The sequence below is a fragment of the Bradyrhizobium sp. CCBAU 11386 genome (genome assembly GCF_028128955.1).
Classification (GTDB): domain Bacteria; phylum Pseudomonadota; class Alphaproteobacteria; order Rhizobiales; family Xanthobacteraceae; genus Bradyrhizobium.
Map to the genome: position 1 here is coordinate 55,775 of NZ_LBKA01000259.1, position 56,465 is coordinate 112,239.

Genomic DNA, 56,465 nt, shown 5'->3' on the forward strand with positions numbered 1-56,465 from the left:
CAGCCGCGATCCGACCGACCTCGTCGAACAGACCATCGGCAAGGTCCATCAATATCCCGACGGCTTCGTGCTGTTCCTCGGCACCATGTTTGCGCCGGTCAAGGATCGCGATGCGCCGGGGCAGGGGTTCACCCACAAGCGCGACGACATCGTCACGATCGCCGCGCCCCAGCTCGGCAAGCTCGTCAACCGCATGCGCACCAGCGACGAGTGCGAGCCCTGGACCTTCGGCTTCAGTGCGCTGATGAAGAACCTCGCGCAGCGGAAGCTGATCTAGCGCTGGTCCGACCTCAGCTCGCGCCCGCGAATTTGTAGCAGGTCGTCATGCCCGGGCTTGTCCCGGGCATCCACGTTCCTGGTCCCGCGGGTGAGGCGTGGATGGCCGGGACAGGCCCGGCCATGACGGTGCGGCTGCAGCCGACCCCGCATCATTTCCTTCATCTCCTCGTTGCATCGCTGGAACAAAATCGCGCTGGGCGTGTCATAGAGCCACCCATCCCGCCAACGTGTGGCTTCCTCCAAATAGTCAAATAATATGACTAGTCGGAACCCATCTTCTGTGAAATAGTGCCTTCCGCCGCCCGCAAAGGGCGGTCTGTGGGTGCCATGCTACCAATCGGCGCCCGAGATAAACACAAGATCACTCTTGGGAGACACGCCTGATGACCCCTAAAGCCCTCTTTGCGGCCACCGCCACGGCCGCGTTGTTGTTCGCGCTGCCGGCGAGTGCCGCCGAGCTCACCATCGGCTTCTCGCAGATCGGATCGGAATCCGGCTGGCGCGCGGCCGAGACCTCGGTCTCCAAGCAGGAGGCCACCAAGCGCAAGGTCAATCTCAAGATCGCCGACGCGCAGCAGAAGCAGGAGAACCAGATCAAGGCGATCCGCTCCTTCATCGCGCAGAACGTCGATGCGATCTTCCTCGCGCCCGTCGTCTCGACCGGCTGGGACTCGGTGCTGAAGGAAGCCAAGGAGGCCAAGATCCCGGTCGTGCTGCTCGACCGCGACATCGATCCCTCCGGCAAGGAGCTCTATCTCACCGCCGTCACGTCGGACAGTGTGCACGAAGGCGAGGTCGCCGGCGACTGGCTGGCCAAGACCGTCGGCAACAAGGCCTGCAGCATCGTGGAATTGCAGGGCACGGTCGGCGCGAGCGTCGCCGCCAATCGCAAGAAGGGCTTTGACACCGCCATCGCCAAGCATGCGAACCTGAAGGTGGTGCGCAGCCAGACCGGCGACTTCACCCGCGCCAAGGGCAAGGAGGTGATGGAGAGCTTCATCAAGGCTGAAGGCGGCGGCAAGTCGATCTGCGCGGTCTACGCGCATAACGACGACATGATGGTCGGTGCGATCCAGGCGATGAAGGAAGCCGGCCTCAAGCCCGGCAAGGAGATCCTCACCGTCTCGATCGACGCGGTCCCCGATATCTTCAAGGCCATGGCCGCCGGCGAAGCCAATGCCACGGTCGAGCTGACGCCGAACATGGCGGGCCCCGCACTCGATGCCATCGCGGCCTTCAAGGACAACGGCACCGTTCCGCCGAAGTGGATCCAGACCGAGTCCAAGCTCTATACCGCAGCCGACGATCCGCAGAAGATCTACGACAGCAAGAAGGGCCTCGGTTATTGAGGCGGGTGCCGCGCCGGGCCGCTCCCCGTGGTCCGGCGCCCCCCTTCGAAACCGCTGCGCGAACGAATAGGCTGGGTGTCCGCGTCATCAGCGGGCACCGGTGGGAGTGACGTTGCTATGGAGAACAGCCCCGATCCTGCTTCGCCCCTTCTGGAGGTGCGCGGGATCAGCAAGAGCTTCGGTGCTGTGCGCGCGTTGCAGGAGGTCGACTTCACGCTTCGCGCCGGCGAGATCCATGCGCTGCTCGGGGAGAACGGCGCCGGCAAGTCCACGCTGATCAAGGTCGTCACCGGCGTATTCCCGCGCGATGCCGGCATCGTCCGGCTCGGCGGCGAGGAGGTCGCGCCGCGCTCGGCCAAGGCCGCGCTTCAGGCCGGCATCGCCACCGTCTACCAGGAGGTCAATCTGCTGCCGAACCTCTCGGTGGCGCAGAACCTGTTTCTCGACCGCCAGCCGATGCGCTTCGGCATCGTGCGCGACGGCGAGATGCGCCGCCGCGCCAAGACGCTGCTCGCCGACTTCGGTCTCGACATCGACGTATCAGCGCCGCTCGGCAACTATTCCGTCGCCGTGCAGCACGTCACCGCGATTGCGCGCGCCGTCGATCTGTCCGCGCGCGTGCTGATCCTGGACGAGCCGACCGCGAGCCTCGACCATCACGAGGTCGAGATCCTCTTCGGCATCATGCGCCAGCTCGCGGGGCGCGGCATCGGTATCGTCTTCGTCAGCCACTTCCTCGACCAGGTCTACGAGATCTCCGACCGTATCACCGTGCTGCGCAACGGCCGTCTGGTCGGTGAGCGCGAGACTGCGTCGCTGCCGCGGATCGAATTGATCCGCATGATGCTCGGCCGCGAGCTTGCGGAGACCACCAGCGCGCGGGCGGCGACGCGCGAGCATCAGGCGCGTGAGATCTGCGCGAGCTTCGAGAATTACGGCAAATCCGGCTATGTCGCGCCGTTCAATCTCGAGCTGCGTCATGGCGAGGTCGTCGGCCTCGCCGGCCTGCTCGGCTCGGGCCGCACCGAGACGGCGCGGCTGGTGTTTGGCGCCGAGCGCGCCGATCGCGGGCAGGCGAAGGTGGAAGGCGAGTCCGTGCGGCTGCACTCGCCGCGCGACGGCGTGCGCCACGGCTTTGGCTATTGCCCGGAGGAACGCAAGACCGACGGCATCGTCGCCGAGCTCAGCGTGCGCGAGAACATCGTGCTGGCGCTCCAGGCCAAGCGTGGGCTGCATCGCCCGCTGTCGCGCCGCGAGCAGGACGAGATCGCGCGCCGCTACGTCAAGATGCTGGACCTCCGTCCGCCCGATCCGGAACGCCCCGTGGGCCTGCTCTCCGGCGGCAATCAGCAAAAGGTCCTGCTGGCGCGCTGGCTCGCGACCTCGCCGCGGCTGCTGGTGCTGGACGAGCCGACCCGCGGCATCGACGTCGGCGCGCATGCTGAGATCATCCGCCTGATCCGCGAGCTCTGTGACGATGGGCTCTCGCTGCTCGTGATCTCCTCCGAGCTGGACGAGATCGTGACCTATTCGGATCGTGTCGTGGTGCTGCGCGACCGCGCCCATATCGAGGAGCTCGCGGGCGAGGCGATTGATGTCGGCAACATTCTCGCGGCCATCGCGGCCGACGGCGCCGCCATCGCGCATGAGGGGCGGGCATGACAGCGCTGTTGCCGCGCCGCGGCCTTGCCCAGATCCTTGCATTGATCGTCATCCTCGCGGTCGACCGCGTGGTGTCGCCGCAATTCTTCGACCTGCGCCTCCAGGACGGCCGTCTCTTCGGCAGCCTGATCGACGTGCTCAACCGCGGCACGCCGGTGGCGCTGCTCTCGCTCGGCATGGTGCTGGTGATCGCGACGCGCGGCATCGACCTCTCGGTCGGCGCAATCATGGCGATCTCGGGCGCAATTGCGGCCAGCCTCGCTGACAGCCACGGGCTTCCGGTCGTGCTGGCGGCCGCGCTCGGCGCCGGCCTCGTCTGCGGCTTGTGGAACGGATTTCTCGTCGCCGTGCTCGGCATGCAGCCGATCGTGGCGACGTTGATCCTGATGGTGGCGGGGCGGGGCATCGCCCAGCTCATCACCGAAGGGCGTATCGTGACGTTTTCCTCGCCCGACCTGGTCTGGCTCAGCAACGGCGCCATCCTCGGCCTGCCGGTGCCGGTCGCGATCGCCTTGGGCATGTTGATTCTCACCGGCGCGGTGGTGCGCGGCTCCGCCCTCGGGCTCCTGATCGAGGCGACCGGCGGCAATGCGCGGGCGAGCGAGCTTGCCGGCGTCGGCACGCGCGCGATGATCCTGTCGGTCTATGTCTGGTGCGGCGTCTGCGCCGCGCTGGCCGGCGTGATCGCCGCGGCCGACATCATGGGCGCGGATGCCAACAATGCCGGCCTCTGGCTCGAGCTCGACGCCATCCTGGCCGTGGTGATCGGCGGCACGTCACTGTTCGGCGGCCGCTTCAGTCTTGTGCTCGCGGTGCTGGGGGCGCTGATCATCCAGACCATGAACACCGGAATCCTGCTGTCAGGCTATCCGCCGGAATTCAACCTGCTGGTCAAGGCGGTGGTTGTGCTCGCTGTTCTGCTGCTGCAATCTCCGAAATTCTCGGGGCTTGCCGGTATCGCCGCGCGGCTGCGGAGGACGAAAGCATGAAAGGCCTGCCGCCCGTCCTTATCACGGCCATCGTGCTTGTCGCGGGCTTCGCGCTCTGCGCCATGCAATTCCCCAACATCGCCTCCACCCGCGTGGTCGGCAATCTCCTCACCGACAACGCCTTCCTCGGCATCGTCGCGACCGGGATGACCTTCGTCATCATCTCCGGCGGCATCGACCTGTCGGTCGGCTCGGTGATCGGCTTCACCACCGTCTTCGTCGCGCTGGCGATCGAGCGCTGGGGCGTGCCGCCGCTGGTCGCCTTCGTCGCCATCCTCGCGCTCTCGGCGGCGTTCGGCGCGGCGATGGGCGCGGTCATCCATGTCTTCGACCTGCCGCCGTTCATCGTGACGCTGGCGGGGATGTTCCTGGCCCGCGGCGCGAGCTTCCTGCTCTCCACGGAATCGGTGCCGATCACCGCGCCGGTCTATTCCACCGTGTCGGACTTCGCGCTGCGCATGCCCGGCGGCGGGCGGCTGACGGCGATCGCGATCATCATGCTCGTGATCGTGATAGGCGGCGCTTTGCTGCTGCATCTCACCCGGTTTGGCGCCAACGTCTATGCGCTCGGCGGCAGCCGGACGACCGCGAGCCTGATGGGCGTTGCCGTGGGCAAGATGACGGTGAAGATCTACATGCTGTCGAGCCTGCTCGCAGGAATCGCCGGGATCGTGTTCTCGTTCTACACCAGCGCCGGCTATTCGCTCTCCGCCGTCGGCGTCGAGCTCGACACCATCGCCGCCGTCGTCATCGGCGGCACGCTGCTCACGGGCGGGCAGGGCTCGGTGATCGGCACCTTCCTCGGCGTGCTGATCCAGGGCCTGATCCAGACCTACATCAATTTCGACGGGACGCTGTCGAGCTGGTGGACCAAGATTGCGACCGGCGTATTGCTGTTCGCTTTCATTGCCTTGCAGCAGGGGCTGGTCGCGCTCGCGCGCCGGCCCGTGGCCAAGAGCGCGGGAGCTGCCACATGACCTCGCGCATCGTCGTCATCCCGACGCGCCGGGCCCACTCCAACCACGCGGAAGTGGCCCGCTCGATCGGCGTCGACATCATCGCCGGCCGTTACGCGGAGGGGACACGCCTGCCGGGTGATGCCGAGATGATCGCGATGTTCGGCGTGTCGCGGCCGGTGCTGCGGGAGAGCGTGAAGACGCTGGTGGCCAAGGGCCTGCTCACCACCAAGGCGCGGGTCGGCACCGTCGTGCGCGAGCGCGCGGCCTGGAACATGTTCGACGCCGACGTGCTGGCCTGGCATCTCGACGCCGGCATCGACAAGCGTTTCCTCAACGACCTCGCCGAGATCCGTCTGGCGGTCGAGCCGCGCGCGGCCGAGCTCGCAGCGAAGCAGCGGTCCGAGGAGGACGTCGCCGAGCTCCGGCGCAGCATGGAGCGCATGCGCCGTGAAGCCTCCGACTCGGTGGGCTTTGCCGATGCCGACCTCGCGCTCCACGTTGCCGTGGCGCGGGCCTCCGGCAATCTGTTCATGCGCTCGATCGGGCACGTCATCGAGGCCGCTCTTCGCGCCTCCTTTCTGCTCAGCGCGCCGGTCGAGCCAGAGGACCGCGACACCGTGCTGCTCTGGCATCAGAAGATCGTCGACGCGATCGAGGCCGGCGATGCCGAGGCGGCATCGGAGGCCATGGTCTATGTCATTCACAACGGCATGCACCGCCACGAGGGTACGGTGATCGAGACCGGCCCGGCCGAGGCGCTGCCGTCAGAGGATACTGGAGAATGAGCGTGACCGACCTTCGCATCGCCATCGTCGGCTTCGGCAAGATCGCGCGCGACCAGCATGTCGGCGCGATCGCAGCGGTACCGGGCGCGACGCTCGCGGCCGTTGCCAGCCGCAATGCCTCGCTGCCGGAGCTGCCGCATTTTGCGACCATCGAGGAGCTGCTGGAGAAGGGCCCGGCGATCGACGCGGTCTCGCTCTGCACGCCGCCGCAGGTGCGGCGCGCCCAGGCCGCCACAGCGCTCGCCGCCGGCAAGCACGTCATGCTGGAGAAGCCGCCGGGCACCGGCGTTGCCGAGCTGGACCCGCTGATTGCCATGGCGGCCGATGCCAAGTGCACGCTGTTTGCGACCTGGCATTCGCGCCATGCGCCGGCGGTCGAGCCGGCCCGCGAATGGCTGGCGACACGCCGGATCAAGTCCGTGCACATCAACTGGAAGGAAGACGTCCGCGTCTGGCATCCCGGCCAGGCCTGGATCTGGGAGCCGGGCGGGCTCGGCGTGTTCGATCCCGGCATCAATGCGCTGTCGATCCTGACCCGCATCCTGCCGAAGCCGGTGTTCATCACCGCGGCGGACCTTGCCTTTCCCGCCAACTGCCAGGCGCCGATTGCCGCGAACCTGAACCTGACTGACATCAACGGCCTGCCCATCACCGCCGAATTCGATTTCCGCCAGACCGGGCCGCAGAGCTGGGATATCGTCGTGGAAACCGACCAGGGCCGGATGACCTTGTCCGGCGGCGGGCGTCGGATGGCTGTCGACGGCAAGGCCATTGCCGAGGCGCCCGATCAGGAATATTGCGAGCTGTACCGGCGCTTTGTCGCGCTTGCGGCGACCGGCGCAAGCGATGTCGATCTGGCGCCGCTGCGTCTCGTCGCCGACGCCTTTCTGCTCGGCAGGCGCACGATCGTCGAACCTTTTGTGGACTGAACATGGCTGGCTCGAAAATAACAAAAGACGTTTTCGGAAAGCTGCCGGACGGCCGCAATGTCGAGCGCATCGTGCTGCGCGGGGAGGGCGGCTTTGAGGCCCGCATCATCACCCATGGCGCGGTGATCCAGGCGCTGATCGCGCCGGACGCCAAAGGCGGCTACGACGATGTCGTGCTCGGCCATGACGCCTTGGCCGGCTATCTCGCCGAACGAAAATTCCTGGGCGCCACCGTCGGCCGCTATGCCAACCGTATCGCCAAGGGACAGTTCTCGCTCGATGGCGAGACGGTGCAGCTCCCCGTCAACAACGGTCCGAATGCGCTGCATGGCGGCCTCGACGGCTTCGACCGCAAGCTCTGGGAGATCGCCGGGATCGACGAGGGCGCCGAGCCCGCGGTGACGCTCACCTATACGAGCCCCCACGGCGAGGAGAATTATCCGGGCCGGCTCGATGTGCGCCTGACCTATCGCGTCACCGGCCCGGCCGAGCTGTCGCTGATGATGGAGGCGCGGACGGACCGGCCGACCATCGTCAATTTGACCAACCACAGCTTCTTCAATCTGGAAGGCGCGACATCAGGCACGCCCATCCTCGACCACAGGCTGACGGTCGCTGCCGAGCATTTCCTCGCGATCGATCCAACCGCAATTCCGTTGCCGGAGCCGCCGCGCGCGGTGGCCGGCACGCCGTTCGACTTCCGCAACCCGCATACCGTGGGCGAGCGCATCCGCGAAAATGATCAGCAATTGCAGAGCGGCAGGGGCTACGACCACACCTACTGCCTCGGCCGCGACGGCAAGCTCGCGCTCGCGGCACGGCTGGAAGCCCCGCGTTCGGGACGCATCATGGAGCTGCTCACCAATCAGCCCGGCATCCAGGTCTATTCCGGCAACTATCTCGACGGCACGATCTCGGGCAAGGGCGGCAAGCTGATCCGGCAATCGGACGCCATGTGCCTGGAGCCGCATATCTGGCCTGATGCGCCGAACCGGCCGGATTTTCCGAGCCCGCGTCTCGATCCCGGCGGAATCTACCGGCATCACACCGTCTATCGCTTTGCAGCGAGGGCGTCATGATGGAAGAAGTGCCGACCTCCGTTCTCTCCGCCGAGCAATGTCATCTCGGCGAAGGGCCGACCTATGATCTGATCACCGATACCGCCTGGTGGTTCGACATCCGCGAAGGACGCCTGTTCGAGGCGCATCTCGGCAGTGGCGCGATCCGCGTCCACGCGCTCGGCCGGATGGCGAGCGCGCTCGGACGCATCGATGCCGAGCGGCAGTTGATCGTCGCGGAGGATGGCCTCTACATCCGCAGTCTCGCCGACGGCGCGATGACGCTGTTCTGCCCGCTCGAAGCCGATAATCCCACGACGCGCTCCAATGATTGCCGCGTGCACCAGTCCGGCACGTTCTGGATCGGCACCATGGGGCGCAAGGCCGAGCCGAAGGCAGGGGCGATCTACGCACTCCATCGCGGCAAGATATCGACGCTGTTTCCCGGCATCAGCATTCCCAACTCGATCTGCTTCTCACCGGATGGCGCGACCGGCTACTTCACCGACACCCCGCGCGCCGTGCTCTATGCCGTCCCGCTCGATCCCGCGACCGGCCTGCCGCGCGGCGAGCCGGAGGTGCTGCTCCGCCACACCGGCATCGGCGGCCTCGACGGCTCGGTGTGCGACGCCGACGGACAGATCTGGAATGCGTGTTGGGGCGCAAGCCGCATCGACGTCTACAGCCCGCAGGGCGAGCGGCTGCGCTCACTGAGCGTGCCGGTCAAGCAGGCGAGTTGCCCGGCCTTCGTCGGCCCCGATCTGTCGCGCCTCCTCGTCACCTCGGCCTGGCAGGATATGGATGCGGCGGCGCGCGCCGCCGATCCGCAAGCCGGCTGCACCTTTCTGTTGGAGGCCTCCGCGCGTGGTCGTGCGGAGCCCGACGTCAAGCTCGCATAGGAGGACCCCCACGCATTCGACCGACGTTCGCGACGACCGAAGAAAACAGTCTGACACATAAGGGAGTGAAGCATGCTGAAACTGAAGACGACGTTCCTCGCGCTGGCGCTGGCCGGTGCTGCGACGATGGCCGCAGGCGTTCCCGCCTCCGCGCAGGACAAGGCGACCGTCGGCATCGCCATGCCGACCAAATCGTCGGCGCGCTGGATCGACGACGGCAACAACATGGTCAAGGTGCTGAAGGAGCGTGGCTACAACACCGACCTGCAATACGCCGAGGACGACATCCCGAACCAGCTCTCGCAGGTCGAGAACATGGTGACCAAGGGTGCGAAGGCGCTGGTGATCGCCGCGATCGACGGCACCACGCTGTCCGACGTGCTCAAGCAGGCCAAGGCCAAGGGCATCACGGTGATTGCCTATGACCGCCTGATCCGCGGCACGCCGAACGTCGATTATTATGCGACCTTCGACAATTTCCAGGTCGGCGTGCTCCAGGCGGAGTCGCTCGTGCAGGGCCTCGGCCTCAAGGACGGCAAGGGCCCCTTCAACATCGAGCTGTTCGGCGGCTCGCCGGACGACAACAACGCCTACTTCTTCTACAACGGCGCGATGAGCGTGCTGAAGCCGTATATCGACAGCGGCAAGCTCGTCGTCGTGTCCGGCCAGATGGGGATGGACAAGGTCGCGACCTTGCGCTGGGACGGCGCCACCGCGCAGGCCCGCATGGACAACCTGCTCAGCGCCTACTACGGCAACAAGAAGGTCAACGCCGTGCTGTCGCCCTATGACGGCCTGTCGATCGGCATCATCTCCTCGCTGAAGGGCGTGGGCTATGGCAGTGCCGACCAGAAGATGCCGATCATCAGCGGCCAGGACGCCGAGGTGCCCTCGATCAAGGCGATGCTGCGCGGCGATCAGTATTCGACCATCTTCAAGGACACCCGCGACCTCGCCAAGGTGACCGCCGACATGGTCGACGCCGCACTCGCCGGCAAGCAGGTCACGGTCAACGACACCAAGACCTACGAGAACGGCGCCAAGACCGTGCCGTCCTATCTGCTCAAGCCGGTCGTGGTCTACAAGGACAATTGGGAGAAGGTCCTGGTGGACAGCGGTTACTACAAGAAGGCGCAGTTCCAGTAAGACTCCGTCTTCTCTCTCTCCCCGCTTGCGGGGAGAGGGAGCTCTCTATGGGGGATGAAACGTATGTCCACGTACTCGTCATGCCCGGGCTTGTCCCGGGCATCCACGTCCTTCCTCGCAAGCGGTGGCACGTGGATGGCCGGGACAAGCCCGGCCATGACGACGTGGAAAAGTCCGGGAGAATGATCCGATGACCGCCATGCTGGAGATGCGCAACGTCAGCAAGAGCTTTGCCGGCGTTCAGGCGCTGCGCGACGTCAACTTCTCGGTTCACGCCGGGCAGATCCACGCGCTCGTCGGCGAGAACGGCGCCGGCAAGTCCACGCTGATGAAAGTGCTGAGCGGCGTCTATCCGCACGGCAGCTACGAGGGCACCATCATCTTCGAGGGTGAGGAACGCCGCTTCCGCGACATCAACGATTCCGAGGCGCTCGGCATCATCATCATTCATCAGGAACTCGCGCTGATCCCGCTGATGTCGATCGCGGAAAACATCTTCCTGTCGCATCCGCCCTCAAAGTTGGGGGTGATCGATCGCGACGAGGTGTACCGGCGCACCCGCGAGCTGCTGGCGCAGGTCGGCTTGAGGGAATCGCCGGATACGCTGATCACCGATCTCGGCGTCGGCAAGCAGCAACTGGTCGAGATCGCGAAGGCGCTGTCCAAGCGGGTGCGGATGCTGATCCTGGACGAGCCGACCGCGAGCCTGAACGAAGCCGACAGCGCCGCGCTGCTCGAACGCCTGATAATGTTCCGCGAGCAGGGCATCGGCTCGATCCTGATCTCGCACAAGCTCAACGAGGTCGCCAAGGTCGCCGACCACATCACCGTGCTGCGCGACGGCCGCACCGTCGACAGCATCGACTGCCGTGCCGAGCCGATCCAGGAAGACCGCATCATCCGCAGCATGGTCAACCGCGACCTCGCCCATCGTTTCCCTGAGCGCAGCGCGAAGATCGGCGAGCCTGTCCTCGCCGTCGAGAACTGGTCGGTCTATCACCCCATCCATCCCGAGCGGCAGGTGATCAAGAACGTCGATTTCGGCGTGAAGCGCGGCGAGGTCGTCGGCATCGCCGGGCTGATGGGCGCCGGCCGCACCGAGTTCGCCATGAGCCTGTTCGGCCGTTCCTGGGGCACCAATATCAGCGGCCGCATCCAGCTCGAAGGCCATGAGATCGCGCTGCCGAACGTCGCGGCCGCGATCGACGCCGGCCTTGCCTATGTCACCGAGGACCGCAAGCAGCTCGGGCTGATCCTGGCCGACGACGTCCGCAAGAACATCACGCTCGCCAGCCTCGATCAGGTCGCGCCGGGGCGGGTGATCGACGATATCGCCGAGCTGAAGGTCGCCAGCGACTATCGGAACCGGATGCGCATCCGCTGCTCCGACGTCTACCAGGAGACCGGCCAGCTCTCCGGCGGCAACCAGCAGAAGGTGGTGCTGTCGAAATGGCTGATGACCGATCCCAAGGTCTTGATCCTGGACGAGCCGACGCGGGGCATCGATGTCGGTGCCAAATACGAGATTTACTGTATCATCAACGAGCTTGCGGAAGCCGGCCGCGGCGTCGTGGTGATCTCCTCGGAGATGCCCGAGCTGCTCGGCATCTGCGACCGCATCTGCGTCATGAACGACGGCGCCTTCGTCGGGGAGTTCCCGGGCGCCGAGGCGACACAGGAAAAAATCATGCGCGCCATCATGCGCAACGAACGAAGCAATGGAAACGGCGTGCCTGAGGCCGCGGAGATGGGAGGATCGCAGCCATGACCGACAAGACGGTTTCGCTGCCCGAGGAGCGCCGGCACGGCAGCTTCATCAAGAACAATTTGCGCAATTACGGCATGCTGATGTCGCTGATCGCGATCATGCTGTTCTTCCAGGTCATGACCGGCGGCACGCTGCTCCAGCCGCTCAACCTCACCAATCTGGTGCTCCAGAACAGCTACATCGTCATCATGGCGCTCGGCATGCTGCTCGTCATCGTCACCGGCCATATCGACCTCTCGGTCGGCTCGGTCGCGGGCTTCGTCGGCGCGGTCGCCGCTTTGCTGATGGTGACATACAAGGTCGACTACACGCTCGCCTTCATCGCCTGCCTCGTGGTCGGGGCGGCCATCGGCGCGGCGCAGGGCTATTGGGTCGCCTATTTCAAGATCCCGTCCTTCATCGTCACGCTGGCCGGCATGCTCGTGTTCAAGGGGCTTGCGCTCGCGGTGTTGCAGGGCCAGTCGCTCGGTCCGTTCCCGCCGACCTTCCAGAAATTGTCGTCGGGCTTCATCCCCGAACTGCTGCCCGAAGCCGGCACGCTGCATCCGACCTCGATGCTGATCGGCGCCGTGCTGGCGCTGGGGCTGGTCTATGCCAGCGCCAAGAGCCGCGCGCGCGAACAGTCGCATGGAATCGAGCTCGAGCCTTACGCGTTCTTTCTGGGCAAGAGCATCGTGCTGGCCTGTGCGGTGCTCTACTTCACCTATCTGATCGCAATCTATCGGGGCCTGCCCAACGTGCTGGTGATCATGAGCGTACTGATCGCGCTTTATGGCTTCGTCACCCGTCGCACCGTGATCGGGCGTCATATCTACGCGGTCGGCGGCAACGCCAAGGCTGCAGGCCTGTCGGGCATCAAGACCGAGCGATTGACCTTCTTCACCTTCGTCAACATGGGCGTGCTCGCAGCCCTTGCCGGCCTCGTCTTCGCCGCGCGTCTCAACACCGCGACGCCGAAGGCAGGTCTGGGCTTCGAACTCGACGTCATCGCCGCATGCTTCATCGGCGGCGCCTCGGCCTATGGCGGAGTGGGGCGCGTCGGCGGTGCCGTGGTCGGCGCCATGATCATGGGCGTGATGAACAACGGCATGTCCATCCTCGGCATCGGCATCGACTATCAGCAGGTCATCAAGGGCCTGGTGCTGCTGGGGGCCGTGTGCATCGACGTGTATAATCAGCGGCGGTAGCAGCTTCTCGTGTCCTGGACGCATCGCGGCATATCATGCCGCGATGCCGAGCCGGGACCCAGCTTGCAGTCATGGGCCCCGGCTCTGCAACGCACCACGCCGCAAGGGCGGCGCGCTGCATTGCGTCCGGGGCACGAGACGTCATCCCCGACGGATTACTGCGTCGTGAACAGCACCGTCGCGATCGCGACGGAGAGGCTCACCGCCGAGACGGTCGCCACCGTCGACAGCACGCCCATGCGCCTGAGCGCGATGGCAAACGCGATGATGATGGGGGTCGCGGTCATCAGCCCGATTTGTGCATCGCTCATATCGTTGCTCGCCGCTCCCTGACATCCTGAGGCGGTTCCTACCGCGATCCGGGCGAGCGGACGTTGCGTCGGCGCAAACAAGCCCGCGCAATCCATCAGTTTGTCTGGCGACAAACTCGGCTCGGGGCAGGCGGGCTAAGTCTGTCCGGTGTCCTGATCCGGAAAGCAGATGTCGGCGACCGATTGCGAACAACAGGGAACCGGCTGGGGCATCCTCGAGGATCTCCCCGGCGATCCCATGATCTGGGTGCTGATCTTCAGCGAGCTTGCCGCGTTCGGCCTGTTCCTCGGCGCCTTCATCGTCGCCCGCGCCATTCATCCCGCCATGTTCGCGGCCGGACAGGCCACGCTCGATGCGCATCTCGCCGGGCTCAACACGATTGTCCTGGTGACCAGCGGCTGGGCCGCAGCCCGCGGGACCGCTGCCGCACGGGCACGACGCAAGCGGGCGGCGCGCGGCTGGCTGTTCGGTGCCATGACCCTTGGCGGCGCCTTCATCGCGATCAAGCTGTTCGAATATGCCGGCGAGATCGCCCAGGGAAACGGTCTGGAGACCAGCCCGTTCTTCACGCTGTACTTCCTTCTCACCGGCTTTCATCTCCTGCATGTCGGCCTCGGCATCGTGATCCTGGCCGTAGTTTCCCGGAGGGCGGAGGTGATCGGCGTCGAGACGGGAGCCGCCTTCTGGCACATGGTCGACCTGCTGTGGATCGTCATGTTTCCGATTCTGTATCTGGTGCGCTGATGCTTCCAGGCCGTCTCGACCTCACATGGATCGTGCTGATCGGCCTCGCGCTCGCGACCGTTCTGGTTCCATCCCTTGTGATGCGTCCGCTGCTCGGCAACGCCCTGCTGCTGACCTTCGCCGCGCTCAAGGGGCGCCGGATCGTGCTCGATTTCCTCGATCTTCGCGCTGCGCCGGCGCTCTGGCGCGGCCTCGTGAGCGCCTGGGTCGTCATCGTCCTGGTGTTTGCCTGGTCCGTGTCGGCCATCGTCGCCCTGATCTGACGCGCTCATTGCGCCCTGACAAAGAACCGGCCGCTCGAAGCGGCAATAAATCGCAGCATCGCACCTCGACAGGAATCAACCGGAAAGGATTGGCAATGGCTGAACGCCTGACCAAGTCGGCCGCTCGAAACGTCTTCTACGGCGGCTCGGCTTTTTTCTTCGCCATCTTCATAGGGCTGACGGCGCACAGCCACTACTACATGGCCACGACCTCGACCGACGCGACGACGCTGACCTCGTCGGTCGCCCGCGGCAAGCATGTTTGGGAGAAGAACTCCTGCATCAACTGCCACACGCTGCTGGGCGAGGGCGCCTATTTCGCCCCTGAGGTCGGCAATATCTGGGATCGCTGGGGCGGCAACGAGGATCCCGCCGCCGCGCGCGAGACGCTGAAGGCCTGGATGCAGTCGCAGCCCTCGGGCGCGCCCGGCCGGCGGCAGATGCCGCAGTTCAACCTGACCGACCAGGAGCTCAACGATCTCGCCGACTTCCTGCAATGGACCAGCACGATCAAGCGCCAGGAGTGGCCGCCGAACAAAGCCGGCTAAAGCGCCTGCCTCTTTCAAGTCCTTGCCTCTTTCAAGACAGAGAGAACCCGAGATGAAATATCAGACCCAGAAAGTCGCGATGCTGTATTTCTACGGCGCGCTGACGTTGTTCCTGGCCCAGGTCTTGTTCGGCCTGCTCGCCGGAACCATCTACGTCCTGCCCAACACCCTGTCGACCCTCCTGCCGTTCAACATCGTCAGGATGATCCACACCAACGCGCTGATCGTATGGTCGCTGATCGGCTTCATGGGCGCGACCTACTTCCTGCTCCCGGAAGAGACCGAGACCGAGCTGTACAGCCCGCTGCTGGCCAAGATCCAGTTCTGGATGTTTTTCGGCGCGGCCGGCGTCGCCGTCGTCGGCTATCTCTTCCACTACCACGAGGGCCGCGAGTTCCTCGAGCAGCCCTTCATCATCAAGGTCGGCATCGTCGTAGTCTGCCTGATGTTCCTGTTCAACGTGACCATGACGGCGCTGAAGGGCCGCAAGACCACGGTGACCAACATCCTTCTGTTCGGCCTGTGGGGCGTTGCGATCTTCTTCCTGTTCGCGTTCTACAACCCGGCGAACCTCGCCGTCGACAAGATGTACTGGTGGTATGTCGTCCACCTCTGGGTCGAGGGCGTCTGGGAGCTGATCATGGCCTCCGTGCTCGCCTATCTGATGATCAAGCTCAACGGCATCGACCGCGAGGTCGTGGAGAAGTGGCTCTACGTCATCATCGGCCTTGCGCTGTTCTCGGGCATCCTCGGTACCGGCCATCACTTCTACTGGATCGGCGCGCCCGGCTACTGGCAGTGGATCGGCTCGCTGTTCTCCACGCTCGAGGTCGCGCCGTTCTTCACCATGGTAATCTTCACGGTGCAGATGACCTGGAAGGCCGGCCGCAAGCATCCGAACCGCGCCGCGCTGCTGTGGTCGGTCGGCTGCTCGGTGATGGCGTTCCTTGGCGCCGGCGTCTGGGGCTTCCTGCACACATTGTCCTCGGTGAACTACTACACCCACGGCACCCAGGTCACCGCCGCGCACGGCCATCTCGCCTTTTTCGGTGCCTATGTGATGCTGAACCTGTCGGTGATGGCCTATGCGATCCCGCAGATCAGGGGACGCGCGCCCTACAACCAGTGGCTCAGCATGGCGAGCTTCTGGATCATGTGCACGGCGATGATGGTGATGACCTTCGCCCTGACCTTCGCCGGCGTGGTCCAGGTCCATCTCCAGCGCGTGCTCGGCCAGGGCTACATGGACGTGCAGGACCAGCTCGCGATGTTCTACTGGGTCCGGCTCGGCTCCGGCGTGTTCGTCGCGATCTCCGCGCTGATGTTCGTCTGGGCCGTGCTGGTGCCCGGCCGCGCCAGGCAGCCGGTCATCCCCGGCGCGCTGCAGCCGGCCGAATGAGCGTGACGGCGGCCGCGCAAGCCGCGGCCGCCTTCTCAATGTGAATTGCGGAGAATGACCATGAAAGCAGCACTTCTCGCCGTGGCGGCGCCCGCGCCCGCGCTGCCGGCCTATGTCGCAACCGGCAACGAATGTGCGCTGTTCGAGCACGCCTGGCGGCATCAGCTCCCGGTCCTGCTGAAGGGACCGACCGGCTGCGGCAAGACGCGCTTCGTCGCGCATATGGCGGCGCGGCTCGGATTGCCGCTCCACACCGTCGCCTGCCACGACGATCTCACCGCAGCCGATCTCACCGGCCGCTATCTCCTGAGGGGCGGCGACACCGTATGGACCGACGGCCCGCTGACGCGCGCGGTGCGCGAGGGCGGCATCTGCTATCTCGACGAGGTGGTGGAAGCCCGCAAGGACGTCACCGTGGTGCTGCATCCGCTCACCGACGATCGCCGCATCCTGCCGCTGGAGCGTACCGGCGAGGAGCTCGCGGCACCGAAGAGCTTCATGCTCGTCGTGTCCTACAATCCCGGCTACCAGACGCTGCTCAAGGCGCTGAAGCCCTCGACGCGGCAGCGCTTCGTCGCCATCGAGTTCGGTTTCCTGCCGCCCGAGCAGGAGATCGCGGTGGTGTCCGCCGAGAGCGGACTGCCGCCGGATCGCGTGCGGCCGCTGGTGCTGCTTGCCGGCCGGCTGCGCGCACTCAAGGGTCACGATCTGGAGGAGGGCGTCTCGACCCGCCTCGTCGTCTATTGCGCCACCCTGATTGCCGCGGGAGCGTCGATTGCCGATGCCGTGCTGGCCGGCATGATCGAGCCCTTGACCGACGACGCCGACGTCAAAGCCGCGCTGCTCGACGTCGCACGCGCCGTGATCGGGTGAGGCCGGTCCCATGCTCGACTTCCTCGAACTGGAGGAAACGGTCGGCCGTGCCTGGCACCGGATGGTCGGCAGCACCGCGAGCTATCCGGTTCACGCCGAGCACGCGGTGTCGCTGGCGGAGGTGAGGGGCCGGATCGCGGTGATGTTCCGTGCGCTCGGCGGCGAGGCCGGCGTGCAGATCGCAAGCGCCGGCGCCCGCAAGTCCGGGCACCGGCTCGGCTGGCGGCAACGCATCGGCCTCGGCGACGAGCGTCTCGAGCAGCCGGGCCGCGACGCCGCAACCATCTTCCTGCCCGATCGCATCGCGATCTTTCCCGACCGTGAGCTGAACGCATCTCTCTATCGCTGGCTCGCGGCATGGTTCGCGGTCGCACCGATCGAGACGATCGTCGAGGCCGATCCTCTCGGGCGCGATCTGTTGGTGCTGCGCCGCGCCGCCGAGACGGCGGTCTTTGTGCTCACGCAGTTTCCCGGGCTCGTTGCCGATTACGCGCAGCTTGCCGCGGCCACCGCCGCGGCCCGGCCGCAGCGTCCCTTGCCGCGCATCGAGCACGAGGTCGAACAGATCGTTCTCGCCCTGCTCGGAGCGGGACCTGCGCCCGCGGGCAAATTGTGGCCGGCGATGATGGGAACGGAGCCGCTGCCGGACAAGGCGCCGCCGGGCTATCGTTCGATCCTGCCGTGCCCGTTCTGGGGCGATTGCTGGACGCGCGAGCTGTCGCCCGCGCATGCAGGCGAGGACGAGTGCGCTGATGGCGCGGAGCCCGCAGCCCAGGACGATCGCAAGCGTTTCGCCGTCCGCGAGCGGGAGGATGGCGCCAGTCGCCGCGATCCCTTCGTGCTCAACCGCTTCGAAAAGATCCTTGCGATGGCCGAGATGGTCAATGTCGATCGTCCGGCCGACGACAGCGAGGACGAAGACGCGCAGAAGGCGGCCGACGATCTCGAGGAGATCACGCTCAGCCGCCGCAGCGGCAAGCCGGCGAGCCGTTTCAAATTCGATCTCGACCTGCCGCCGGAAGCGCTCGACGCCTCGCGCCTGAATGCGGATTTGACCTATCCCGAATGGGATTATCGCAGCAGCTCCTATCTGCCCGATCATTGCCGCGTGCTCGCCGGCGCAGCCTCCGAGATCGGCGAGAGCTGGACGCCTGACGAGACCATGCGCCGGCACGTCCGCCAGGTGCGCCGGCGCTTCGAGATCTTGCGGCCGCGCCACGAATTGATGCGCGCCCAGGCCGACGGACACGACCTCGATCTCGACGCACTCGTGCGCGCGCGGTGCGACCTTCGCGCCGGCAGCGGCGGCGGGGGTCTCGATCGCGTCCACATGGCGATGCGGCCGCAAGGCCACGATCTTGCTGTCGCGCTGCTCGTTGACGTCTCGCTTTCGACGGACGCGTGGGTTGACGGCTATCGGGTGCTCGACGTCGAGAAGGAAGCGTTGCTCGTGCTCGCGCATGGGCTGTCGGCCTGCGGCGACCACCACAGCATCCTGACCTTCACCTCGCGCCGGCGGTGCTGGGTGCGGCTCGAAACGATCAAGGCGTTCGGCGAGCCGATGAGCGGCGCAGTGGAACGCCGCATCGGCGCGCTCAAGCCCGGTTACTACACGCGGATCGGCGCGGCGGTGCGCCACGCCTCGGCCGAGCTTGCGCGCCAGCCGCAGCGCAAGAAGCTGCTGCTCGTCCTCACCGACGGCAAGCCGAACGACGTCGATCACTATGAGGGGCGCTTTGCGGTCGAAGACACCCGCAAATCCGTGCAGGAAGCGCGCCGGCTCGGCATCGCGGTCTTCGGCGTGACGGTCGACGCGACGGCGCAATCCTACTTCCCGACGCTGTTCGGGCGCAGCGGCTATGCGATCGTCGGCAACATCAAGCGCTTGCCCGCGGCGCTGCCCGCGATCTACCGGCAGGTGGCGCATTGATGGAGCAAAGCCCGGCGACGCAAGCACAACCGCATAAGGGGGCCGTCATGCCCGGGCTTGTCCCGCCTGCGCGGCCGAAGCCGCTTCGGCGAGGCGAAGGCCCGGGCATCCACGTTCTTCGGCGCCGTCGAAGAACGCCGTGGATGGCCGGGACAAGCCCGGCCATGACGACGTGGAGGCTTCCATGTTCCACGCTCTCGCGTCATGTGCGGTTACCCTGCCTCAGACTCCCTGCCCAGGTGAGCTATTGCCCACTCGTTGAGTATATGATCGAATGGCCGGATGGACCAGGGCCGGCCTGCACCCGATCTCATCATCTTCGATTGCGACGGCGTGCTCGTCGACAGCGAGCTATTGAGCTGCCGGTGCCTGTCCGAGGTGCTGGCCGAGTTCGGCCTCGCGCTCAGCGAAGAGCAGGCGCTCGAGCTGTTTCTCGGGCGCAGCACCAAGGCGATCGAGCAGCATTACCGTGATCTCGGGCAGGTCGTGCCTGATGGCTTTCTGCCGCGCCTGAAGTCGCGCGTGCTGGAGACGTTTGCCGCCTCGCTCGAGCCGATCCCCGGGGTCGGGGCGGTGATCTCCAAACTCACCACGCCGTTCTGCGTGGCCTCGTCCAGCGACATCGACCGTGTCTCGCTCTCGCTCGATGTCACCGGTCTTCGGGCGCATTTCGGCGCGCGGCTCTACACTGCGCAGATGGTCAGGCACGGCAAGCCGGCGCCGGATCTTTTTCTCCACGCGGCGGCGCAGATGGGCGCGGAGCCCGCGCGCACGCTGGTGATCGAGGACAGCGTCAGCGGCGTGCAGGCGGGCAAGGCGGCCGGCATGACCGTCTGGGGATTTGTCGGCGGCAGCCATTATCGCGCCCGCGACGGCCGCGCTATATTGTCCGCCGCCGGGGCCGATCGGGTCTTCGCGCGCATGAGCGATTTCTGGGAGGCGTGATTTCAGCCATGGCCGCCGAGAACGACAAATCGAGACTCGACGCCGCCGCGCGGGCCGGCTGGCTCTATTTCATTGCCGGCCATACCCAGGACGAGATCGCAAAGATGCTCCAGGTCTCGCGCGCCTCGGCGCAGCGGCTGGTCTCGCTCTGCCTTGCCGAGCGTCTCATCACCTTCCGGCTCGAACATCCCATCGCCGCCTGCATGGAATTGGCGGCGCGCCTGAAGCAGCGGTTCGATCTCGTCCATTGCGAGGTGGTGCCGGAAGATCCCGCCGCGCCGCAGGCGACCGCTGGCATTGCCGAGCGCTGCGCCAACCTGCTCGATTCCACGCTGCGCTCGGAGACTCCCGTCATCGTTGCGCTCGGCACGGGGCGGGCGGTGCGCGCCGCGGTCGAGCGCGTCACGCCGATCGACCGGCCCAATCACCAGATCGTCTCGCTGGTCGGCAACATCTCCGCCGACGGTTCGGCGAGCTTCTACGACACCGTCGGCCGGCTCGCCGACCGCACCGGCGCGCGGCACTACCCGATGCCGCTGCCGTTCCTGATGTCGTCGGAGGACGAGCGCAACAAGATGGTGCGCATCGAGCCGATCGCGAAGGTGAAGGCGGTCGCGGCCAAGGCCGATTTGCGCCTCGTCGGCATCGGCCAGATGGACCAGAAGGCGCAGGTCCATGTCGACGGCTTCGTCACCCGCGACGAATTGTTCGAGATGATGCGCCTGGGGGCGATCGGCGAGATCACCGGCTGGGCCTATGACGCCAAGGGCCGCCTGCTCAAGGCCGGCACCAACAAGCGCCTCACCAGCATTCCGCCGGAAGTGCCGGCCAAGACCACGACCATCGGCGCCGCGGTCGGCGCCGCCAAGGTCCCGGCGATCGCGGCGGCGTTGAGCGGGGGCCTGATCAACGGCCTGATCACGGACGAGGCGACCGCAAGGGCGATTTTGGAGCGGTAGGCCGCTCGCCTCTTGAGGCGCCATCGCTTGGGGCCCGAGTGCTTCCACATCGTCATGGCCGGGCTTGACCCGGCCATCCACGTCTTCCGCGCGCACAAAGAACGTGGATGCCCGGGACAAGCCCGGGCATGACGGTCTTCTGCTGAGTGGCGCCACTCCCTCCCGCATCGCAGCACTCATAAGTTGCCAAAACGCGTGCGCGCCTGCTTGACAATCCTCCGCCCGTGATGTGAACATACGCTCAACGCGTGAGCATATGCTCAAAACGCGAATTTGAGGGAGGTCACCGTGAAATACGTCCTCGGCGCCGTCTGCGGCGCGTCTGTGCTGCTGGCTGTCCCCGCGATGGCCGAAACCACCCTGACGATCGCCACCGTGAACAACGGCGACATGATCCGCATGCAGGGGTTGACCGGCGAATTCACCAAGAAGAATCCAGACATCACCGTCAAATGGGTGACGCTGGAGGAGAACGTGCTGCGCCAGCGCGTCACCACCGACATCGCCACCAAGGGCGGCCAGTTCGACGTGCTCACCATCGGCACCTATGAGGTGCCGATCTGGGCCAAGAAGGGCTGGCTGGTGCCGCTCGCCAATCTCGGCGCCGACTACGACGTCGCCGACCTGCTGCCGAAGATCAAGGATGCGGTCTCCGTCGACGGCAAGCTCTACGCCGCGCCCTTCTACGGCGAGAGCTCGATGGTGATGTACCGCACCGATTTGTTCGACAAGGCCGGCCTGAAGATGCCGGAAAAGCCGACCTGGGATTTCGTGATCGACGCCGCCAAGAAGCTCACGGACAAGAGCGCCGGCACCTACGGCATCTGTCTCCGCGGCAAGGCCGGGTGGGGCGAGAACATGGCGTTCCTGTCGGCGATGGCAAATTCCTACGGCGCGCGCTGGTTCGACGAGAAGTGGGAGCCGCAGTTCAACACGCCGGAATGGAAGACGACGCTCACGACCTACGTCAATCTCATGAAGGAAGCCGGCCCTCCCGGCGCGAGCTCGAACGGCTTCAATGAGAACCTCGCGCTGTTCAACGCCGGCAAATGCGCGATGTGGATCGACGCGACGGTGGCGGCGTCCTTCGTCACCAATCCGAAGGAGTCCCAGGTCGCCGACAAGGTCGGCTTTGCGCTTGCGCCCAACACCGGGCTCGGCAAGAACGCCAACTGGCTGTGGGCCTGGAGTCTCGCGATTCCCGCCGGCTCGAAGAAGTCGGACGTCGCCGAGAAGTTCATCGCCTGGGCGACCAGCAAGGACTACACAAAAATTGTGGCCGCGAAGGACGGCTGGGCCAATGTGCCGCCGGGCACGCGGACCTCGCTCTACCAGAACCCTGAATATCTGAAGGTCGCGCCGTTCGCGAAGCTGACGCTGGCCTCGATCGACGCCGCCGATCCGAACAAGCCGACGGTGAAGCCTGTGCCCTATGTCGGCGTGCAGTACGCCGCGATCCCCGAATTCCAGGGCATCGGTACGCAGGTCGGCCAGCAGTTCTCGGCCGCGCTTGCGGGCTCCATGACGGTCGATGCCGCACTCACCGCGGCGCAATCGTCGACCGAGCGCGAGATGAAGCGCGCCGGCTACATCAAGTGAACCCGAGCTCTCCCTCCTGAGCTCAAACTGGCGGCCATCCACCGGCCCAGCCCCGGATGGATGGCCGCCTTCTTCTTCCAGCGGAGAAGAGCGATGGCAACCCGGCAGACGCAATTTCTTGCGCGGTCGCTTCTGAGCCCGGCCGTCGGGTTGCTGTTCATCTGGATGATCGTCCCGCTCGCGCTGACGCTCTATTTCTCGACCCTGCATTACAGCCTGCTCGATCCCGGTTCGGAAGAATTCGTCGGGCTGGAGAACTTCCGCTACTTCCTCACCGATCCCGCCTTCCTCGCCTCGCTCCAGAACACGCTGGTGCTGGTCGGCTCGGTGCTGGCAATGACCATTCTGCTCGGCATTCCCCTGGCGTTGCTGATGGACCAGCCCGTGATCGGCCGCAACATCGTGCGGCTGATGGTGATCGCCCCGTTCTTCGTGATGCCGACGGTGAGCGCGCTGGTCTGGAAGAACCTGTTGATGCATCCGGTCTCCGGCCTGTTCGCCTGGCTCGCCAAGCTGTTCGGATTGACGCCGATCGACTGGTTCAACGATGTGCCGCTGTTCGCGGTGATCCTGATCGTCGCCTGGCAGTGGCTGCCGTTTGCGACGCTGATCCTGCTGACCGCGCTGCAATCGCTCGACGAGGAGCAGAAGGAGGCGGCCGAGATGGATGGCGCGAGCGCGGTCTCGGCCTTCATCTACATCACGCTGCCGCATCTGGCGCGTCCCATCACCGTGGTGATCCTGATCGAAACCATCTTCCTGCTCACGGTGTTCGCCGAGATCTTCGTCACCACCGGCGGCGGGCCGGGCCTGCAGACCACCAACATCGCCTTCCTGATCTATTCGCAGGCGCTGATCCAGTTCGACGTCGGCAGCGCCTCGGCCGGCGGCCTGGTTGCCGTCGTGATCGCCAACATCGTTGCGTTCTTCCTCGTCCGCATCGTCGGCCGCAATCTGGAGGCGTAGAACCATGGCGCGGATGGCAACGACGCAAAAGGTGGTGGTCTCGACGATCGGAGCCTGGCTGGCGGGCTTTTTGATCTTCTTCCCGATCCTCTGGATGGTGCTGGCGAGCTTCAAGACCGAGCTCGAGGCCTTCGCCATTCCGCCGTCCTTCCTGTTCTTCCACTGGACCACGGAAAACTACGCGACCGTGCAGGAGCGCAGCGACTATCTGCACCACGCCATGAACTCGATCATCATCGCCGGCGGCTCGACCTTGATCGCGCTCTTGATCGCCATTCCCGCGGCCTGGTCGATGGCGTTCTCGCCGACCAAGCGCACCAAGGACATCCTGCTCTGGATGCTCTCGACCAAGATGATGCCGCCGGTCGGCGTGCTGGTGCCGATCTACCTGATCTACAAAGGTTTCGGCCTGCTCGATTCCCGCATCGGCCTCGTCTTCATCCTCTGCCTCGGCAATCTGCCGATCGTGATCTGGATGCTGTTCACCTATTTCAAGGAGATCCCGCGCGACATTCTCGAAGCCGCGCGCATGGACGGCGCCACCATCGGCCGCGAGCTGGTCTACGTGCTGACGCCGATGGCGATCCCCGGCCTGGCCTCGACCATGCTGCTCAATTTGATCCTGGCCTGGAACGAGGCGTTCTGGACGCTCAATTTGTCGACCTCGAACGCCGCGCCGCTCACGGTGTTCATCGCCTCATATTCAAGTCCCGAAGGGCTGTTCTGGGCAAAGCTGTCGGCAGCCTCGACGCTGGCGATCGCGCCCATTCTCGTCCTCGGTTGGTTCAGCCAGAAGCAGCTCGTGCGCGGGCTCACCTTCGGCGCGGTGAAGTAGAAGGGCTGCCGGATCATGGGTCAGATCACACTTCAGGACGTGCAGAAGTCCTTCGGCCCCGTGCACATCATCAAGGGCGCCGATCTCGACATTGCCGACGGCTCCTTCGTGGTGTTCGTCGGTCCCTCCGGCTGCGGCAAGACCACGCTGCTGCGGCTGATCGCCGGCCTCGAGGATGTCTCCGGCGGCAAGATCCTGATCGACGGCAAGAACGTCGTCGACACGCCGCCTGCCAAGCGCGGACTGTCCATGGTGTTCCAGTCCTACGCGCTCTATCCGCATATGAGCGTGCGCGGCAATATCGGCTTCGGCCTGAAGATGGCGGGCCTGCCCAAGGACGAGATCAACCGCAAGGTCGAGGCGGCCGCCGCGACGCTCAATCTCACGCCCTATCTCGACCGCAAGCCGCGCGAGCTTTCCGGCGGCCAGCGCCAGCGCGTCGCGATCGGCCGCGCCATCGTCCGCGAGCCCAAGGCGTTCCTGTTCGACGAGCCGCTGTCGAACCTGGATGCCGCGCTCCGTGTGCAGATGCGCATCGAGGTGACGCGGCTTCAGAAGCAGCTCGGCACCACCGCGATCTACGTCACGCATGACCAGGTCGAGGCCATGACCATGGCCGACAAGATCGTCGTGCTCAACGGCGGCAAGATCGAGCAATATGGCTCGCCGCTGCAGCTTTACGAGAAGCCCGCCAATCTGTTCGTCGCCGGCTTCATCGGCTCGCCCAAGATGAACTTCGTCACCGGCGAGCTCGCCAGGCAGCAGGGCGCGGCCACCATCGGCGTGCGGCCGGAGCATCTCAAGATCGAGCGCGACGGGACGGGCGGCTGGCAGGGGACGATCGCGGTCGCCGAGCATCTCGGCAGCGACACGTTCCTTTATGTCGATGCGGGCCCGCTTGGCATGCTGACCGCGCGCTACATCGGCGAATTGAGCCTGCATGCCGGCGATCACGTGTCGCTGGTGCCGGACCCCGCGCGCATCCACCGCTTCGACGAGAGCGGCAACGCTCTTCGCGGCTGACAAGAAACGGCAAGAGACGGCAAGAGACGGAAAAACCAACATGTACCTGGAAAAATTCAAGCTGAACGGCAAGACCGCGTTCATCACCGGCGGCGGGCAGGGCATTGGGCTCGCCTGCGCCGAGGCGCTGGCCGAGGCCGGCGCCAGGGTCGTGATCGGCGACCGCGACAGCAAGGTCGCCGACAGCGCCAAGGCCGGCCTGAAGGCCAAAGGGTTCGACGTGGAGACCGCGGTCATGGACGTGACCGACACCAAGCGCGTCGCCGAGGTCGCCAATGACCTCGTCGCCCGCCACGGCAAGGTCGACATCCTCGTCAACAATGCCGGCATCGCCCGCAGCGAGACGCCGGCGGAGACCGTGACCGACGAGCACTGGCTCAACGTCATCGACGTCAACCTCAACGGCACCTTCTGGTGCTGCCGCGAGTTCGGCAAGCACATGCTGAAGGCGCAAAGCGGCGCCATCGTCAATGTCGGCTCGATGTCCGGCTTCATCGTCAACAAGCCGCAGGAGCAGTGCTTCTACAATGCATCCAAGGCCGGCGTGCACCATCTGACCAAGTCGCTCGCCGCGGAATGGGGCGCGCGCGGCATCCGCGTCAACGCGGTGGCGCCGACCTATATCGAGACGCCGCTCAACGCCTTCGTGAAGAGCAACCCGAAAATGTACGACGCCTGGATCGGCGGAACCCCGATGGCGCGGATGGGGCAGGTCGAGGAGATTGCCTCCGTCGTGCTGTTCCTCAGTTCGGAAGCCGCGAGCCTGATGACCGGCAGCATCGTGCTGGTGGATGGCGGCTACACTTGCTGGTAGGCTTACCGTCAAAACTGACGAGAGCGACCGGGAGCGACAATGCCGCGAGCGTATATCGGCGTCGACGTGGGGACCACCAGCACGCGGGCAGGGGTGTTTGACGAGGCCGGCACGCTGCTGGCGACGGCCCGGCACCCGATCAGGATCTGGCACGAGGCCGGCGATATCGTCGAGCAGTCATCCCAGGACATCTGGGAGGCCTGCGTGACATCCGTGCGGGCTGCGATGGCGGAAGCTGCCATCGCGCCCGACAGCGTCGGCGGCATCGGCTTCGACGCGACCTGTTCGCTCGTGGTGCTCGACCTCCAGGGCGAGCCGCTCACCGTCAGCGCCTCGGGCGAGGCGCAGCGCAACGTCATCGTCTGGATGGACCATCGCGCCACGGCCGAAGCGCGGCTGATCAACGAGACCGAGGATGCGGTGCTGCGCTATGTCGGCGGCTCGATCTCGCCCGAGATGGAGATGCCGAAGCTGTTGTGGCTGAAGCGGCATCTGCGCGCGAGCTTCGACGCCGCAGGCCATTTCTTCGATCTGGCAGACTACCTGACCTGGCGCGCAACCGGCGCGCTGCAGCGCTCGACCTGCACCGTCACCTGCAAATGGAATTATCTCGCCCATGACGGCGGCGGCTGGAGCGCGCCATTCTTCAAGCGCATCGGGCTGTCCGACTTCGTCAACGAGAAATACGCCCGCATCGGCACCGAGATCGTCGCGCCGGGCACGCGGCTCGGCGCAGGTCTCACCGGCCCGGCCGCGGCCGAGCTCGGCCTGTCGCCGGGCACGCCGGTCGGTGCCTCGTTGATCGACGCCCATGCCGGCGGCATCGGCGCGATCGGCGGCCGCGATGGGGCTGGCGGGACGAGCGATGTCAGCGACCGCCTCGCCTACATCATGGGAACGTCGGCCTGCATCATGGCGACGACCACGGAGCCCTGCTTCGTGCCGGGCGTCTGGGGTCCCTATTATTCCGGCATGGTGCCGGATTTCTGGCTCAACGAGGGTGGGCAGTCGGCCGCAGGCGCGGCGATCGACCATCTCCTCAAATCGCATCCGGGCTTTGCCGAGGCGAGTGCGGCGGCGCGGAGCGATGGCCTCGACCTCATCGAATTCCTCGAGCGCCGCATCATCGCACGTGCCGGCGATGCCAGCCGCGCCGCGCTGCTCGCCCGCGACGTCCACGTGCTGCCCGAGTTCATCGGCAATCGTTCGCCTTACGCTGACCCTGATACGCGCGCGGTGATCGCCGGCCTCGATCTCGACACCGACGTCGCTTCGATGGAGCGGCTGTTCGTCGCCGGCCTCTGCGGTCTCGCCTATGGGCTTGCCGAGGTGATCGAGGCCTTTGCCGCGCATGGCGTCCGTTCCAGCATCATGATCATGGGCGGCGGCGCCAGCCGCAGCCCGCTGGTGCGTCAGATCATGGCCGACACCACGGGCCTCACCGTGGCGCTGCCGCAGACCAGGGAGCCGGTGCTGCTGGGCGCCGCGATGCTCGGGGCGGTGGCCGGCGGCGCCTATGCCTCGATCGGCGAGACCATGGCCAAGATGTCGGCGCTGGGGCGCAAGAGCGAGCCGACCGCGCCCGACATGGCCGCGTTTCATTCGCGCAAGCGCGACGTGTACAAGCTGCTGCGCGAGCTCGATCGCGGCAGCCGTGCCGCGATGCGCGACATCGCCAGAGGTTGAAAGAATGCTGATATCCTGCGGCGATGCGCTGATCGATTTCGTGCCGACGCGAAACGCGGACGGACGCGAAGCGGTGATGCCCGCGGTCGGCGGCTCCTGCCTCAACGTCGCGATCGGCATGGCGCGGCTGGGCGCACCGACCGGTTTTGTCGGCGGCATCTCGACCGACCTGTTCGGCCGCATGATCGCCGACCACGCAACCGCCTCGCATGTCGAGCTCGGCCTTGCCACCCGCAGCGATCACCAGACCACGCTCGCTTTCGTGCGCATCGTCGCGGGCGAGTCGCATTACGCCTTCTACGACGCCGAAACCGCGACGCGGAACTGGACCTACCGGCGCGGGTCGATTCCATTCGCGGACGTTGAAGCCCTCCATGTCGGCTCGACCACGCTGGTCAACAATCAAGGCGCGGCCGAAACCAAAGCCCTGATCGCAGACGCGCGGATGTCGTCGACGATCTCCTTCGATCCGAACTGCCGCCCCAACCTCGTCAAGGACAAGCCGGCCTATCTCGCGCGCATGGCCGAGTTCGCGAGGACCGCCGATCTCATCAAGATGTCGGACGTCGACTTCGCCTACCTCTTCGGCGAAGAGTCCTATCAGCAACGCGCGAACATGCTGCTCGGGCAGGGCGCAAGCCTCGTCGTCATCACCCTCGGCAACAATGGTGCCATCGCCTTGCACGCGGGGGCAGGGCAGATCGAGGTCACCGCGCCCAAGGTCGAGGTCGCCGACACCATCGGCGCCGGCGACAGCTTTCAGGCTGCGCTGCTGTTCGCCCTGCACAAGCAGGGGCGTCTGGCGCGGCAGCAGTTGAAGGCCATCAGTGCCGACGAGCTTCGCCGCGCGCTGTCCTTTGCCGCCAATTGCGCCGGTCTCACCTGCACCCGCCCGGGCGCCGATCCGCCCTGGAGCCATGAGATCGCCTGGCCGTTGTAGCCCGTCACAGCGGTGCGACGACCTTTTCGGCGCATTTGAGGAAGGTGCGGATCAGCGGGCTGTGCGAGTCCCGCCGCCAGCACACCGCGATGTCGATGGAGTCGGTCGCATCGCGCAGCGGCCGGAATACGATGCCGTGCGGGGCGCCGAGCTTGGCGCAGGCCGGCAGGATGGCGAGACCTTCACCGGCGAGAACCAGGCTCATCGCCGAATGCACCGTCTCCACCCGGCTCGCGATCGGCATCACGATTTGATGCCGCCGCAGCAGGGCCGCGACCATGGAAGAGGCGGGGTCCTGGTCCGGCCGCGGCAGCGCGATCAGCGGGCGGCCCTGCAATTTCGTCATCGGCACTGCACTGAAACGGGCGAGCGGCGAGCGGATCGGCATCGCCAGCATGAAGGGTTGCGCGCCGACCCGCGCCACCTGGATCTCAGGGTGATGGATCGCCGGCATGCACAGCGCGACCGTGACGCTGCGGTCGAGCAGCCGCGCCTCGCGCGTCGAGGCGCTGAGCTCGGCGAAATCGAGATCGACGCCGGGAATCGAGCGGCGCAGCTCCGGGATCAGGCGCGGCAGCACCGCATTGGCCAGCACGAACATGTAGCCGACCGACAGCCGCCCGCGCCGCCCGGATGCAACCGCACGCGCGGCTTCGGCGCCGTCGGCAGCAAGCGCCAGCGCCTCGCTGGCGCGCGCCAGCAGCGCCTGGCCGGCCTCGGTCAGGTCCATGCCGCGCGTGCCGCGGCGGAACAGCGGCGTGCCGATCTCGGCTTCCAGCTTGCGGATCTGGACCGAGAGCGGCGGCTGCGCCATGCGCAGCCGTTCGGCGGCCTTGCCGACGCTGCGCGCCTCGGCGACGGCGACGAAGTAGCGGAGCCGGCGAAGATCCATTGGCATACCGAAAACGTATGGGTTGACGTCCAAAATCGTATTGGACGGCGAGTTAACAAAACTGTCATTCTCGCTGTCAATGGCTGGCCAACGGGGGCCGGCTTCGGAGCGTGATGTGACGATGAACGGCGATCCCTGCCTGCTGTCCGCAACCGAGCTGCGCGGCCTCATCGCCGACAAGCGGATCTCGCCCGTCGAGATCACCCGGGCCGTGCTCGTGCGCGCCGAGGCGCTCCAGCCCCAGTTGAACTGCTTCATCACGATTTGCGGCGACGAGGCGATGGCGGCGGCGCGCGCCGCCGAGCGCAAGATGATGGCCGGCGAGCCGCTCGGCCTGCTGTACGGCATCCCCGTTACCGTCAAGGACATCGTCAACACCAAGGGGGTGAAGACGACGTTCGGCGCCGTTCCCTACAAGGACAACGTGCCGGCCGAGGACGCGGTCGCGGTCGCGCGGCTCCGCGCCGAGGGCGCGATCCTGATCGGCAAGACCACGACGCCGGAATTCGGCAGCAAGTGCCTGACGGATTCGCCGCTGTTCGGTCGCACCCGAAATGCGTGGGACGCCTGCCGGTCCTCGGGCGGCTCCAGCGGCGGCGCGGCGGTCGCCGTTGCCAGCGGCATCGCGCCGCTCGCGATCGCGACCGACGGCGGCGGCTCGACGCGGATTCCCGCCGCCTGCAACGGCGTGGTCGGGCTGAAGCAGAGCAACGGCGTCATCCCGCACAGCCAGGCGCTGGACGTGTTCGGCAACCAGACCTACGTCACGCCGACCACGCGCACCGTCGCCGACACCGCGCTGATGATGCAGGCGATGGCCGGCGAGGACCCCTGTGATCCCTGGTCGATCGGCGTTCCCGTGCCCGATTTCGTCGGCACCGCCGCCCCGCGCGGCGATCTGCGCGGGCAGAGGATCCTGTACTGCCTGACGCCGCCGGGCCGTCCGGTGTCCGCCGAAGTCGCCGCCAGCTTCAGGGCGAGCCTCGACCGGCTGGCAGGGCTCGGCGCCGAGCTCGAGGAGTTCTCCGGCGAGGGTTTCGACATCGAGCCGATCTGGCGCGCCATCAACCACACCGTCTGGCGCACGCGCTTTGCCAAGCTCGCGGCCGAGCACAAGGACGAGCTGAGCGAGGCCTTCCTCAAGCAGCTCGCGCTCGCCACCGAGGTCAGCGGCGTCGACTACCAGGAGGCGATGTTCGCGCGTACCGCGCTGTTCCGCCGCCTGCAATCGCTGCTTGCGCGCGGGCACTTCCTGGCGATGCCGACCCTCACGCGCACCGCGCTGCCGATCAAGCAGGATTTGTTCGGCAGCATCGAGATCGACGGGGCGCATTTCGACAGCGTCCGGCCGCACTGGTTCCCCTGGACCATGCCGTTCAACATGACCGGGCATCCCGCCGTCAGCCTTCCCTCGGGCTTCGGCCGCGACGGCCTTCCGATCGGGCTTCAGCTCGTCGGCCGCTTCCGGCGCGATGCGGAATTGCTGCGCGTGAGCGCGCTGTTCGAGGCCTCCGCCGACCTCCTGTCCCGCTGGCCGGAATGACGACATGGGCATGCAGCAAGGCACTTGCACGCAAAGGACTTGCGTCCGCCGTCCGGACATGTTGATCGTGCCGCGGATGAGCCCCGAAACCGAGCGCGCATGAACGTATTTGTCCCAATGCGGCATGGCGCCCGCAACCCCCTCGGTGTCGTCCTGGCGAAAGCCAGGACCCATACCGCGGAATTTATCGGTGACGGGCGGTGCCAGTACCGAACGACCAGTCTTCGCCAAACCGCTCCCTGGGGTTATCGCGACGAGCGCGAAGCGCTCGCTCGGGGGTCCTGGCCTTCGCCAGGACGACGTCGGAGCTCGTGAGCGCATGAGCGTATTTGTCCTCCGACGTGTCTTGACCTTGCTGGCGACGCTGGTCGGCGCATCCCTGATCATCTTCCTGGTGCTGGATGCGCTTCCGGGCAATGCCGCACAGATGCTGATGGGCGCCGATGCCTCGGCCGACGCGGTCCGCGCGCTCACCGTCAAGCTCGGGCTCGACCAACCGCTGGCGGTTCGCTACCTGCAATGGATCAAGGGCCTGCTCGTCGGCGATCTCGGCAACTCCTATGTCTACGGCACACCGGTCGCCAGCCTGATTGCGGAGCGGCTGGTGCTGACCATTCCGCTCGCGATCATGGCCATGTCGATCACGGTGACGCTGGCGCTCTCGGCCGGCATCTACACCGCCGCCAACCACAACAAGCTCGGTGATGTCGGCGTGATGTCGCTGACGCAGGTCGGCATCGCGCTGCCGAATTTCTGGTTCGCGATCCTGCTGGTGCTGTTGTTCTCGGTGCGGCTGCAATGGCTCTCGGCGGGCGGCTTCGCCGGCTGGGAGGACGGCATCTGGCAGGGGGTCAAGTCGCTGCTGCTGCCGGCAATCTCGCTCGCGGTGGTGCAGGCCGCGATCCTCGCCCGCGTCACGCGCTCGGCCGTGCTCGAAGTGCTGCGCGAGGATTTTGTCCGCACCGCGCGCGCAAAGGGCCTCGGCAAGCGCGAGGTGCTGTGGCGCCACGTGCTGCGCAACGCCATGATCCCCGTGATGACGGTGATGGGGCTGCAATTCGCCAATCTGCTCGCCGGCACCATCGTGATCGAGAACGTGTTCTACCTGCCGGGCCTCGGCCGCCTGATCTTCCAGTCGATCGCCAACCGCGACCTGATCGTGGTGCGCAATTGCGTGATGCTGCTCGCGACCATGGTCGTCATCGTCAATTTCGTGGTCGACGTGCTCTATGCCTTCATCGATCCCCGCATCAAGGTGCACGACCTGTGAGCGCGCCCCTGACCAACTCGATGGATGTGCCGGTCGCCACGCGCCCGCTGCCCGCGCGCACGTTCTGGCGCCGCGCGCTGCGCCATCGCAGCTTCGTCCTCGGCGGCGCGCTGAGCCTGCTGGTGCTCGTCTCGGCGCTGCTGTCGCTGGTCTGGACGCCCTGGTCGCCCTACGAGATCGACATCGCCGCGAAGCTGCGGCCGCCGTCGGCGGCGCACTGGCTCGGCACCGATTCCTTCGGCCGCGACATCGTCTCGCTGCTGCTCGCCGGCGCCCGCTCCACCATCATGGTCGGCATCATTGCGGTCAGCATCGGTCTCACCTTCGGCGTCTGCCTCGGCCTGATCGCCTCGGCGCGGCGCGGCTGGACCGAAGAGATCATCATGCGCTTCTCCGACTTCACCTTCGCCTTTCCGGCCGTGCTCTCCGCGATCATGCTCGCCGCCGTCGTGGGGCCGGGCATGGTGACCTCGATCGTCGCGATCGGTATTTTCCAGATCCCGACGCTGACCCGGCTGACGCGCGGCTCGGCCAACGCGATCTGGGCACGCGAATTCGTGCTGGCCGCGCGCGCCTCGGGGAAGGGCAAGTTTCGCATCACCATCGAGCACGTGCTGCCCAACATCCTGTCGATCCTGATCGTGCAGGCGACGATCCAGTTCGCGCTCGCCATTCTCGCGGAGGCCGCACTGTCCTATCTCGGCCTAGGCACGCAGCCGCCGCAGCCGTCCTGGGGCCGGATGCTGAATGATGCGCAGACCTTGCTGTTCCAGTCGCCGATGCTCGCGGTCTATCCGGGCGCCGCCATCGCGGTCGCCGTGCTCGGCCTCAATTTGCTCGGCGACGGTTTGCGCGATCTGCTCGACCCACGACTGGCGCGGGAGCGATGACGATGGCAGGGCGCTCCACCATGCCGCTGATCGAGGTTGCCAATCTCGGCGTCCGCCTCAACACCAGCCGCGGCCCGGCGCAGGCCGTGCGTGGCGTCAGCTTCGCCCTGAAGCGCGGCGAGACGCTCGGGCTCGTCGGCGAATCCGGCTGCGGCAAGTCGGTCACCGCGATGTCTCTGATGGGCCTGTTGCCGGACAGCGCCGTCGTCTCCGGCAGCATCAAGCTCGATGGCAGCGAGCTCGCCGGGTTTGCGGATGCGGATTACTGCCGCCTGCGCGGCAACCGCATCAGCATGATCTTCCAGGAGCCGATGACCGCGCTCAATCCGATGCACACGATCGGCCACCAGGTCGCCGAGCCGCTGCGGCGTCACAAGAACTACTCGGCGTCGCAGGCGCGGAAAGAGACGATTGCCTTGCTCGATCGCGTCGGGCTGCCCGATCCGGCGCGGCGCGTCGATGCCTATCCGCACCAGTTCTCCGGCGGCCAGCGCCAGCGCATCACCATCGCGATGGCGCTCGCCTGCGAGCCCGACCTGTTGATCGCGGACGAGCCGACCACCGCGCTCGACGTCACCATCCAGGGCCAGATCCTCGACCTCATCGCCGATCTCGTCGAGGAGCGCGGCATGTCAATGATCCTGATCTCGCACGATCTCGGCGTCATCGCCGAGAACGTGCAGCGCATGATGGTGATGTATGGCGGCACCGTCGTCGAGAGCGGGCCGACCGACGAGGTGTTCCGCCGCATGGGCCATCCCTATACGCAAGGCCTGTTCCGCGCCCGTCCGAAGCTCGGCGCACGCAAGGGGACGCGGCTGAAGACCATCTCGGGCACCGTGCCGGAGCTCGCGGATCTTCCGGCCGGCTGCACCTTCTCCGAACGATGTCCGCTCGTGATCGATCGGTGCCGCGCGGCGCTGCCGCCGATGGTCGAGGTCGGCCCCGGTCATGTCGTGCGCTGCGTGCGCACCGATGTCTCCATGGCCGAGAATGTCGGAGCGCTGTCCGCATGAGCACCGCGCCTCTTCTCGACGTCAGGGATATCGAGCAGCGCTACACGCTGCCGCGCGAGAGCCTGTTCCGTCCGCCCGGGCAGGTGCGCGCGCTCAACGGCGTGAGTGTTCAGGTCCAGGCCGGCAAGAGCCTCGGCATCGTCGGCGAGTCCGGCTCGGGCAAGTCCACCTTCGCGCGGGTGGTGATGGCGCTGGAGCGGCCGACATCGGGGCAGGTCGCGCTGCTCGGCCGCGACCTCAACCGCCTCCCGGCCGACGAGCTGCGCCGCGCGCGCCGCGATTTCCAGATGGTGTTCCAGGACCCTTACGGCTCGCTCGATCCGCGCCAGACCATCGCGCGCATCGTCGCCGAACCTTTGACCGTGCTGGACGGCGCTGATCGCACCACATTCCGGGAACGCGTCGCCGCGGTGCTGCGCCAGGTCGGCTTGCGCGATGCCGACATGGACAAATATCCGCACGAATTCTCCGGCGGCCAGCGCCAGCGCATCGCGATCGCCCGCGCGCTGATCACCCAGCCGAAGCTGATCGTCGCCGACGAGCCGGTCTCCGCGCTCGACGTCTCCGTGCAGGCCCAGGTCCTGAACCTGATGCAGGACCTCCAGGAGCAGTTCGGGCTGAGCTATATCCTGATCAGCCATGATCTCGCCGTCGTCGACTATCTCTGCGACGAGGTCGCGGTGATGTATCTCGGCCGGATCGTCGAGCAGGGGCGGCCGGAGGATCTGTTCGAGCGCTGCGCCCATCCCTATACGCGGGCGCTGCTGGACGCGGTGCCGCGGGCACGGGCCGGCGGCGGCCGGCGCCGGCGCGGGGCGCAGGCGATCGCCTCGCAATCGGCGGTCGCCACGGGGTGTCCCTATGTCGCGCGTTGTGCGCTCGCCGACCAGCATTGCCGCGAGGCCCTGCCTGAGCTACGCAAGGTGGGCGGGGCGCATCTCGCCGCCTGCCACAAGGCGGAGGCCGTGATGGCGTTGCCGCAAGCGGCCGCGGAGGGTTAGTCTCGGGCGCAGGATTGGCGTAGACTGGGAATTGAGAAGGCAGGGGAGTTACGCATGTTCAGGAAACTATCCATCGTCGCACTCACTGCCGCGTTTGTCGCGGCGCCGCTGCCGGTACTGGCACAAAGCAAGAAGGACAGCGTCGTCATGGCGATGACGCTGGAGCCGCCGGGGCTCGATCCGACCAACGCGGCGGCGGCCGCGATCGCCGAAGTCACGCTCTACAACATCTACGAGACGCTCACCAAGATCAACGAGGACGGCTCGACCTCGCCGCTGCTGGCGGAGAGCTGGACCGCATCGCCTGACCTGAAGACCTACACCTTCAAGCTGCGCAAGGGCGTCAAATTCCACAATGGCGAGCCGTTCGATTCTGCCGCGGTGAAGTTCTCGTTCGAGCGCAATGCCGCGGCGACCAGCACCAACAAGGACAAGAGCCTGTTCCAGGCTTTCGAGAAGGTCGAGACGCCCGACGCCGACACCGTCGTGATCACGGTGAAATATTCCGAGCCGAACCTGCCGTTCCTGCTTGGGCAGGCGAGCGGCTCGATCGTCGAGCCGAAGAGCGCGGCGACCAACGTCACGCAGCCGGTCGGGACCGGGCCGTATCAGCTCGGCGCCTGGGCCAAGGGCTCCTCGATGACGCTCAACAAATGGGCGGACTACCGCAACGCCGCGGCGATCAAGCTGTCGAAGGTGACGATCCGCTTCATCTCCGATCCGGCCGCCCAAGCCGCGGCGCTGCTCTCGAATGATGTGGACGCATTTCCGCGTATCGCGACCCGCGTCGTTGCTCAATTCAAGTCTGATCCGCGCTTCACGGTGCTGATCGGCGGTTCCAGGGCCAAGACCATCGTTGCGATCAACGAGCGGAAGAAGCCGCTCGACGATGTCCGCGTTCGCCGCGCCATCCTCGCTGCGATCGACCGCAAGGCATTGATCGACGGCGCCGTCGAGGGTTTCGGCACGCCGATCGGCAGCTTCTACACGCCGGGATCGCTCGGCTATGTCGACACCACCGGCATCAATCCCTACGATCCCGAGAAGGCCAAGAAGCTTCTGGCTGAGGCCGGCGTCACCACGCCGCTCGAGCTGTCGCTGAAGCTGCCGCCGCCGCCCTATGCGCGGCAGGGCGGCGAAATCGTCGCAGCCCAGCTTGCCAAGGTCGGCATCGTCGCCAAGATCGAGAACGTCGAATGGGCGCAATGGCTGTCGCAGGTGTTCGCGCCCAACGGTCCGCATAATTTCGACCTCACCATCGTCAGCCATGTTGAGCCGTTCGACCTCGTCAAGATCACCGAGCCGGATTACTATCTCGGCTACAACAACGAGGCGTTCAACGCGCTCTACAAGCAGATCGTGTCGACCCCGGATGAAGCCGCCCGCGCAAAACTGCTCGGCGACGCCCAGCGCATGCTGGCGACCGACGCCGTCTCCGCCTACCTGTTCCAGCCGCAATGGCCGACTGTCACCAACAAGAAGCTGAAGGGCGTCTGGAAGGAAGTCCCGCAGTTCGAGAACGATTTCTCGACCTGGTATTGGGAGTAGGGGGCGCAGGCGCCGTAGACCAGGTGTGGGCCCCGGATCGGCTGTGACTGGGGTCCGCGCGGCGTCGACAGGGGCGCCCGTGATGCGCGCCTGTATCTCAATTCCCACACTTGCGAGCAAAAGAGATCCGTTTGTCGCTTTTCGAACAGACGGAAAAAGCCCGGTCCGTTCCAATTCCCCAACGATTGAAAACAGTCATCGGTTGGGGGAGACGAAATGGAACGTTCCCTGTTAATTGAGCTGGCGCGCGATAAATATGTCGAGCGTTGCAAGCAACGGGCCTTCGATCATCTGGACCGAGGCGATCTCAAGAACGCGGTCGCCTCGTTTGTCGGCAATATGAACGCGCGTCCCGATTGCGAACTGCCATCCTACTTGGCAACGCTTGGCGCTTTGCTGCTGACGGCGAACGATGCGTTCGGCTGGAGAACGCTGATTGAAGGATTGAGGTGATGATCCGGTAAGCGCGGGCGTTGGGAGTTGTGGGGATGGCTCACTACAGGGCTTACCTTTTGGATCAGCACCGCCACGTGATAAGCGTAGCCAAATTGCAGTGTGCCGACGAGCAGGAAGCACGCGAACGTGCTGCGCAACTGGTTGATGTCAACGACGTCGAGCTATGGCAACTCGATCGCCGTGTTGCGGTCTTTGAGGCCCCCGCAAGCCGAACCTCGCAGGCTGCGGGAAGGGAAAAGCCGCAGCGCCTCAAGGACAAATGAAGCGTGCGCGCCAGTGCGCGAATCCCGCGAGTTGAATTCGCGGAGACAACCCGTCATCCGGCGGCGCCGCGCCGTCCGCGGATTTCTTCGGCCGGATGCTTCCGGTTCCTATCGGGAACTTAAGTGATCGATCATCGCTGCGCGCTGGTCGCTTGATTTAGATCAAGCACGAGACAACGAAATGCCAAATGCATGCGCTGGTGCCATCGCCGTTGGCGCGGGCATCACTTGCAGAAGCCGGCAGATCGATGGCGCCTCACCATCAGGAGGAAGCTCATGGTTCGCTATGTATCAGTACTGAGAGGACCGGGGGAGCGCGGACGGCGGTAACGGTTGATCCCGCGGAATGACGGGCGGATTGCCTCCTGTTTTGGCGGTGACGGATACAGCTTACTCACTGCGCTGTCCTGTCGGAGGAGACTTTGGTGGCTGCAGCAACGCCCCACGATGGCGATTTGTCAGAGAGAGTGCCCCAGTTAAATTGCATTCTCGACATGGCATCGTCGAATCCCAAAGCATCCTGAACTAAATTCGGGAGTGACTTGACTGAGGCGATTGAGTTGATTGTCGAGGGCTATGCTCGGCTTGGGGATCGTCGAGCACTAGAAGATCTGCGTATGCATAGGCGGCGGCTGGCAGTCGATCTAAAAGCCATGACGGGCTTCGATTGCAGCGGCTCGATCCAGCAGATCGAAGACGAGATCGCCGTGGTTGAGGCCGGTCTCATGAGCCTTCCGGACATAGCCGCAGATGCTGGTTCCGAGTTTCCTGGAGCCTCACACTCCGCTTTGCTCCCTCTCGGCAAATGACGCCGCGACCTCGTGTCGCTCGCGGTGGCTGCGTCAAACGTCACTGGATTGCACCAGTTGTGCTCGAACGATTTGAAGTCGTAACGAACTCGAATCACGCTCCGAAAGTGAAAATTAGTTCAGCGTCATAATCGTAATGACTCCGACGCAAAAAAAGAAAATAAGGTGCAAAAAAACAAAGAATAGTTGGGAGGAGTGGATGGATACTGCTAGTCGCCTGCGCGCGATGGCATCGCTGTGCCGTCAGACAGCCGCGCATCATCCTGATCGAAGTTGGAAACTGCTCGCCGAAGCTGAGTATTGGGAGCATTTGGCCAACGATGCGTCGTTCGATCATTTCGAGCTTTGCCAGGTTGGCTCACCGCTTCATGGAGAGCGCAGTATTCCACAACCGACCGCGGCCCTCGCAGGAGGAGTGCAAAACAGAGTAGTTTGTTAGCTTCTATGTGCCTAACTAGAAGCGTGCCGATTACCGCCGATTGCGGCACATTGGAATGGGAATGCCGGCCCCGGCTGTTACCCCATCCTACGGCTGGGGCCGTTTTGAATTTTCAAACTCCAACTACAACCATGTTTAGAGGCAGCGTTATAGCGCTATCGTTATAGCGCTATTTGGAATGGGTATCTTTTTCTCAGCTTGATCGAGCGCTGTTCTGTGGCCGGCAATACTGATGCCGCGGTTAGGGTTACGCGGGAGATCAGCCGAGGCTTGGGGCCTTGGGGCACTACCCGTGCGCCTCGTTTATCAGGCAACGCCCTGCCAAGGACGGCTACTTCTTCAACAGTATTCCTATGCTCCGCGCCATTCGTCGCACCGACCCCGCGTGACGGCCCAATTCGGCAGCTATCTTCGATGCGCCAACTCCCTGCCGGGCGAGCCTGATCAATCGGCGGACTTCCTGCTCGGCCCATTGCTTTGGCTTCGGTGCTTTCATTGCGGTGCTCGACTGCACCAGTTAACCAGGAGGGTGATAGGCCGACACTTGGGAAATTTGCGGGTGGTGTTTGCTCCCAATCAAAATCCGACGCCTACCAACCGCCACGAGGCACACGGCTGCGCGCAACGGCTGTGCCGCTTGCCTGCGCGCCTCTCACTTTGATGTATTCTGATAACCTATCGCTAAACTGCGTGCGTTGGTATGGCGATAGGTATCTACAGGTCATGGAGACTGATGGTCTAAGAACTGGCGCAAGGATACAAAGAAGCGGGCCACCGAGCGAAAACAGGCCGACAAAGTCAGCGCCGCCGAGCCATCGATCCAAACGGCTTTCGCGCCGGGATTGCTCCCACAGGAGGGGAAAGAGGGCAACGCTCAGACTTCGGAATAATAGCATTATACCCCTGTGTTGCCCGGCGTGTCAAAGGGGCGTGGCTATCTGGGTAAGCCGTTGATTCTGTTGTCGCCGGCTACTGTGCATGGGGTTGTTTTCGCAGTTTTTGTTTGATTGCCTCCATTACGCCGCCGCCGGCAAATCCGGATCGGCAATCGCCCCTGCAACACGGACGCGCACGCGCAGCGCGTTGCCGGGCAGATAGGCGATCGGCATGTCCTCGACGTCGACGGTCTTGAGGCTGTCGCGCGCGGCGCCCGCCTGGACGGCGCGGTCGGCCGCGATATCGCGCGCGGCTGCGATCGCATCCTCGCGGCTGAGGTCGCGGAAGACCTGGTCGGCCTCGCCGCTGACCTGCGCGATCGCGGCGCCCACCGCATTGGCGCAGTCGCCGTGCGGCACGCGCACGATCTCGGAGATGCCGGGCAGGCGGTCCGGCACCAGGAACGCGCCGCCGCCGACCGCGAGCAGCGGCACGTCGCCGGCCTCCGTCTTCATGCGGTCGATGTCCTCCTCCAGCTTGCGCCAGGCATCGCGCAGCGCGGCATCGATCAGGCGCTTCGGCAGCTTGGCGACGCGGGAGCGGTCGCCGATGTCGATCAGGCCGGCCGCAACCGCAATGTCGGTGGCGGTGAGGCGCGTGCCGCCGAACACCAGCGCATCCGTCGTCAACCGGTAGCCGACGCTGAGCGGGCCGACGCGAACCGGATCCTCGTCGACATGGCTGCCGCCGCCGAGCCCGATCGAGAGCAGATCGGGCATCCGGAACAACGTGCGCACGCCGCCGACCTCGACCACGGCATTGGCCTCGCGCGGGAAGCCGTGACGAAGCTGGCCGATGTCGCTCGTGGTGCCGCCAACGTCGACGACCATGGCATCGTCGAGGCCGGAGAGATGCGCGGCGCCGCGCATGGAATTGGTGGCGCCGGAGGCAAAGCTCATCACCGGGAAGGCGGTGGCGATCGCGGCCTGCATCACGGTGCCGTCGTTCTGGGTCAGGAACAACGGCGCATCGATGCCGCTGTCGGCGATCGCCTTGCGGAAGGCGGCGACGGTGGTAACCGCGAGATCGTGCAGCGAGGCATTGAGCAGCGCGGCATTCTCGCGCTCGAGCAGGCCGATGCGGCCGAGATCGTGCGACAGCGTCACCGCGACATCGGGACAGATGTCGGCGAGAATCTCCCGCGCGGTGGTCTCGCAGGAGGGATCGAGCGGGGAGAAGCTCGAGCACACCGCGACCGAGCGCAGACCCTTGTCCCTGATCTTTCGCGCGGCCTCCTTGAGGCCGGCGGTGTCGAGCGGCATGAACGGGCGGCCGTCGTAATCGTGACCGCCTTCCAGCATGAAAATCTCGCCGTTGACGAGTGTCGCGAGATCCGCCGGCCAGTCGCAGAACGGCGGCAGCGAGGCGCTCGCGGGCATGCCGATGCGGATCGCGCCGATCTTCTGCACGTGACGGCGCTGCACCACCGCGTTGATGAAATGCGTGGTGCCGATCACGACCGCATCGACCTTGACCGCGGCGGCCGGCTCGGCACGCAGCGCCTTGAGCGCGTCGAGAATGCCCGAGGTGACGTCGGCGGTGGTCGGACGCTTGACGGAATGGACGACCTTCTCGTCGACGATCAGCACGGCGTCCGTGTTGGTGCCGCCGACATCGATGCCAATACGCTTCATGGGATCCTAAACTCCGGCCGCGGCGGGCGAGAAGAGGGAACGGAAATCGAGGTCGTAGCCGAAGGCGCGGGGGCCGACGAATTCGAGGCCGCGGGGGCTCGTCAGCACCGGTGGCGCGGGCAGCGCCACCACGGTGACGCGCTGGCCATAGCGGATGGTCTCGGTGCCGATGCCGTGGCCGTTGACGCTGTCGAGCACGCAGATCAGGTCGGGCGACGTCGCAATCGCCTCCTCGTCGCGCCAGGCCACGATCCATTCGTTCTGGAACGAGAGCTTGAGCTTCGTGCCGCGGTCTGCATCGCTGCCGTCGACCATCGCCGTGCCGCGCAGGAATCCCTCCGTGGTGCGCCGGGCGACGTCGACGATCTTGCCGGTGAACAGCTTCTTGCCGCCTTCGGTCGAAAGCAGCGCGGCGATCGGATCCTCGTGGCCGCGGTTCGCCTCCTGCACGGCACGCCCGATGCGGATCGCCTTGGTGGTCGTGAAGTGGATGCCCCAGTCCTTCACCTCGCGTCCGGTGCGCGGCGCCTTGCTGGTGGAGGCGATCGAGCCCATCTCGACGCAGATCTTGCGGCTGGCCCGCTCCATCCACTTCCAGCTCGGTACCTTGGTGACGACGGCCTCGATGCCGCGGGGATCGTAGAGAGTGCAGGGATAGGGACGCAGGTCCCCGATCGCGACCGAGGTCATCTGCGCCTCCGGGAAGGCGCGGCCCATGCAGTCGGCGTCGACGACGGGAATGCCGAGATGCGCGGCCGCCATCAGCGCCTGCACGCCGTTGCCGCCGCCGATCTCGACCGACATCACGGCGCGGAACTTGATGCCGTTGATCTCCTCCTGCATGCGCACGGCACGCGCGATGTTGCGGCTGTCGGCGAGGCGCTCCTGTCCGACCAGCGGCGCGCCCATGTTGGAGACCACCGCGACCCAGTCCTCGTCATCGAGGTCGAGCGGCGACATCAACTGCACGCGATGGCCCTCGGCACAGAGCCGGCGCAGATTGAGCAGGCCGAGATAGGGGCTGCCGCCGCCGCCGGTGCCGAGGATCCACGCGCCGACTGCGAGCGCCTCGATCTCCTCGAGGCTGATCGTCTTCAATTCCACCTTGCTCACGACACCAGCTCCTCGACGATGCGAGCGGCGGCGGCAATGCCGAGGACCACGGGGCCGGGATAGGCCGTGCGCACACGCGCCTTGTTGGCGCTGGTGTAACTGATGCAATCCATCACCACGAGATCGGGCTCGAGGTCCGCCATGGTGCGTGCGGCTTCGTCGACGACGGCGTCGCTCGAGCCGGGACGCAGCGTGATGCCGACGACTTCGACGCCGTCGCGCTGCCATTTCTTGTCGATCAGCACGGTCTGCTCAGGCAGCGGCGAGAACACGCCGAGCCGGCCCTTCGGCAGCACGGCCTCGACGAGATTGTGCAGGATGGCCGAGGGTAGGATGACGAGGCCGTCCGCCGCGAGATTGGGGAATTTGCCGGTGCAGGCCATCAGCGTCACGCCGACGCCCTCGTGCTTGAAGCGGGTGATCTGCTGGCTCGCGCGGCGCTCGACTTCCTTCTTGCTGATGGTGACGCCGTCGCCGTTCGGCAGCAGCGTGAACAGCGTGTCGTATCCGTCCATCGGCGGAATGGCGTCGATCTCGGCGCGGCTCATGCCGTCGAGCGCGCCGCGTAGCTCGATCTCGATGCCCGGCGACAGCACGGCGGCGATCTCGGAGGCGACGGTGGGGCGCGGGCTCTGGCCGATCACGACCACCCCGATGCGCTGGTGCTTCAATGGCATGTTCATGTCTAGTCCTTCAAGACGACGAGATCGGCCGGCGTCCAGTCGAGCGTGACACCGTTGCCGGGAACGAACAGGCGGCTTGTGCCTGCATTGGGCTGTTGCACGAGGACACGATGGCCGCCCTCGAGCGTGATCCGATAGAGCACCGCGCCGCCGAGGAAATTGGTGTTCTCGACGATGCCGTGGGCGGAGCTGCCGGCTGCGGTCGCGGCGTCAGCACGCGGGATGAGGCGAATCTTTTCGGGGCGCAGCGCCACCGAGAGAACGCCGGTGCCTTGCGCCTCGGTGGGCGGCAGCGCCAGGATCAGGCCCTTGCCGACGTCGAGCGCGGCGGCAACGGTGCTTGTCGTCGTGCGTTCGCCGCGAAAGATGTTGGTGTCGCCGATGAAGTCGGCGACGAAGCGTGTCGTGGGCTGGTTGTAGATCTCCGTCGGCGTGCCGACCTGCTCGACGCGGCCGCCGTTCATCACAGCGATGCGGTCGGACATCGCCAGCGCCTCCTCCTGGTCGTGGGTGACGAAGACGAGGGTCAGGCCGAGCTTCTTCTGGAGCTGCTTGAGCTCGAACTGCATCTGCTGGCGCAGCTTCTTGTCGAGCGCGCCGAGCGGCTCGTCGCAGAGCAGGACGCGCGGCGCGATCACGATGGCGCGGGCGAGCGCCACGCGCTGCTGCTGGCCGCCGGAGAGCTGGGCGGGGCGGCGGTCCTCGAGGCCGGACAGCTCGACCATGGCGAGGGCCGCCTTCACCTTGGCTGCGATGCTCGCCTTGTCGAGCCCGCGCATGCGCAGGCCGAAGGCGACGTTCTCGGCGACGGTGCGATGGGGAAACAGCGCGTAATTCTGGAACACCATGCCCATGTCGCGCTTGTGCGCGGGCACATGGGTGATGTCGGCGCCGTCGACGCGGATCGCGCCCGCGCTCGGCGTTTCGAAACCGGCGATCATGCGCAGCGTTGTGGTCTTGCCGCAGCCGGACGGGCCGAGCAGGGAGAAGAACTCGCCCTGCCGGATGTCCATGGCGACCGCGTCCACCGCGCGCACGCCGCCGTCATAGACCTTGCTGACGCCGGCGATCTCGATCGACGCGCTCATGCGCGGAAGATCCGGTTGACGCGCTGGTCGATCTCGTCCTTGCGCTCGTTGTACCATTTCCAGTCGACCTGGATCAGCTTCGAGACCTTTTCCGGCGTGGTGAGCAGCTTGGCGTCATACTTGGCGTCGAGCTTCACCTTCTTGTTGGCCGGCGAGTACCAAACGGTTTCCGCAAGGCGCTTCTGCACCTCGGGGCGGAGCATGTAGTTGACATAGGCATTGGCGAGCTCCTTCATCTTGCTGCCGGGCGTGATGGTCAGGACCTGCTCGAGCGACAGCACGCCCTCGCTCGGCGAGACGAAATCGGTCGGCTGGTTCTGCCCGTCATAGCGGTAGATGCCGGAATCGTGGATGACGCAGAGGCCGACTTCGCCCGACAGCAGCATCTTCTCCATCGCGCCGGTGAAATCGACGATCTTGATCGGCTTCAGTTTCTCCAGCGCAGTGTAGGCCGCATCGAGGTCGGTCTGGCCCTTGCCGAACAGCGTGCCGCACATCATCAGGAAGGCCTGGCCGAGGCTGTTGACGGGAATGACGTAGCCGCCGCGGACGCCGTTGTATTTCGCGTCCCACAGCTCCTTCCACGAGGTGATGCTGCCATAGCCCTTGTCGGTGCGCAGGCCGAGCCCGATGGCGCTGGTGAAGATCGAGACGCCGACGATCTTGTCGCTGACGGCGTAGGGATAGACGTCGGCGAGGTTCGGCACGAGCTTGGGATCGATCTTCGGCTCGACCAGGCCCATCTCGGCCGCCGCCCACTGCTCGTTGGAATTGGTGTGCAGCACGTCGTAGATCGGCGCGGAGCGCGAGCTCGCCTGGAGCTTCGGCAGATAAGGGAACGCGGAATCGGTCTGGAGCTTGCACTTGAACTCGCTCTCGAAGGCGGGACCGATCTCGGCCTTCATGATCTCGCCCCACTTGCCGCCCCAGCCGGTGATGCGCAGCGTCGGATCGTCGGCGCGCGCGACATAGGGCGCGGCGATCGTGCCGATGCCGAGCGAGGCGCTCGCGGTCAGAAAGCGGCGGCGGCTGAGCCGTGAGGATCCCAGAGCTTTCATCATGTCTCGATTCCTTCGGGTGTAATGAGCGGTTACAATTTGACGTAGGAGCGCAGGCCGACGGTGCGGTCGAGCCCGATGACGACGACAAAGGCGAGGACGATCGAGACCACGGAGGCAGCTCCAATCGTGCCGTCCAGATCGAACTTGAGATAGTTGAACAGCGTGACCGGCAGCGTCTCGTTGCCCGGGCTGACCAGGAACAGCGACACCGGAAACTGGTCGAAGGAGACGATGAAGGCGAAGATCGCGCCCGCCAGCACGCCCGGCTTGATCAGCGGCAGCGTCACCTCGAAGAAGGTCCGCAGAGGACTTGCGCCGAGATTTTGTGCCGCTTCCTCCAGGCGCGTGTCGAAATTATGCAGCACGGCGAGCGTGGTGCGCACGACGTAAGGCAGCGTCACCAGCGTGTGGCCGGCAACGAGGCCCCAGGTCGGACGTCCCACGTCGAGCAGCACATAGGTCTGGAACAGCGCGAGACCCGTCAGGATCGCCGGCAGCATCAGGGGCGAGAGCATCGTCGCCACGATCAGCCGCGTGCCCGGCAGATTGCCGCGCGCGAGCGCAAGCGCCGCGGAGGCGCCGAGGATCGTTGCCGATATGGTGGTGAGGACCGCGACTTCGAGGCTGAAGCCGAGCGCATGCATGAAATCGCGGGAGGCGAAGAACTTCTCGAACCAGCGCAAGGACACGCCGACCGGGGGAAACTGGATGAAGGGCGTCGGGTTCAGGGCGAACACGACGACGATCGCGATCGGTGCCAGCAGGAAGATCAGGATGGCGATGTTGACGGCGAGATAGAGATAGCGGCCGTAATGCCTGACGCTTCCCGCCGTCCGCGCGGGAGCCGCCTGCCGGGGCGCCGCGAGCGATGGGCTGTGCGAGGCGGTGGTTTGCATCGTCGGCCTCACTGCAATTCGCGCTGGCCGGAGACGAGGCCGAGCGCGCGGTTGTAGGCGACGACGAGCCCGAGCGAGATCATCAGCAGGACGATGCCGAGCGCGGCGGCGAAGCCGACGTTGAAGTTCGCCGAGATCTGCTGGTAGATCAGGATCGGCAGCGTCATGATCTGGAAGCCGCCGAGCAGGATCGGCGTGACATAGGCGCTGATCGCCAGCGCAAACACCAGCAGCGAGCCGGCGAGGATGCCGGGCAGGCTCAAGGGCAGCGTCACCTCGAGGAAGGCGCGCAAGGGGCTTGCGCCGAGATTTTCCGCGGCCTGCTCCAGCCGCTCGTCGATGCGGCCGATCACGCCGGTCAGCGTCAGCACCATGAAGGGCACGTAGATGTGGACGAGACCGACCACGATGCCGGTCTCGGTGTACATCAGCTTGAGCGGCTGGCTGACGACGCCGAGCGACATCAAGGTCTGATTGACCACGCCCTTGTCGGACAGCAGCGTCATCCAGGCGAAGGTGCGCACCACGATGCCAGTCAGCATCGGCGCCAGCACCGCCATCAGCAGCAGCGCGTGCCCGGTGCGGCTCTTGATGCGCGCCATCCAGTGCGCCAGCGGATAGCCGATCGCGAGCGCGACCAGCGTGGTCACGAGCCCGATCCGGATCGTGGTCCAGATCACCTCGAGATAAAAGGGATCGTCGATCATGCGGGCGTAGTGGCGCGTGGTGAAGGCGACCTTCGGCGCCACCACCGGATTTCCGGTGAGCACGCTCATCAGCGCCATCAGCCCGATCGGCAGGAAGAAGAAGAGGGCAAACAGCAGCGCGCTCGGCAGAATGAAGAGCGCAAGGCCGTTAGGACGCTGGGGCGTGGCGCTGCTCATCGCGTCCCCGTCTGAAGGCGCGCTGTATCCTGATCGAGCGGATCGCCGGTCATGCGCCTGAGCTTTGCGGCCATCGCCGCGAGCTCGCGGCGGACATTGGCGCGCTCGGCGGCGGTGGTCGCCTGCACCGAATAGGACACCGCGATTCCGATCATCTCGCCGGTCTCGCCGCTCTTCAGCGCAAAGCCTTGCGAGCCCACGCCTTCGATCGATTCATCGGCTGCCTCGGACACGCCGGTGCGGCGGATCTCGTCCATGCGCGCCATCAATTGCTTGAAGTTCTGCGGCGAGTTGCGCGGCAGCTTTGGATAGGTCGCGGGCACGCGCGCGCGAATGTCCTCGTCGGTGAGGCGGGCGAGCATGGCGCGGCCGTTGGAGGTGGCGAGCGCCGGCGTGCGCTGGCCGGGCGGATTGACGACACGCAGGGGATTCGAGCCCGGCACGATCCTGAGCACGACCTGCTCGTAGCCGTCGAGCACGGCGATGTAGCCGGTGTGGCCGGTGCGGGCGCAGACCTCGCGCAGCTCGCGCTCGGCCATGCTGATGAGATCGTCATGGGCGCGGTGCAGCCGGCCCAGTTCGAAAGTGAGGAGACCCGGCCGGTAGCGGCGGGTGTGCGGGTCCTGCTCGAGCAGGCCGCAGTCGCGCAACGAGCGCAGCAGCCGCGAGGTCGAGCTCTTCGGCTTGCCCGTCAGCGCCATCACGTCCGCGAACGACAGATCCGGCCGTGCGCTGGAAAAGCAGCGCAGGATCTCGATTGCGTTGGTGAGGGCGCTCATGAAGGTCGGTCCAAGGCAGTTCCAAATTCCGGAACCTTGTCCCAAATTCTAAGCCTGACGCGGAAACGGGCAAGCGGAAATTTCCGGCAGATTGGTGCCCGATTGCGCAGATGCGGCGGAAGGTCGCTCGCCGTTTCGAAACGGCGCACCGCGGATGGGCGGTGCGCCGCTTTGGGATCAGGCCGCTTCCGCGGCGACGTTGCCGATCCAGTCGCGGGCGAGCGTGACATCGGCCTGCGACAATTGATGGCCCGCCGGCAGGACCTTGTGAGTCACGCCGGCACCTGCCTGCGACAGCAGCGCAGCGAGCCGGGCCGAGTTGCTGGCGGGCACGATCGGATCGGCCTGCCCGGACAGGAGCAGGACCGGCTTGCCGCCGAGCTCAGCCTGGGGCGGATCCGACAGCGGCACCATGGCGCGCAGCAGGATCGCGCCTGCGAGCACGTCCGGCTGCAGCAGCAACAGCGCGGCTGCGATGTTGGCGCCGTTGGAGAAGCCGACAGCAACCGGCGCGGCGATGCCGTAGCGCTGCCGCGCCTCGCTGACGAAGTCGCCGAGCTCGCGCGCACGCCGGCGCACGTCGTCCTCGTCGAACACGCCCTCGGCGAGGCGACGGAAGAAGCGCGGCATGCCGTGCTCGAGCACGCGGCCGCGCGGCGAGAGCAGGGCCGAGCCGGGCGAGATCATCTTGCCGAGCCCGAGCAGGTCGTTCTCGTCGCCGCCGGTGCCGTGCAGCAGCAGGAGCGGGGCCGAGCCCGCGCTGGTCGCGGGCTCGAAGCGATGGATGAATGCACTCTCGGTCATGACACGCTCTCTTCGAGGCTCGGCAGCACGCCCTCGATCTGCTTGCGGTGCGCTTCGAGGAAGCCGGGCAGCTTCAGGTCGCGCCCCAGCGTCGCCACGGGTTCGTCGACGGCGAAGCCGGGGATGTCGGTCGCGATCTCGAACAGCACGCCGCCGGGCTCGCGGAAGTAGATCGAGCGGAAGTAGTTGCGGTCCCTCTGCTCGGTCGGGTGCAGGCTGTGATTGCTCACGAGCTGCTGCGCCATCTTGCCCTGTTCGGCATCGTCAGCCGCGCGGAAGGCGATGTGGTGCACCGAGCCGCCGCCCTGATGTCCGCGCAGAAAGCCCTTGGCCTCATAGATGTCGACGACGCTGCCCTCGGCATCGCCCGGCGCCTTGAAGCGGATCACCGAGCCCTCGCGTCCCGTCTCCTTGAAGCCGAACACGTCGGTGAGGATGGCCGCCGTCTTCGCCGCACTGTCGAGCAGCAACGTCACGCCGTGGAAGCCGCGGATCGCATGCTCGGCCGGCACGTCGCCATTGCTCCAGCCCGGCTCGTTCTCGGCACCGGGAATGCCGACGAGCGCGAGCGCCATGCCATCAGGATCGGTGAACGGCAACACGGACTCGCCGAAGCGCTTCTCCAGCGCCTCATAGGCGATGCCCTTCTCGGTGAAGCGCTGCGTCCAGTAGCCGAGCGAGCGCTGCGGCACGCGGAAGGCGGTCTGATGGGTCTCGCCGACGCCGCGGCGCCCGGCCGGCACGCCGGCCCAGGGGAAGAAGGTCAGGATGGTGCCGGGGCGACCGGTCTCGTCGCCATAATAGAAGTGATACGTGCCGGGATCGTCGAAATTGACCGTCTTTTTGACGAAGCGCAGGCCGAGATCCCGGGTGTAAAAGCCGAAATTCCTGATGGGATCGCCGGCGATCGCGGTGACGTGGTGCAGTCCAGACATTGTCGTCCTCCAAATTCGGGGAGCGGTCTTGCTCTGGACGGAAATATCGTTCCGCTTTGGATTGGAGACAATCCATGCAAATATGACGTCTATGTCTACGATTTGGAAACAATCGCTGGAGCGGGTGCTTGGATAAGGTCGCCAGCCTCCGGGCCTTCGTGAAGGTGGTCGAGAGCGGCAGTTTTGCCGAGGCGGGCCGCCAGCTGCGGCTGTCGCGCTCGGCGATCAGCAAATACATCGCCGATCTCGAGGAGAGCCTTGGCGTCCAGCTTCTGAACCGGACCACGAGGCACGCCAGCCCGACCGAGAATGGCCAGCGCTATTTCGAACGCGCGGTCGTCATTCTCTCGGAGATCGAGGCTGCGGACCAGGCGGTGGCGCAGCTCCAGTCGGCACCGCGGGGACTGTTGCGCGTCAACGCACCGATGTCGTTCGGCACCATGCGGCTCGGGCCGGTGCTGGCCGATTTCATGGCGCGATATCCGGAGCTTCAGCTCCAGATCGTGCTCAGCGACGATCTGCTCGATCCCGTGCAGGACGGTTTTGACGTGACGCTGCGGATTGCGGAGCTGGAATCCTCCAGCCTGATCGCGCGCAAGATCATGCCGGTGGCGCGCATGATCTGCGCTTCGCCTGACTATCTGGCGCGTCATGGCACACCGAAGCATCCGCAGGACCTGCGCGAGCATGCATCGCTGACCTACGGCTTTCTGCTCACCGGCAATCAGTGGAAGCTCACCGGCGCGGACGGCGATCACTGGATCCAGCCGGCCTGGTCGCTCTGCGTCAATAACGCCGAAGTTCTGCGCGATGTTGCGATCAAGGGCAGGGGGCTGGCGCTGCTGCCCGAGTTCATCGCCGCAGATGCCTTGCGGAAGGGCGAGCTGCGAACGGTGCTGGACGACTATTCGGCGCCGCCGCTCGCGCTCTATGCGGTCTATCCGCCGACGCGGCATCTGTCGGTGAAGGTGCGGCTGTTCATCGACTTCCTGGTCGAGCGTTTTGGCCGCGAGGACGAGGCGGGCGTACGCAGCCGCGCCGCGGCTAGCTGACCGAACGCTGTTCGACGGGCTGAAGCAGATCGTCCAGCGCGCTCATCGAGGCCTGCTGAAGGGCCGCGAGCTCGCGGGCGGCACTGTGGCACTCGGGTGGGGACATCGTGGTTACCGCCAGCTCGACCTCGCGGCAGCGTTCGAACAGGCGGACCAGGCCGAGCGCGCTCGCCGCGCTGCCGAGTTGATGTGCGGATCGCGCAAGCTGCACATGATCGCCGATCGCCGCAGCCTTGGCGATGTCCTCGATCAGTTGTTCGCTCGTTTGCTGCAGAAGCTCGTGAAGTTTCGCGATTTGCGTGGCGCCGAGCAGCTCCCGCTGGTCGTCGAAAAAATGTCGGTCGATCAACGCGCCCGCGGCAAGTTGCGGTGCTGCCGGCTCGTCCTGCGGATCGTCCTCGATCGCCTCGCGCAGCGCATTGATCAGGATCGGCTTGCTGACGACCTTGGCGATCCCTGCGCCGGCGAGCCGCTCGCGGGCGCTGCCCGACACGTCGGCCGTCACGGCGATGATGCGCGGCATCCTCGGCAGACCGAGCTTGCCGATCTGCGACGCCGCCTCCACGCCGTCCATGTCGGGCATGTGCAGATCCATCAGGATGACGTCGAAGGTCTGATCGCGGGCGAGCTCTATGGCGGACGCGCCGTTCCTGGCGACCATGGGGCGATGCCCGAGCCGGTTCAGGATCGCTTCGCCGACCTCGCAATTGACGGGGTCGTCGTCGACCAGCAGCACGCTGAGCTGCCGCGACGGCGGCAGGACCGTACCTTGTGCGATACCGCTCGCGGCGCGGCCAAGCGGCACCTGTAGCGTGAACGTGCTGCCCGCGCCCGGCGTGCTCTCCACCGTCAGCTCGCCGCGCATCAGGCGCGTCAGCCGCCGCGCGATCGCAAGGCCGAGGCCAGTGCCGCCGAACCGCCGCGCGATGCTGTCGTCCGCCTGGACGAAGTCCTCGAAGATCCGCTCATGCATGTCGGGCGGGATGCCGATCCCGGTATCGCGAATCGTGATGCGCAGCAGGACGTGATCGCCGTTCTGCTCGGCGACCGCCTTCAGGCCGATCCCGCCGCGCGGGGTGAACTTGATGGCATTGCCGATCAAATTGAGCAGGATGCGATTGAGCCTGACAGGATCGCCGTGCACGGAGGTGTTGACCGTCGCATCGCTGGCAAGATCGAACGTCAGTCCCTTGCCGAAGGCCTGCGGGCGCATCAGATCAGCGGCGGCCTCGACGAGCTGGTCGAGACGGAAGTCGCGTGTCTCCAGCGTTTCGGCGCTGGCTTCCAGGCGGGCATATTCCAGGATCGCATCGACCAGCGCGATCAGCGTTTCGCTCGATGCGGCGGCGGTGGCGAGGTGGCGGCGCTGCGCTTCGTCGAGGTTGCCGTCGTCCAGCAGTTGCAGCACGCCCATGACGCCGTTCAGCGGCGTGCGCAGCTCGTGGCTGACGACGGCGAGGAAGCGCGACTTGGTCTCGTTGGCCTGGACGGCAATGCTGCGCGCACGCTCGGCCGCGTCATGCTCGGCGAGGGCGTGGTCGCGCGCCTTCTCGAGCTCGGAGGTTCGCTCGATGACCTTGCGCTCGAGCGTCGCGTAGGATTCGCGCAAATGCGCGGCCATCCGGTTGAACTGGTCGCCGAGCGCTTCCAGCTCGTCGCCGGTCTTGATCGCGAGCCGCAGGCCGAGATCGCCGCTGCCGATCCGGCGCGCGCCCTGCGTCAGGATCTGGATCGGCACGGTCATGCGCCGGCTGAGAAAGAGCGAGACCAGCACCGCGCAGGCGAACAGAACGACGAGGAGAAACGTCGAGCGGCCGATCGACGCGTAGATCGGCGCATAGGCTTCGGTGAGCGGAAGCTCGACGAACACCACCCAGCCGAGCGAGGGCACCGTCGCATAGGTCGACAGCACGCGTTGACCGGACAGATCTTCCTTGACCAGGCCGCCTGACGGTGGCCCGACGCCATCGAGCGCGGCGCGAACGTCGGCATGTCCCGAAAGATCGCTGCGGCGTAGCGCCGGCCACAGATCGGGATGTGCGATCAACAGGCCCATGCGGTCGACCACATAGGCCTTGCCGGTATTGCCGACCCTGATCCCCGCGACGAGGTCCCAGATGAAGCGCAGATTGACCTCGGCGACGATCACATTGGGACCGCGGCCGGCGCCGCGCGCGGCGATCGTCATGAACGGCTCGGTGTCGCCGAAGAAGTACACCGGCCCGTAATAGGTCCGGCTTTCGTTGGCGCCGCGGAAGGCGGACGAAGCGGAGAGGTCGATCTTGCTGCCGATCCTGTCCGCGACGCGGCGCGACACGCGCACCTGCTCGCGGCCTTGCGCGTCGAGCTCAGCGATTTCCGCGATCGCGGGCGAGAGGCGCAGGAGGCGGATCGCGTTCAGGCGCTCGTCCTCGTTCGTCGACAGTTCCGGGGGCAGGCGGGAGAGCCATCTGATCTGGTTTTCGATCTGGCTGATGAACTGGCCGATCTGAATGGCCGCGGACGCTGCCTGCTCGCGCTGGGTTGCCGCGAGGAGCTGCTTCTGCTCGCGATAGGAGAACCAGACGTCGAAGCCGGTGTTGATCGCGAGCGCGGCAAAGGCGAGGACGACGATCGAGTAGAGATATTTGCGGAACAGCCGGCCGGGAGGCGTCCGCAAATGTCCCTGGTCGATCGTCTCGTTCACTCGCGGATCTCGTCGGCGCGTGCGAGCAGCGTGAATGGTATGGTCAAGCCGAGCGTGCGGGCAACCGTGCGGTTGATCAGCAACTCGTATTTCCGCGGCGATTGCACCGGCAGATCGCCGGCCTTGGTGCCGCGCAGGATGAGATCGACATAGTCGGCCGAACGGACCTCCAGCGTCGGCCCGTAGCTCATCAGCCCGCCTGCATCCATGAAATAGTGGAAGGGATAGATCGTCGGCACGCGATACTTGGCGGCTGCCGCGACGATCGCCTGCCGGTTGACCACCAGAAAGCTGTCGACGAGGGCGATCATCGCCGCCTTGGGCGGTTCGGAGAAGCGCCTGACGGCTTCGTCGATCTCCGTTGGCGCGCCGATGGGGGCAGGGGCAACGGACACTCCGGATGTCGCAGCTTCTTGCTCGATCGAATCGAGAAAGAAGCGCCCCGCACGAGGCGCGGTCGCCGGGTTGAACAGGACACCGACGCGGGCAATATCCGGCACGGCCTCCCGGACGAGCTGAAGCCATTTGCCGCCCATCTCGGCGGTGCTGCTGGTGAAGCCGGTGACGTTGCCGCCGGGGTGCGCAAGGCTCTCGACGAAGCCGTTGCCAACAGGATCGTTGGCGGTCGCGAAGACGATCGGAATGGTCTTGGTGGCTGCAAGGACCGCTGCGGTTTCGATCGTCGACCCCGTCAGGATCACATCCGGCTTGAGCTCCAGCAGCTCCTGAACCGCCGTCTTCAGTCTGTCCGGTGGGCCGAAGCTCGAACGGAGTTCGAGGCGGAAGTTGACGCCTTCGACCCAGCCTCGCTGCCTGAGCCCGACGATGAGACCACCCAGGCGCGAGGTCGGGCTGTCGATCATGCTCCTTCTGGTCAGTTCGTCGTCGAGCGGCAATCCCGTCAGGGATGCGACGATCCGCATGCGATCAGGTGTTGCGCCGAGCGCGACCCATCCCGCAGCGGTTGCGCTCGCAAGGCGAATGAACCCGCGGCGATCGACCGCGAACGCGGAAGGCCGTTCGGTCATGAAATTCTTTGCATGATGCTTGCCCCAAGGCGGATGCTTAGCGCGAACGGCGGGCATCCACAATTGATGAAAAAATGCGCTTGTGAATGTTCATTCGCAGCGTTTGGCAACCCGATACCGTATTCCTACGCCGCTGAGGAGTCGCCGTTTCGAAGGTGTTTAGCGCCGCAGCGTGAACGCGTCCGCGCCGCGCCGATGCTCCCACTTCGCCTGCTCCAGCTCGGGTTGGTCGCATTCGGTCTCGGGATAGCCGATGCAGAGATAGGCGATGAATTTCCAGGTATCAGGCACGTCGAGAATGGTGTGGATGCGATCGGGATGCAGGATCGACACCCAGCCGAGGCCAATGCCTTCCGCACGCGCGGCGAGCCACATCGCGGTGATCGCCGCGACGACTGAATACTCGGTCGTCTCCGGCATGGTCGCGCGGCCGAGGCCGTGCCCGATATCGCTGGCCTTGTCCGCGAACACGGCCAGGTGGCCGGGGGCCTGTTCGAGGCCCGACAGCTTTAGCGTGGCATAGCGCGCGGCGCGTTCACCGGCATACGCATTCAGCGCGTCGCCGTTGCAGGTCCTGAAATCGTCGATCACGGCGCGGCGCCGTGCGGCGTCATCGACGGTGACGAAGCGCCAGGGTTGGCTGAGGCCGACCGAGGGCGAGAGGCAGGCGGTTTCGATCAGGCGTTCCACTGCGCCGTCCGGCAGCGGATCGGTGCGAAAGCGGCGCACGTCACGGCGCCACACGAACAGCTCGCGCAGATGTTGGCGGAAGGTGTCGTCGAACTCGACCATGGGGTCAGTGTCCCATCTGGAAGGCCGCCGCAACGAGCAGGATCACGATCTCGCCGATCTGCTCGAAGGCGCCGAGGATGTCGCCGGTCTGCCCGCCGATCTGGCGGATGGCAAGCCGTGCCAGGATCAGCCCGGCGAGTGACAGCAGGATCAGGCCGACGAGGGCCTTGCCCGGTCCAAGTGCGAGGGTGAGCGCGAGAGTTCCAACGGCAAAGGCGATGGCGACGCTGCGGCCCGGCGGCGCTCCGGCGCTTGCCGACAGACCGTCAGGCCGCGCCGGCGGTACCAGCGACATGAAGGCCGGCACGCCCGCGCGGGCAGCGCAATGCGCAGCGCACAGCGCCAGCGTCACCAGCCACGGATTGGCGATCGCAGCGAGCGTGCTCCAGCGCAGGCCGAACGACAGGATCAGCGCGCAGACGCCATAGGTCCCGATCCGGCTGTCGCGCATGATCTCCAGCTTGCGCTCGCGCGTCCGGCCGCCGCCGAGCCCGTCGGCAGTATCGGCAAGGCCGTCCTCGTGCAGCGCGCCGGTGATGAGGGCGGTCGTGGCCAGTGCGAGCAGGGCGGCCAGGTTCGGCGTCAGTCCGAGCCGGCTGGAGATCTTGTAGACCAAAGCGCCTGCAAGACCGACCAGCAGGCCGGCGACCGGCAGCGCCCAGGTCGCGCGCGCGATGGCGCCGTCGGCCGCAGGCTTTGACGACCCGACCGGCAGGAGCGTGACGAACGACGCCGCGATCCTGAGATCGGCGATGACATCCCGGATCGTCTCGGCGCCCGGCATCATTTCAGCTTCATCGGCAGCCCGGCGACCACGAACTCGACCTCGTCGGCAACGCCGGCGAACGTCTGGTTCATGATTCCGGCAGCGTCGCGATAGGCGCGCGCCAGCGCGTTGTCGGGCACGATACCGAGGCCAACCTCATTGGTGACCATGATGACCGGACTCCGCAAGCGAGGGAGAACGTCGGCGAGGTGCGTCACCTCGCGCGACCAGTCGCGCTCGGAATGCAGCAGGTTGGACAGCCAGAGCGTCAGGCAGTCGACCAGTCTCGCGCCGCCGCCCTCGGTTTCGACCAGGGCCTGCACCAGGTCGAGCGGCACCTCGCGCTCGATCCAGT

General features: G+C 65.9%; 55 protein-coding genes (2 of these 55 running past the window's edge). 38 read left to right on the forward strand and 17 right to left on the reverse strand.

Annotation, left to right across the window (positions count from 1 at the left end; translation table 11 throughout):
- The 12 genes from XI09_RS40815 to mmsB all read left to right on the forward strand — a co-directional run.
- Positions 1-277 carry the 3' end of a fumarylacetoacetate hydrolase family protein gene (locus XI09_RS40815; protein ID WP_271571960.1) on the forward strand. 896 nt of this gene lie to the left of the window's left edge, so 277 of the gene's 1,173 nt are visible here — the last part of the coding sequence; its start codon lies off the left edge, out of view; it ends in the stop codon at positions 275-277.
- A 385-nt stretch (positions 278-662) separates the two neighbouring features.
- The gene (gene ytfQ, locus XI09_RS40820) at positions 663-1,628 is read left to right on the forward strand and encodes a galactofuranose ABC transporter, galactofuranose-binding protein YtfQ (RefSeq protein WP_271571961.1); all 966 of its coding nucleotides are present in this window, start codon (positions 663-665) and stop codon (positions 1,626-1,628) included.
- A gap of 117 nt (positions 1,629-1,745) precedes the next feature.
- A complete protein-coding gene (locus XI09_RS40825; protein ID WP_271571962.1) occupies positions 1,746-3,290 on the forward strand; it encodes a sugar ABC transporter ATP-binding protein in 1,545 nt (514 codons plus the stop codon).
- The gene (locus XI09_RS40830) at positions 3,287-4,279 is read left to right on the forward strand and encodes an ABC transporter permease (RefSeq protein ID WP_271571963.1); all 993 of its coding nucleotides are present in this window, start codon (positions 3,287-3,289) and stop codon (positions 4,277-4,279) included. Before XI09_RS40825 ends, XI09_RS40830 begins: the two co-directional genes overlap by 4 nt.
- Complete coding sequence (yjfF, locus tag XI09_RS40835) at positions 4,276-5,256, forward strand: galactofuranose ABC transporter, permease protein YjfF (RefSeq protein ID WP_011085987.1); 981 nt, start codon at positions 4,276-4,278, stop codon at positions 5,254-5,256. Before XI09_RS40830 ends, yjfF begins: the two co-directional genes overlap by 4 nt.
- Entirely contained in the window at positions 5,253-6,023 is a 771-nt protein-coding gene (locus tag XI09_RS40840; RefSeq protein ID WP_271571964.1) for a FadR/GntR family transcriptional regulator, read from the forward strand. Before yjfF ends, XI09_RS40840 begins: the two co-directional genes overlap by 4 nt.
- A gap of 2 nt (positions 6,024-6,025) precedes the next feature.
- Complete coding sequence (locus XI09_RS40845; RefSeq protein WP_271572165.1) at positions 6,026-6,952, forward strand: Gfo/Idh/MocA family protein; 927 nt, start codon at positions 6,026-6,028, stop codon at positions 6,950-6,952.
- Between the two features lie 2 nt (positions 6,953-6,954).
- Positions 6,955-8,031: an aldose epimerase family protein gene (locus XI09_RS40850; protein WP_271571965.1), complete on the forward strand. Its 1,077-nt coding sequence runs from the start codon at positions 6,955-6,957 to the stop codon at positions 8,029-8,031.
- The gene (locus XI09_RS40855) at positions 8,031-8,909 is read left to right on the forward strand and encodes an SMP-30/gluconolactonase/LRE family protein (RefSeq protein WP_271572166.1); all 879 of its coding nucleotides are present in this window, start codon (positions 8,031-8,033) and stop codon (positions 8,907-8,909) included. Before XI09_RS40850 ends, XI09_RS40855 begins: the two co-directional genes overlap by 1 nt.
- A gap of 72 nt (positions 8,910-8,981) precedes the next feature.
- Positions 8,982-10,055 carry a multiple monosaccharide ABC transporter substrate-binding protein gene (gene chvE / locus XI09_RS40860; RefSeq protein ID WP_271571966.1) on the forward strand — a complete coding sequence of 358 codons (1,074 nt, stop codon included), beginning with the start codon at positions 8,982-8,984 and terminating at the stop codon, positions 10,053-10,055.
- 190 nt (positions 10,056-10,245) lie between these two features.
- A complete protein-coding gene (mmsA, locus tag XI09_RS40865) occupies positions 10,246-11,823 on the forward strand; it encodes a multiple monosaccharide ABC transporter ATP-binding protein (protein WP_271571967.1) in 1,578 nt (525 codons plus the stop codon).
- Complete coding sequence (gene mmsB, locus XI09_RS40870; protein WP_271571968.1) at positions 11,820-13,010, forward strand: multiple monosaccharide ABC transporter permease; 1,191 nt, start codon at positions 11,820-11,822, stop codon at positions 13,008-13,010. Before mmsA ends, mmsB begins: the two co-directional genes overlap by 4 nt.
- Positions 13,011-13,165: 155 nt before the next feature.
- Here mmsB and XI09_RS40875 read toward each other — a convergent pair whose 3' ends face one another.
- Positions 13,166-13,321 (reverse strand): hypothetical protein, encoded by a 156-nt coding sequence (locus tag XI09_RS40875; RefSeq protein WP_085965373.1) that lies wholly within the window; start codon positions 13,319-13,321, stop codon positions 13,166-13,168.
- A gap of 169 nt (positions 13,322-13,490) precedes the next feature.
- Between XI09_RS40875 and XI09_RS40880 the strand changes: the two genes are divergently transcribed.
- The 15 genes from XI09_RS40880 (at position 13,491) to XI09_RS40950 (ending at position 28,846) form a co-directional block, all read left to right on the forward strand.
- Positions 13,491-14,066, forward strand: coding sequence for a cytochrome c oxidase subunit 3 family protein (locus XI09_RS40880; protein ID WP_271571969.1), 576 nt, complete (start codon positions 13,491-13,493; stop codon positions 14,064-14,066).
- Positions 14,066-14,329, forward strand: coding sequence for a cytochrome C oxidase subunit IV family protein (locus XI09_RS40885; RefSeq protein WP_271571970.1), 264 nt, complete (start codon positions 14,066-14,068; stop codon positions 14,327-14,329). The genes XI09_RS40880 and XI09_RS40885 overlap by 1 nt, the downstream gene beginning before the upstream one ends.
- 95 nt (positions 14,330-14,424) lie before the next feature.
- Positions 14,425-14,877 carry a c-type cytochrome gene (locus tag XI09_RS40890; RefSeq protein WP_271571971.1) on the forward strand — a complete coding sequence of 151 codons (453 nt, stop codon included), beginning with the start codon at positions 14,425-14,427 and terminating at the stop codon, positions 14,875-14,877.
- A gap of 52 nt (positions 14,878-14,929) precedes the next feature.
- Positions 14,930-16,276: a cbb3-type cytochrome c oxidase subunit I gene (locus tag XI09_RS40895; protein WP_271571972.1), complete on the forward strand. Its 1,347-nt coding sequence runs from the start codon at positions 14,930-14,932 to the stop codon at positions 16,274-16,276.
- Between the two features lie 60 nt (positions 16,277-16,336).
- Positions 16,337-17,149 carry a CbbQ/NirQ/NorQ/GpvN family protein gene (locus XI09_RS40900; protein ID WP_271571973.1) on the forward strand — a complete coding sequence of 271 codons (813 nt, stop codon included), beginning with the start codon at positions 16,337-16,339 and terminating at the stop codon, positions 17,147-17,149.
- A gap of 10 nt (positions 17,150-17,159) precedes the next feature.
- On the forward strand, positions 17,160-19,079 hold the full coding sequence (locus tag XI09_RS40905; RefSeq protein WP_271571974.1) for a nitric oxide reductase activation protein NorD: 1,920 nt from the start codon (positions 17,160-17,162) through the stop codon (positions 19,077-19,079).
- 282 nt (positions 19,080-19,361) lie between these two features.
- Entirely contained in the window at positions 19,362-20,024 is a 663-nt protein-coding gene (locus XI09_RS40910) for an HAD family hydrolase (protein ID WP_271571975.1), read from the forward strand.
- Positions 20,025-20,032: 8 nt separating this feature from the next.
- On the forward strand, positions 20,033-20,983 hold the full coding sequence (locus XI09_RS40915) for a sugar-binding transcriptional regulator (protein ID WP_271571976.1): 951 nt from the start codon (positions 20,033-20,035) through the stop codon (positions 20,981-20,983).
- A 345-nt stretch (positions 20,984-21,328) separates the two neighbouring features.
- Positions 21,329-22,582: an ABC transporter substrate-binding protein gene (locus XI09_RS40920; RefSeq protein ID WP_442869659.1), complete on the forward strand. Its 1,254-nt coding sequence runs from the start codon at positions 21,329-21,331 to the stop codon at positions 22,580-22,582.
- Between the two features lie 93 nt (positions 22,583-22,675).
- Entirely contained in the window at positions 22,676-23,548 is an 873-nt protein-coding gene (locus XI09_RS40925) for a carbohydrate ABC transporter permease (RefSeq protein WP_271571978.1), read from the forward strand.
- Positions 23,549-23,552: 4 nt separating this feature from the next.
- Positions 23,553-24,383 carry a carbohydrate ABC transporter permease gene (locus tag XI09_RS40930; protein ID WP_271571979.1) on the forward strand — a complete coding sequence of 277 codons (831 nt, stop codon included), beginning with the start codon at positions 23,553-23,555 and terminating at the stop codon, positions 24,381-24,383.
- 15 nt (positions 24,384-24,398) lie between these two features.
- Positions 24,399-25,406, forward strand: a complete 1,008-nt coding sequence (locus XI09_RS40935; RefSeq protein ID WP_271571980.1) for an ABC transporter ATP-binding protein — start codon at positions 24,399-24,401, stop codon at positions 25,404-25,406.
- A 40-nt stretch (positions 25,407-25,446) separates the two neighbouring features.
- A complete protein-coding gene (locus tag XI09_RS40940; protein WP_271571981.1) occupies positions 25,447-26,220 on the forward strand; it encodes an SDR family NAD(P)-dependent oxidoreductase in 774 nt (257 codons plus the stop codon).
- A gap of 39 nt (positions 26,221-26,259) precedes the next feature.
- Positions 26,260-27,906: an FGGY-family carbohydrate kinase gene (locus XI09_RS40945; protein ID WP_271571982.1), complete on the forward strand. Its 1,647-nt coding sequence runs from the start codon at positions 26,260-26,262 to the stop codon at positions 27,904-27,906.
- A gap of 4 nt (positions 27,907-27,910) precedes the next feature.
- Complete coding sequence (locus XI09_RS40950; RefSeq protein WP_271571983.1) at positions 27,911-28,846, forward strand: carbohydrate kinase family protein; 936 nt, start codon at positions 27,911-27,913, stop codon at positions 28,844-28,846.
- Positions 28,847-28,850: 4 nt separating this feature from the next.
- Here XI09_RS40950 and XI09_RS40955 read toward each other — a convergent pair whose 3' ends face one another.
- A complete protein-coding gene (locus XI09_RS40955; RefSeq protein WP_271571984.1) occupies positions 28,851-29,738 on the reverse strand; it encodes a LysR family transcriptional regulator in 888 nt (295 codons plus the stop codon).
- A gap of 121 nt (positions 29,739-29,859) precedes the next feature.
- Here XI09_RS40955 and XI09_RS40960 point away from each other — a divergent pair, with 121 nt between their 5' ends.
- The 10 genes from XI09_RS40960 to XI09_RS41005 all read left to right on the forward strand — a co-directional run bounded on the left by XI09_RS40960 (position 29,860) and on the right by XI09_RS41005 (position 38,973).
- Positions 29,860-31,281 (forward strand): amidase, encoded by a 1,422-nt coding sequence (locus XI09_RS40960; protein WP_271572167.1) that lies wholly within the window; start codon positions 29,860-29,862, stop codon positions 31,279-31,281.
- Between the two features lie 319 nt (positions 31,282-31,600).
- On the forward strand, positions 31,601-32,551 hold the full coding sequence (locus XI09_RS40965) for an ABC transporter permease (protein ID WP_271571985.1): 951 nt from the start codon (positions 31,601-31,603) through the stop codon (positions 32,549-32,551).
- Positions 32,548-33,441 carry an ABC transporter permease gene (locus tag XI09_RS40970; RefSeq protein ID WP_092188757.1) on the forward strand — a complete coding sequence of 298 codons (894 nt, stop codon included), beginning with the start codon at positions 32,548-32,550 and terminating at the stop codon, positions 33,439-33,441. Before XI09_RS40965 ends, XI09_RS40970 begins: the two co-directional genes overlap by 4 nt.
- A 2-nt stretch (positions 33,442-33,443) precedes the next feature.
- A complete protein-coding gene (locus XI09_RS40975) occupies positions 33,444-34,457 on the forward strand; it encodes an ABC transporter ATP-binding protein (RefSeq protein WP_271571986.1) in 1,014 nt (337 codons plus the stop codon).
- Positions 34,454-35,458: an ABC transporter ATP-binding protein gene (locus tag XI09_RS40980; protein WP_271571987.1), complete on the forward strand. Its 1,005-nt coding sequence runs from the start codon at positions 34,454-34,456 to the stop codon at positions 35,456-35,458. Before XI09_RS40975 ends, XI09_RS40980 begins: the two co-directional genes overlap by 4 nt.
- 54 nt (positions 35,459-35,512) lie before the next feature.
- Positions 35,513-37,006, forward strand: coding sequence for an ABC transporter substrate-binding protein (locus XI09_RS40985; RefSeq protein WP_271571988.1), 1,494 nt, complete (start codon positions 35,513-35,515; stop codon positions 37,004-37,006).
- Between the two features lie 216 nt (positions 37,007-37,222).
- On the forward strand, positions 37,223-37,459 hold the full coding sequence (locus XI09_RS40990) for a hypothetical protein (RefSeq protein WP_271571989.1): 237 nt from the start codon (positions 37,223-37,225) through the stop codon (positions 37,457-37,459).
- A 35-nt stretch (positions 37,460-37,494) separates the two neighbouring features.
- Entirely contained in the window at positions 37,495-37,725 is a 231-nt protein-coding gene (locus tag XI09_RS40995) for a hypothetical protein (protein ID WP_271571990.1), read from the forward strand.
- A gap of 542 nt (positions 37,726-38,267) precedes the next feature.
- On the forward strand, positions 38,268-38,534 hold the full coding sequence (locus XI09_RS41000; RefSeq protein ID WP_271571991.1) for a hypothetical protein: 267 nt from the start codon (positions 38,268-38,270) through the stop codon (positions 38,532-38,534).
- 199 nt (positions 38,535-38,733) lie between these two features.
- Positions 38,734-38,973 (forward strand): hypothetical protein, encoded by a 240-nt coding sequence (locus tag XI09_RS41005; protein ID WP_271571992.1) that lies wholly within the window; start codon positions 38,734-38,736, stop codon positions 38,971-38,973.
- A 1,016-nt stretch (positions 38,974-39,989) separates the two neighbouring features.
- On the opposite strand, the gene XI09_RS41010 is transcribed toward XI09_RS41005, so the two are convergent.
- The 10 genes from XI09_RS41010 to XI09_RS41055 all read right to left on the reverse strand — a co-directional run bounded on the left by XI09_RS41010 (position 39,990) and on the right by XI09_RS41055 (position 49,786).
- Positions 39,990-41,543, reverse strand: a complete 1,554-nt coding sequence (locus tag XI09_RS41010; RefSeq protein WP_271571993.1) for a hydantoinase/oxoprolinase family protein — start codon at positions 41,541-41,543, stop codon at positions 39,990-39,992.
- A 6-nt stretch (positions 41,544-41,549) separates the two neighbouring features.
- Complete coding sequence (locus XI09_RS41015; protein WP_271571994.1) at positions 41,550-42,656, reverse strand: DUF917 domain-containing protein; 1,107 nt, start codon at positions 42,654-42,656, stop codon at positions 41,550-41,552.
- On the reverse strand, positions 42,653-43,339 hold the full coding sequence (locus tag XI09_RS41020) for an AroM family protein (protein ID WP_271571995.1): 687 nt from the start codon (positions 43,337-43,339) through the stop codon (positions 42,653-42,655). The genes XI09_RS41015 and XI09_RS41020 overlap by 4 nt, the downstream gene beginning before the upstream one ends.
- Before the next feature lie 2 nt (positions 43,340-43,341).
- Positions 43,342-44,427: an ABC transporter ATP-binding protein gene (locus tag XI09_RS41025; RefSeq protein ID WP_271571996.1), complete on the reverse strand. Its 1,086-nt coding sequence runs from the start codon at positions 44,425-44,427 to the stop codon at positions 43,342-43,344.
- Complete coding sequence (locus XI09_RS41030) at positions 44,424-45,488, reverse strand: extracellular solute-binding protein (protein WP_271571997.1); 1,065 nt, start codon at positions 45,486-45,488, stop codon at positions 44,424-44,426. The genes XI09_RS41025 and XI09_RS41030 overlap by 4 nt, the downstream gene beginning before the upstream one ends.
- A 29-nt stretch (positions 45,489-45,517) precedes the next feature.
- Positions 45,518-46,384: an ABC transporter permease gene (locus XI09_RS41035; protein WP_271571998.1), complete on the reverse strand. Its 867-nt coding sequence runs from the start codon at positions 46,382-46,384 to the stop codon at positions 45,518-45,520.
- Positions 46,385-46,392: 8 nt separating this feature from the next.
- Positions 46,393-47,268, reverse strand: a complete 876-nt coding sequence (locus XI09_RS41040; protein WP_271571999.1) for an ABC transporter permease — start codon at positions 47,266-47,268, stop codon at positions 46,393-46,395.
- Positions 47,265-48,047 carry an IclR family transcriptional regulator gene (locus XI09_RS41045; RefSeq protein WP_271572000.1) on the reverse strand — a complete coding sequence of 261 codons (783 nt, stop codon included), beginning with the start codon at positions 48,045-48,047 and terminating at the stop codon, positions 47,265-47,267. The genes XI09_RS41040 and XI09_RS41045 overlap by 4 nt, the downstream gene beginning before the upstream one ends.
- A gap of 177 nt (positions 48,048-48,224) precedes the next feature.
- Positions 48,225-48,851 carry an alpha/beta hydrolase gene (locus XI09_RS41050; RefSeq protein ID WP_271572001.1) on the reverse strand — a complete coding sequence of 209 codons (627 nt, stop codon included), beginning with the start codon at positions 48,849-48,851 and terminating at the stop codon, positions 48,225-48,227.
- Positions 48,848-49,786, reverse strand: a complete 939-nt coding sequence (locus XI09_RS41055) for a ring-cleaving dioxygenase (protein ID WP_271572002.1) — start codon at positions 49,784-49,786, stop codon at positions 48,848-48,850. The genes XI09_RS41050 and XI09_RS41055 overlap by 4 nt, the downstream gene beginning before the upstream one ends.
- A 128-nt stretch (positions 49,787-49,914) precedes the next feature.
- Here XI09_RS41055 and XI09_RS41060 point away from each other — a divergent pair, with 128 nt between their 5' ends.
- A complete protein-coding gene (locus XI09_RS41060; RefSeq protein ID WP_271572003.1) occupies positions 49,915-50,838 on the forward strand; it encodes a LysR family transcriptional regulator in 924 nt (307 codons plus the stop codon).
- Here the strand turns inward: XI09_RS41060 and XI09_RS41065 are convergent.
- The 5 genes from XI09_RS41065 to cobU all read right to left on the reverse strand — a co-directional run.
- The gene (locus tag XI09_RS41065; RefSeq protein WP_271572004.1) at positions 50,831-53,524 is read right to left on the reverse strand and encodes a hybrid sensor histidine kinase/response regulator; all 2,694 of its coding nucleotides are present in this window, start codon (positions 53,522-53,524) and stop codon (positions 50,831-50,833) included. The two genes, XI09_RS41060 and XI09_RS41065, sit on opposite strands and share 8 nt — an antisense overlap.
- Entirely contained in the window at positions 53,521-54,552 is a 1,032-nt protein-coding gene (locus XI09_RS41070; RefSeq protein WP_271572005.1) for an ABC transporter substrate-binding protein, read from the reverse strand. The genes XI09_RS41065 and XI09_RS41070 overlap by 4 nt, the downstream gene beginning before the upstream one ends.
- 159 nt (positions 54,553-54,711) lie before the next feature.
- Positions 54,712-55,344, reverse strand: a complete 633-nt coding sequence (gene bluB / locus XI09_RS41075; protein WP_271572006.1) for a 5,6-dimethylbenzimidazole synthase — start codon at positions 55,342-55,344, stop codon at positions 54,712-54,714.
- Between the two features lie 4 nt (positions 55,345-55,348).
- A complete protein-coding gene (cobS, locus tag XI09_RS41080) occupies positions 55,349-56,131 on the reverse strand; it encodes an adenosylcobinamide-GDP ribazoletransferase (RefSeq protein WP_271572007.1) in 783 nt (260 codons plus the stop codon).
- Positions 56,128-56,465, reverse strand: partial view of a bifunctional adenosylcobinamide kinase/adenosylcobinamide-phosphate guanylyltransferase gene (gene cobU / locus XI09_RS41085; RefSeq protein WP_271572008.1) — the 3' portion only. The gene runs 166 nt beyond the window's last position; 338 of the gene's 504 nt are visible here — the last part of the coding sequence; its start codon lies off the right edge, out of view; it ends in the stop codon at positions 56,128-56,130. The genes cobS and cobU overlap by 4 nt, the downstream gene beginning before the upstream one ends.

Bases quoted from the DNA above. Each gene is read 5' to 3' on its own strand.
- ytfQ (WP_271571961.1), top strand. From the start codon at position 663: ATGACCCCTAAAGCCCTCTTTGCGGCCACCGCCACGGCCGCGTTGTTG.
- XI09_RS40825 (WP_271571962.1), top strand. From the start codon at position 1,746: ATGGAGAACAGCCCCGATCCTGCTTCGCCCCTTCTGGAGGTGCGCGGG.
- XI09_RS40830 (WP_271571963.1), top strand. From the start codon at position 3,287: ATGACAGCGCTGTTGCCGCGCCGCGGCCTTGCCCAGATCCTTGCATTG.
- yjfF (WP_011085987.1), top strand. From the start codon at position 4,276: ATGAAAGGCCTGCCGCCCGTCCTTATCACGGCCATCGTGCTTGTCGCG.
- XI09_RS40840 (WP_271571964.1), top strand. From the start codon at position 5,253: ATGACCTCGCGCATCGTCGTCATCCCGACGCGCCGGGCCCACTCCAAC.
- XI09_RS40850 (WP_271571965.1), top strand. From the start codon at position 6,955: ATGGCTGGCTCGAAAATAACAAAAGACGTTTTCGGAAAGCTGCCGGAC.
- XI09_RS40855 (WP_271572166.1), top strand. From the start codon at position 8,031: ATGGAAGAAGTGCCGACCTCCGTTCTCTCCGCCGAGCAATGTCATCTC.
- chvE (WP_271571966.1), top strand. From the start codon at position 8,982: ATGCTGAAACTGAAGACGACGTTCCTCGCGCTGGCGCTGGCCGGTGCT.
- mmsA (WP_271571967.1), top strand. From the start codon at position 10,246: ATGACCGCCATGCTGGAGATGCGCAACGTCAGCAAGAGCTTTGCCGGC.
- mmsB (WP_271571968.1), top strand. From the start codon at position 11,820: ATGACCGACAAGACGGTTTCGCTGCCCGAGGAGCGCCGGCACGGCAGC.
- XI09_RS40875 (WP_085965373.1), bottom strand. From the start codon at position 13,321: ATGAGCGATGCACAAATCGGGCTGATGACCGCGACCCCCATCATCATC.
- XI09_RS40880 (WP_271571969.1), top strand. From the start codon at position 13,491: ATGTCGGCGACCGATTGCGAACAACAGGGAACCGGCTGGGGCATCCTC.
- XI09_RS40885 (WP_271571970.1), top strand. From the start codon at position 14,066: ATGCTTCCAGGCCGTCTCGACCTCACATGGATCGTGCTGATCGGCCTC.
- XI09_RS40890 (WP_271571971.1), top strand. From the start codon at position 14,425: ATGGCTGAACGCCTGACCAAGTCGGCCGCTCGAAACGTCTTCTACGGC.
- XI09_RS40895 (WP_271571972.1), top strand. From the start codon at position 14,930: ATGAAATATCAGACCCAGAAAGTCGCGATGCTGTATTTCTACGGCGCG.
- XI09_RS40900 (WP_271571973.1), top strand. From the start codon at position 16,337: ATGAAAGCAGCACTTCTCGCCGTGGCGGCGCCCGCGCCCGCGCTGCCG.
- XI09_RS40905 (WP_271571974.1), top strand. From the start codon at position 17,160: ATGCTCGACTTCCTCGAACTGGAGGAAACGGTCGGCCGTGCCTGGCAC.
- XI09_RS40910 (WP_271571975.1), top strand. From the start codon at position 19,362: ATGGACCAGGGCCGGCCTGCACCCGATCTCATCATCTTCGATTGCGAC.
- XI09_RS40915 (WP_271571976.1), top strand. From the start codon at position 20,033: ATGGCCGCCGAGAACGACAAATCGAGACTCGACGCCGCCGCGCGGGCC.
- XI09_RS40920 (WP_442869659.1), top strand. From the start codon at position 21,329: ATGGCCGAAACCACCCTGACGATCGCCACCGTGAACAACGGCGACATG.
- XI09_RS40925 (WP_271571978.1), top strand. From the start codon at position 22,676: ATGGCAACCCGGCAGACGCAATTTCTTGCGCGGTCGCTTCTGAGCCCG.
- XI09_RS40930 (WP_271571979.1), top strand. From the start codon at position 23,553: ATGGCGCGGATGGCAACGACGCAAAAGGTGGTGGTCTCGACGATCGGA.
- XI09_RS40935 (WP_271571980.1), top strand. From the start codon at position 24,399: ATGGGTCAGATCACACTTCAGGACGTGCAGAAGTCCTTCGGCCCCGTG.
- XI09_RS40940 (WP_271571981.1), top strand. From the start codon at position 25,447: ATGTACCTGGAAAAATTCAAGCTGAACGGCAAGACCGCGTTCATCACC.
- XI09_RS40945 (WP_271571982.1), top strand. From the start codon at position 26,260: ATGCCGCGAGCGTATATCGGCGTCGACGTGGGGACCACCAGCACGCGG.
- XI09_RS40950 (WP_271571983.1), top strand. From the start codon at position 27,911: ATGCTGATATCCTGCGGCGATGCGCTGATCGATTTCGTGCCGACGCGA.
- XI09_RS40955 (WP_271571984.1), bottom strand. From the start codon at position 29,738: ATGGATCTTCGCCGGCTCCGCTACTTCGTCGCCGTCGCCGAGGCGCGC.
- XI09_RS40960 (WP_271572167.1), top strand. From the start codon at position 29,860: ATGAACGGCGATCCCTGCCTGCTGTCCGCAACCGAGCTGCGCGGCCTC.
- XI09_RS40965 (WP_271571985.1), top strand. From the start codon at position 31,601: ATGAGCGTATTTGTCCTCCGACGTGTCTTGACCTTGCTGGCGACGCTG.
- XI09_RS40975 (WP_271571986.1), top strand. From the start codon at position 33,444: ATGGCAGGGCGCTCCACCATGCCGCTGATCGAGGTTGCCAATCTCGGC.
- XI09_RS40980 (WP_271571987.1), top strand. From the start codon at position 34,454: ATGAGCACCGCGCCTCTTCTCGACGTCAGGGATATCGAGCAGCGCTAC.
- XI09_RS40985 (WP_271571988.1), top strand. From the start codon at position 35,513: ATGTTCAGGAAACTATCCATCGTCGCACTCACTGCCGCGTTTGTCGCG.
- XI09_RS40990 (WP_271571989.1), top strand. From the start codon at position 37,223: ATGGAACGTTCCCTGTTAATTGAGCTGGCGCGCGATAAATATGTCGAG.
- XI09_RS40995 (WP_271571990.1), top strand. From the start codon at position 37,495: ATGGCTCACTACAGGGCTTACCTTTTGGATCAGCACCGCCACGTGATA.
- XI09_RS41005 (WP_271571992.1), top strand. From the start codon at position 38,734: ATGGATACTGCTAGTCGCCTGCGCGCGATGGCATCGCTGTGCCGTCAG.
- XI09_RS41010 (WP_271571993.1), bottom strand. From the start codon at position 41,543: ATGAAGCGTATTGGCATCGATGTCGGCGGCACCAACACGGACGCCGTG.
- XI09_RS41020 (WP_271571995.1), bottom strand. From the start codon at position 43,339: ATGAACATGCCATTGAAGCACCAGCGCATCGGGGTGGTCGTGATCGGC.
- XI09_RS41025 (WP_271571996.1), bottom strand. From the start codon at position 44,427: ATGAGCGCGTCGATCGAGATCGCCGGCGTCAGCAAGGTCTATGACGGC.
- XI09_RS41030 (WP_271571997.1), bottom strand. From the start codon at position 45,488: ATGATGAAAGCTCTGGGATCCTCACGGCTCAGCCGCCGCCGCTTTCTG.
- XI09_RS41035 (WP_271571998.1), bottom strand. From the start codon at position 46,384: ATGCAAACCACCGCCTCGCACAGCCCATCGCTCGCGGCGCCCCGGCAG.
- XI09_RS41040 (WP_271571999.1), bottom strand. From the start codon at position 47,268: ATGAGCAGCGCCACGCCCCAGCGTCCTAACGGCCTTGCGCTCTTCATT.
- XI09_RS41045 (WP_271572000.1), bottom strand. From the start codon at position 48,047: ATGAGCGCCCTCACCAACGCAATCGAGATCCTGCGCTGCTTTTCCAGC.
- XI09_RS41050 (WP_271572001.1), bottom strand. From the start codon at position 48,851: ATGACCGAGAGTGCATTCATCCATCGCTTCGAGCCCGCGACCAGCGCG.
- XI09_RS41055 (WP_271572002.1), bottom strand. From the start codon at position 49,786: ATGTCTGGACTGCACCACGTCACCGCGATCGCCGGCGATCCCATCAGG.
- XI09_RS41070 (WP_271572005.1), bottom strand. From the start codon at position 54,552: ATGACCGAACGGCCTTCCGCGTTCGCGGTCGATCGCCGCGGGTTCATT.
- bluB (WP_271572006.1), bottom strand. From the start codon at position 55,344: ATGGTCGAGTTCGACGACACCTTCCGCCAACATCTGCGCGAGCTGTTC.
- cobS (WP_271572007.1), bottom strand. From the start codon at position 56,131: ATGATGCCGGGCGCCGAGACGATCCGGGATGTCATCGCCGATCTCAGG.